The sequence below is a fragment of the Candidatus Protochlamydia amoebophila UWE25 genome (assembly GCF_000011565.2).
In the GTDB taxonomy this organism is placed as follows: Bacteria; Chlamydiota; Chlamydiia; order Chlamydiales; family Parachlamydiaceae; genus Protochlamydia; species Protochlamydia amoebophila.
In genome coordinates this window covers 2,306,860-2,364,530 of sequence record NC_005861.2, presented here as the reverse complement: position 1 = coordinate 2,364,530, position 57,671 = coordinate 2,306,860, and the positions used below count along the sequence as shown (strand labels likewise).

At 34.8% G+C, this 57,671-nt stretch carries 37 protein-coding genes and 3 pseudogenes (2 of these 40 only partly in view); 19 read left to right on the top strand and 21 right to left on the bottom strand.

Annotated elements, in window-relative coordinates:
- Positions 1-1,134, bottom strand: a protein-coding gene (locus PC_RS11605; protein WP_181679061.1) for an IS3-like element ISCpr2 family transposase whose coding sequence is annotated in 2 segments (ribosomal slippage) — positions 1-810 and positions 810-1,134 — 1,206 coding nt in all (it extends 71 nt beyond the left edge of the window). Because the reading frame shifts where the segments join, the coding sequence is not laid out codon by codon here.
- A 52-nt stretch (positions 1,135-1,186) separates the two neighbouring features.
- Here PC_RS11605 and PC_RS09415 point away from each other — a divergent pair.
- The gene (locus PC_RS09415; protein WP_044045284.1) at positions 1,187-2,368 is read left to right on the top strand and encodes a hypothetical protein; all 1,182 of its coding nucleotides are present in this window, start codon (positions 1,187-1,189) and stop codon (positions 2,366-2,368) included.
- Between the two features lie 572 nt (positions 2,369-2,940).
- On the opposite strand, the gene PC_RS09410 is transcribed toward PC_RS09415, so the two are convergent.
- Both PC_RS09410 and PC_RS09405 read right to left on the bottom strand, forming a co-directional pair.
- A complete protein-coding gene (locus PC_RS09410; RefSeq protein WP_011176505.1) occupies positions 2,941-4,017 on the bottom strand; it encodes a serine protease family protein in 1,077 nt (358 codons plus the stop codon).
- Positions 4,018-5,101: 1,084 nt separating this feature from the next.
- A complete protein-coding gene (locus PC_RS09405; RefSeq protein WP_079890448.1) occupies positions 5,102-5,254 on the bottom strand; it encodes a transposase in 153 nt (50 codons plus the stop codon).
- A gap of 202 nt (positions 5,255-5,456) precedes the next feature.
- Here PC_RS09405 and PC_RS11805 point away from each other — a divergent pair, with 202 nt between their 5' ends.
- Complete coding sequence (locus tag PC_RS11805; protein WP_011176503.1) at positions 5,457-6,917, top strand: M4 family metallopeptidase; 1,461 nt, start codon at positions 5,457-5,459, stop codon at positions 6,915-6,917.
- 230 nt (positions 6,918-7,147) lie between these two features.
- Here PC_RS11805 and PC_RS09395 read toward each other — a convergent pair whose 3' ends face one another.
- The gene (locus PC_RS09395; RefSeq protein ID WP_011176502.1) at positions 7,148-10,582 is read right to left on the bottom strand and encodes a CHAT domain-containing protein; all 3,435 of its coding nucleotides are present in this window, start codon (positions 10,580-10,582) and stop codon (positions 7,148-7,150) included.
- Between the two features lie 877 nt (positions 10,583-11,459).
- On the opposite strand from PC_RS09395, the gene PC_RS09390 reads away from it, so the two are divergent.
- From PC_RS09390 to PC_RS09375, 4 genes are all read left to right on the top strand, one after another.
- A complete protein-coding gene (locus PC_RS09390) occupies positions 11,460-13,439 on the top strand; it encodes a BTB/POZ domain-containing protein (protein ID WP_011176501.1) in 1,980 nt (659 codons plus the stop codon).
- A gap of 554 nt (positions 13,440-13,993) precedes the next feature.
- Positions 13,994-15,451 carry a BTB/POZ domain-containing protein gene (locus PC_RS10175; RefSeq protein WP_079890474.1) on the top strand — a complete coding sequence of 486 codons (1,458 nt, stop codon included), beginning with the start codon at positions 13,994-13,996 and terminating at the stop codon, positions 15,449-15,451.
- 548 nt (positions 15,452-15,999) lie between these two features.
- Positions 16,000-18,207 carry a BTB/POZ domain-containing protein gene (locus tag PC_RS09380; RefSeq protein WP_079890473.1) on the top strand — a complete coding sequence of 736 codons (2,208 nt, stop codon included), beginning with the start codon at positions 16,000-16,002 and terminating at the stop codon, positions 18,205-18,207.
- An 838-nt stretch (positions 18,208-19,045) separates the two neighbouring features.
- The gene (locus PC_RS09375) at positions 19,046-19,465 is read left to right on the top strand and encodes a tyrosine-type recombinase/integrase (protein WP_011176498.1); all 420 of its coding nucleotides are present in this window, start codon (positions 19,046-19,048) and stop codon (positions 19,463-19,465) included.
- A gap of 204 nt (positions 19,466-19,669) precedes the next feature.
- On the opposite strand, the gene PC_RS09370 is transcribed toward PC_RS09375, so the two are convergent.
- From PC_RS09370 to PC_RS09360, 4 genes and pseudogenes are all read right to left on the bottom strand, one after another.
- Complete coding sequence (locus PC_RS09370) at positions 19,670-20,779, bottom strand: hypothetical protein (protein WP_011176497.1); 1,110 nt, start codon at positions 20,777-20,779, stop codon at positions 19,670-19,672.
- A gap of 220 nt (positions 20,780-20,999) precedes the next feature.
- A complete protein-coding gene (locus tag PC_RS11800) occupies positions 21,000-21,335 on the bottom strand; it encodes a M4 family metallopeptidase (protein ID WP_011176496.1) in 336 nt (111 codons plus the stop codon).
- A gap of 944 nt (positions 21,336-22,279) precedes the next feature.
- Positions 22,280-22,378 (bottom strand): annotated as a pseudogene (locus PC_RS12020) (DNA/RNA non-specific endonuclease); the annotation flags it as partial.
- A complete protein-coding gene (locus PC_RS09360) occupies positions 22,339-22,545 on the bottom strand; it encodes a DNA/RNA non-specific endonuclease (RefSeq protein ID WP_044045282.1) in 207 nt (68 codons plus the stop codon). The pseudogene PC_RS12020 and the gene PC_RS09360, both read right to left, overlap by 40 nt.
- Before the next feature lie 1,003 nt (positions 22,546-23,548).
- Here PC_RS09360 and PC_RS09355 point away from each other — a divergent pair.
- The gene (locus PC_RS09355) at positions 23,549-26,092 is read left to right on the top strand and encodes a hypothetical protein (protein WP_011176492.1); all 2,544 of its coding nucleotides are present in this window, start codon (positions 23,549-23,551) and stop codon (positions 26,090-26,092) included.
- Positions 26,093-26,107: 15 nt separating this feature from the next.
- On the opposite strand, the gene PC_RS09350 is transcribed toward PC_RS09355, so the two are convergent.
- Positions 26,108-27,496, bottom strand: coding sequence for an F-box protein (locus PC_RS09350; protein ID WP_011176491.1), 1,389 nt, complete (start codon positions 27,494-27,496; stop codon positions 26,108-26,110).
- Between the two features lie 338 nt (positions 27,497-27,834).
- Positions 27,835-28,128: a hypothetical protein gene (locus PC_RS09345; protein ID WP_011176490.1), complete on the bottom strand. Its 294-nt coding sequence runs from the start codon at positions 28,126-28,128 to the stop codon at positions 27,835-27,837.
- A 468-nt stretch (positions 28,129-28,596) separates the two neighbouring features.
- Here PC_RS09345 and PC_RS09340 point away from each other — a divergent pair, with 468 nt between their 5' ends.
- Positions 28,597-31,605, top strand: a complete 3,009-nt coding sequence (locus tag PC_RS09340; RefSeq protein ID WP_011176489.1) for a hypothetical protein — start codon at positions 28,597-28,599, stop codon at positions 31,603-31,605.
- A gap of 1,041 nt (positions 31,606-32,646) precedes the next feature.
- On the opposite strand, the gene PC_RS09325 is transcribed toward PC_RS09340, so the two are convergent.
- Positions 32,647-32,850: a hypothetical protein gene (locus PC_RS09325; protein ID WP_011176485.1), complete on the bottom strand. Its 204-nt coding sequence runs from the start codon at positions 32,848-32,850 to the stop codon at positions 32,647-32,649.
- Between the two features lie 98 nt (positions 32,851-32,948).
- Between PC_RS09325 and PC_RS09320 the strand changes: the two genes are divergently transcribed.
- Entirely contained in the window at positions 32,949-33,215 is a 267-nt protein-coding gene (locus PC_RS09320; protein WP_044045280.1) for a hypothetical protein, read from the top strand.
- A complete protein-coding gene (locus tag PC_RS09315; protein ID WP_011176483.1) occupies positions 33,202-33,501 on the top strand; it encodes a hypothetical protein in 300 nt (99 codons plus the stop codon). Before PC_RS09320 ends, PC_RS09315 begins: the two co-directional genes overlap by 14 nt.
- Before the next feature lie 271 nt (positions 33,502-33,772).
- Here the strand turns inward: PC_RS09315 and PC_RS09310 are convergent, their stop codons facing one another.
- Positions 33,773-34,462 carry a hypothetical protein gene (locus PC_RS09310; RefSeq protein WP_011176482.1) on the bottom strand — a complete coding sequence of 230 codons (690 nt, stop codon included), beginning with the start codon at positions 34,460-34,462 and terminating at the stop codon, positions 33,773-33,775.
- 874 nt (positions 34,463-35,336) lie between these two features.
- Between PC_RS09310 and PC_RS10170 the strand changes: the two genes are divergently transcribed.
- Both PC_RS10170 and PC_RS11585 read left to right on the top strand, forming a co-directional pair.
- Positions 35,337-36,467: a hypothetical protein gene (locus tag PC_RS10170; RefSeq protein ID WP_011176481.1), complete on the top strand. Its 1,131-nt coding sequence runs from the start codon at positions 35,337-35,339 to the stop codon at positions 36,465-36,467.
- 461 nt (positions 36,468-36,928) lie between these two features.
- Positions 36,929-39,228, top strand: a pseudogene (locus PC_RS11585) (BTB/POZ domain-containing protein).
- An 839-nt stretch (positions 39,229-40,067) separates the two neighbouring features.
- Here PC_RS11585 and PC_RS09290 read toward each other — a convergent pair.
- Entirely contained in the window at positions 40,068-40,316 is a 249-nt protein-coding gene (locus PC_RS09290; RefSeq protein WP_011176478.1) for a hypothetical protein, read from the bottom strand.
- A gap of 228 nt (positions 40,317-40,544) precedes the next feature.
- Here PC_RS09290 and PC_RS09285 point away from each other — a divergent pair, with 228 nt between their 5' ends.
- The 4 genes from PC_RS09285 (at position 40,545) to PC_RS09275 (ending at position 42,166) form a co-directional block, all read left to right on the top strand.
- Positions 40,545-40,724, top strand: a complete 180-nt coding sequence (locus PC_RS09285; protein ID WP_044045279.1) for a hypothetical protein — start codon at positions 40,545-40,547, stop codon at positions 40,722-40,724.
- A 3-nt stretch (positions 40,725-40,727) separates the two neighbouring features.
- Complete coding sequence (locus tag PC_RS11795; RefSeq protein WP_011176476.1) at positions 40,728-41,318, top strand: hypothetical protein; 591 nt, start codon at positions 40,728-40,730, stop codon at positions 41,316-41,318.
- Positions 41,319-41,375: 57 nt separating this feature from the next.
- On the top strand, positions 41,376-41,705 hold the full coding sequence (locus PC_RS11575) for a tyrosine-type recombinase/integrase (protein ID WP_011176475.1): 330 nt from the start codon (positions 41,376-41,378) through the stop codon (positions 41,703-41,705).
- 101 nt (positions 41,706-41,806) lie between these two features.
- Complete coding sequence (locus PC_RS09275) at positions 41,807-42,166, top strand: tyrosine-type recombinase/integrase (RefSeq protein ID WP_011176474.1); 360 nt, start codon at positions 41,807-41,809, stop codon at positions 42,164-42,166.
- A 162-nt stretch (positions 42,167-42,328) separates the two neighbouring features.
- Here the strand turns inward: PC_RS09275 and PC_RS09270 are convergent, their stop codons facing one another.
- From PC_RS09270 to PC_RS09240, 8 genes are all read right to left on the bottom strand, one after another.
- Positions 42,329-44,008 (bottom strand): leucine-rich repeat domain-containing protein, encoded by a 1,680-nt coding sequence (locus tag PC_RS09270; protein WP_044045278.1) that lies wholly within the window; start codon positions 44,006-44,008, stop codon positions 42,329-42,331.
- Positions 44,009-44,630: 622 nt separating this feature from the next.
- Positions 44,631-45,017, bottom strand: coding sequence for a leucine-rich repeat domain-containing protein (locus PC_RS11570; protein WP_044045277.1), 387 nt, complete (start codon positions 45,015-45,017; stop codon positions 44,631-44,633).
- Between the two features lie 23 nt (positions 45,018-45,040).
- Positions 45,041-47,419 (bottom strand): leucine-rich repeat domain-containing protein, encoded by a 2,379-nt coding sequence (locus PC_RS11565; RefSeq protein ID WP_044045276.1) that lies wholly within the window; start codon positions 47,417-47,419, stop codon positions 45,041-45,043.
- A gap of 483 nt (positions 47,420-47,902) precedes the next feature.
- Positions 47,903-48,292: a DNA/RNA non-specific endonuclease gene (locus tag PC_RS09255; RefSeq protein WP_181679117.1), complete on the bottom strand. Its 390-nt coding sequence runs from the start codon at positions 48,290-48,292 to the stop codon at positions 47,903-47,905.
- Positions 48,293-48,462: 170 nt separating this feature from the next.
- Complete coding sequence (locus tag PC_RS11560) at positions 48,463-48,603, bottom strand: hypothetical protein (protein WP_181679116.1); 141 nt, start codon at positions 48,601-48,603, stop codon at positions 48,463-48,465.
- A 331-nt stretch (positions 48,604-48,934) separates the two neighbouring features.
- A complete protein-coding gene (locus PC_RS09250) occupies positions 48,935-50,461 on the bottom strand; it encodes a hypothetical protein (RefSeq protein WP_011176469.1) in 1,527 nt (508 codons plus the stop codon).
- 1,513 nt (positions 50,462-51,974) lie between these two features.
- Positions 51,975-52,253 (bottom strand): type II toxin-antitoxin system YafQ family toxin, encoded by a 279-nt coding sequence (locus PC_RS09245; protein ID WP_011176468.1) that lies wholly within the window; start codon positions 52,251-52,253, stop codon positions 51,975-51,977.
- Positions 52,222-52,536, bottom strand: a complete 315-nt coding sequence (locus tag PC_RS09240; protein ID WP_011176467.1) for a hypothetical protein — start codon at positions 52,534-52,536, stop codon at positions 52,222-52,224. The genes PC_RS09245 and PC_RS09240 overlap by 32 nt, the downstream gene beginning before the upstream one ends.
- A gap of 596 nt (positions 52,537-53,132) precedes the next feature.
- On the opposite strand from PC_RS09240, the gene PC_RS09235 reads away from it, so the two are divergent.
- The 3 genes and pseudogenes from PC_RS09235 to PC_RS10150 all read left to right on the top strand — a co-directional run.
- Complete coding sequence (locus PC_RS09235) at positions 53,133-53,423, top strand: ankyrin repeat domain-containing protein (protein ID WP_011176466.1); 291 nt, start codon at positions 53,133-53,135, stop codon at positions 53,421-53,423.
- A gap of 404 nt (positions 53,424-53,827) precedes the next feature.
- Positions 53,828-55,881 (top strand): annotated as a pseudogene (locus PC_RS11555) (leucine-rich repeat domain-containing protein).
- A gap of 498 nt (positions 55,882-56,379) precedes the next feature.
- Positions 56,380-57,671, top strand: partial view of a leucine-rich repeat domain-containing protein gene (locus PC_RS10150; RefSeq protein ID WP_079890472.1) — the 5' portion only. It continues 460 nt past the right edge of the window; 1,292 of the gene's 1,752 nt are visible here — the first part of the coding sequence; the start codon lies at positions 56,380-56,382; its stop codon lies beyond the right edge, outside the window.

Sequence of the window (57,671 nt, the reverse complement as noted above, 5' to 3'; positions counted from 1 at the left end):
TAACGTTATAGTCTTCGATCCAAATAGGCAATTGCTGCAAAACAGCTTCAGCACTTGCCAGATTGCCGAAATAAACATAATCTCTTTTAAAAGTTTTGACAAAAGCTTCTGCCATGCCATTACTTTCTGGACTATAAGGTGGCGTGGTTCTAATGGTTAAACCAAGCATTCTACCAAAATTGACAGTTTCTTTAGCCGTGTAACAGCTGCCATTATCAGAGAGCCATTCAAGAGGTACTCTAGCTTTTGGCTGTTCAAATCTATATTCAATAGTCTCAAGCATCAAATCTCGAATCATCTGCCCATCAATACCTATTGTAGAGGCAATATAACGCATGACTTCTCTGTCACATGTATCCAACGAGAAGGCGACATGAACACGATCACCATTTAAGCATTGAATAGAGAAGCTGTCTGAGCACCATCGTGTATTGCTGTAGAGAGTCTCTACTTTGCCTGTATGTAAGCGTTTAGGACGCCTGTTTGGCCTTTGTAGCAAAAGATGATGCTGCCTCATCAGTCTAAAAACCCGCTTATGATTAATGACTTTAAGTTTTTTCTCTTTGAGAAGGCTATTGACAATCGCATGGACCCTACGATAACCGTAAGTCGGCCTGTTTTTAACCACCTCTTTGATTAAAGCTAAAACCTGTTCATTTTCCGCTTTAGAATAAAAGATTGGCTGATGAGGTAAATGCTTTTTAAGCTGCTCTATAAGATTGGATCTTGATACTTCCATCACCTCTGCTATTTTCCTTAGGCTAAATCGCTTAAGCTTGGCAATGGCTGCCGCGAGATGAGTTTTTTTTCCTGCCCAAGCCTTACAGCCTCTTTTAAAATTTCATTTTCAAGTGTCTTTTTCCCAAGCATCCGCTCTAGTTCTCTTATTCGCTTTTCCATTTCTTTCACTTGGCTTTTGGGAACTAGTTCTTCTCGGCTGCTAATTCCTTGTAGTGCTCCTTGTTCCATTTGCCTTCTCCATGCAAAAAGTTGACTTGGTGTTATATCATATCTTCTTGCTATTTGGGAAACAGATTGACCTTCTTGATATGTTTTTTCAATAATCTGTTTTTTTTCTTCTAAGGACCATCGTCTTCTTCTTTCTACTGATGTAATTAATTTACAATTAGTCATAAATCTAGTCTTACTCCTATATCTTAGAAGCAAGCCAGATGGTCCGGTTTATTTGGGGAGCACTACACTAAAGCGCATTAAAGAGGTAGCCAAAAAATTAGAATGCCTTGATCATCAAAAAGAACAGAGTTTGATTGACCGAAATATCTCTGAATTGCTTGCTAAAGTTATTACTACGTATAGAAAGGACCCACGTAATTATCGTGTTTACCATGGACATCTGGCAGATTTAGCAGGAGTTGTTACCAATACTCCACCTTCTTGTATTACAGATGAAGATGGCTCATTATCCTGCCAATTTGTAAAAGGAATCAATTTATCAGGCTGGAATACAGCAGATTTTCTTCCTCTTCGCATTAGTTATCTTTTTTGGTTAACAATGAGCTTAGTTAATGAAGATATTTCCAAACGCAAATTACCTAAATTTTCTTATCCATCTATTAACACACCGCGTACCGAATTGACTCAACGACTTGTAAAAGAAATTTGTGTAGAACTTCGCACTCTTCGAGTCGCTAACGAAGTAACACAAGTAGAAAAAAATTATGAATCAGTCATTGCTGATGCTATTAAAAATGAAAAAGAAAACCCAGATGGATTATATCATCTCTTGCAAGATATCAAAAATGACTTTAATCCTCATGCTGAATTAATGTTAAATGCTATCCAAAACCTTAAGCATGAAGAAGAGGTAAGCTATAGTTCAGGTTCTATAGACCACTGTGTTTATGTGAGTTTTCGACGTATGCAAGATAATGTTTTAATTCGCGTTGACAATGCAGGTTTATGGAGCGATAGTACTGCTTATCATCCTTTTATAAATATAAATGGAGTAAATTATGTCTATCCCTCTTGTATTGCTTTATTACCTCTTCAAGCAATTGAGAAAAACCCAAAGCCATTAAAGAATTATTTATTAAACATTCTCATTGCGTCTTTATTGCCTGAAGACAAAGCGAAAGATAAGATTTATAATGTGGACTTAATAGTAACTTATTCAGAGAGAAAAGCTGTCTTGTATGAAGCTACGCAACATTTACTCAAACTTTCTAAAGTTTTTACTCCTAGTGTTCAGCAAACTGTGGGTAATTGCGTAGTCGCTAGTCATAATATTGGTATGGAAATTAGAATAAATCAAAATTCTAAAAATCCTGAACAAGAACCTTACACTTGGGTTAAAAGACAAGAAACACGCACAAGTGCTACTGCCGATCCACAAATCGGAATTATTTAAGGCGTCTTTTGTATCTCTAAAATGCCTTATTCCCCTTCTCTTTATTAGGAAAGGGGATATAAATCTTTTTTACTTATCTACTTTGAATTTAAGTATCTAAACAAAAATAAGAGAAATGTACTCAACATCTTTTAGACTTAGGTTAACTGAATCTTTTCTGTTTGCCTGAAGCGATGAAATCATTTAATTCAGCATTAATAAATACTTTAATAAAAGTTTCAAACTTTTGTTTTATTTCTTCAAGAGTTTTACCAAGAAAAGTATAACATCTCGAAGCCTTAAGACTTTCCATTAAAAATCATCACTTCCTCGTCAAATTAAACAAATCCTATGTAGTTTTTGTATTTCAAAATGTTTTTACTCCTGCGTTTTCTAAAAACTTTTTAGCGGAAACTCGAGCATCTAAAAAAACGTTATGTTTATTTTCTTTCCCAATCTCTAGTAGCTTATAGTTTTTAGAAAATGGATAAAAAAATATGAAGGAAGAATTGGAAATAAAGGAAATATATAGATTTTTTATTTATGTCATAAATAGAAAATCTATTAAGCTTAGTTATACAAGTTTAGCTAAATTAAAAATCAATTGAGTATTTAGTGAGAATAAAATTTTGATTATATAATTTAATAGCCCCTTCAATAGGGTAAGTCTTGTTCGATAAATAATATGTCCCTATTGATACTGCCAATGTTCGATAAAATTTTTTTTCCCCATCATTTTTGTATGTTTTATTAACATGAGGGTTGGGACTGATTGCATAAGTAATTTCAGAATTTGCTATTCCTTTCTTGTGAATTGTAATCCACCTATTGCCTTTTCCTTCGCCTACTTCTCTACAATGAAATGTAGCAAGTACTTTCCGTGGATTATTTGGATCACAAATCCTTACATCTTCATTTATTTTTGGCTTCTCTTCTTTTATATCTCCTGATCTTATTATTAAAGATGACCAATTTACAATTCTTGTCGCTAAATGCTCCATTTTGATTTTTGAAAGAATATAATTAGCATTGCCATTACCTTCATTCTGTGCCTGCATAAGTATTGCGTAAAATGCATTCATTGTTAGCCCTTCACCATTCCCCTGGTGCATAATGTTGACATATCCGTTCCGCAGAGACATTCTAGGGGCTCCAGTTTCCCCAGGATCTGTTGTTTGAGAAAAGACAAAATTTCCTGGCATAGCATAAGGTTTACTCTCAGAAGTAAAAAGCTTTACATACTTATTTAAAGATAAACCTTCTGTTTTATGATACATTTGAATCGATTCCTCTACATCGCTGTCTGAATCTAAAGTGACTGGATTGAATCGGCCTCCTTCCACCCATAAGACAGCGAAATCTAGCCCACAATACCTAATTCCATCAAAAATAAGTTTCCCTGTTCCAAAAGTTCCTCTGATTTCTCCTTCTTCTAAACAGTGTCGACATGTCAGTAGGAGATCTGGAGCTATGGCAAAACAATTCCCTTGGAATGAACCCCAGCTTCCGTAAATAGGGTAGGTTGCACAATAAAGATTGTCTATAAAAGCTCTTATGGTATCATCTTGCATCGATTTGTATTCACCAACTCGCATTTCTGCTTTATTGAACTCATTATTGTCGGGGTAAGGAATGGAATAAGGCTGTAAGCCACTGGAAATCGGCCACATATTAATACCCTCCTCAAAAAAAATTATTTAATTTTAGGCTATTACATTTAATGCTTAACTATTTTTACTTTTTGATTACTAAATCATTTAAATTTGTTTTTTAACAATTTTAAATTAAAAGAAATATCTGTGAAAGTAAATAAATATGACATTTCAAATTAAAATTAACACTTTAAAATTGGGATAATAATAGATGATAAGAATTTCAACATTTTGGAAGTGTTCATTCAAACCATTTGACACATCTTGAATCTTTCAAAAATCTGCGTAAATAAGCTTTTTTTCATGAAAAGCAAAGCAAAATTTGCGGTTAATTAATTTATATAAACAGTTTGTTTTTAGATATGCAAAGAAGACTAATTGCTATATCTTTGGATGAATGCAAACTAATATGTTATATGAAATGTTCATTGATATCTTTAAAAAAATGGCTGTACTAATCTTAAAAACAATTGCGAGGTTTGAGCTCTCAAATCTTGGCGCCTATCTACTCAATTAAAAACACAATACCACATCAAAAAAATGAGATTCACCCTCACAAATGAGCAATCAAGGGAAATTAAATGGTTAATTTCTTTGGTCGCTACAACGTTAACTTCCGCTGCTTAAACGAAATTGCTATTTTTCCTTAAAAAAAACTTCCATTAAATGCCTTTAACTTTATTTAAGAATTATTTGAAACATGCATCGTCAGATAGTGATTGACATTGACCCATTATTAGGTCTATTTTTCAATAAAGCTTAAAAAGCTTCTTATGGCTAATCTTAACGCCTCTTATAAGATGAATACGTCGATAACTAAATCGAGGTCTTTCAAGAGATGTTGCTTTAATGGGTGCTTTCTCTTATTCATCTCCCCTTGCCTTTTTGACAACTACCACCCAACTGATCGATGGAATACCAACAATTTAAAGCGCATCTTTAAATCGATAGTTTTTCATCATGCGTTAGCACAAATTCGCTTAGCAATTGAGCTTACCACTTTTTTGACAGAAAACACTTTAAAGCCATAATGTCTAAAGCTTAATCAGCAACAAATGTTTTAAACTTATCGTCTACTTCAGGATTTCTTGATTGTTAAGCTTCAAAAAAATTCCATTCCACTTAATTTTGCTTTCCATTGATAATAAGAAGCTGCGTTGACCCCGTGCTTGCGACAAACTTCTGCAAGTGGTATTTCAGCGTCAACTTCTTTTAAGTTTCTAGTAATTGGTTCTTCTGGGAAATTTTTCTTCATGCTGCTTTCCTTTTTTAAAGGATAGCATGATTTTCTGCTTTCTATTGGGCTTTTTTGCGGGGCAACATCAATTCTAAAATAGAATTTTTTTATTTTATTCTATCCAATAATTTAAACCTATTATATACACAAACAGAAAATAAAACATTTAATTGATAAATATTTTTATTGTAGAAAATGCATTGTAAATAGGAAAAAAAATATGAACAATTCAAGCTTACGTCCTGCAGGGCAACGTTATCCTGTTTGTAAAACTTATGCTCCAGCAGACACTAGCCAAATAAAAACTAACTATGGAATACAATGGAATTATCCTGAGCCAGATATTAAGATTTACACAATACGTGGTGGGCGAGAAATTTGTAAAAATAATCAATGCGCAACCTCTGGTGATCCTGTCGCTGCAGAACTTTATAAAACTGTAAAGAAAGTTTACGAATTTTTTGAGAACATTTTTAATTTTAGGGGAATTGATGGTCAAGGAAAAATTGCTAAACTTTACATCAATTGGCAAGAACATAATGCTCAGTGGAGTTGCTCTAGCGAAACCATTAACGAAGTGTGCCAGTTCAAATTTAACAATACCTTTGCAGTTACAGAGGAAGTGGTCGCTCATGAATATTTTCACGCCATCATGAACAGAAGGCTCACTTACAAAGGGCAATCAGGTGCCTTGGATGAATCTTTAGCGGATGTATTTGGAATTGCTTTTAAACATTGGTCAATAGATAAAGAAATTTTAGAAAATGACAATAATTATCAGCTTAAACGACAAGAATTAAATGATCATAAAACTCAATTGGTCAAGCAACAAGAGTCAAATGATCGCGGAATTCAAGAGTTAAATGAGCATAAAAATCAATTGATTAGGCAGCAGGAATCAAATAACCGCGAAATTCAGCAAATTAATCAAGAAGTACTAAACATCCGTAAAATTCGAAAGACAAATAATCACGAAATTCAAGAGTTAAATAAGCGTGGTTTTCTGACGCTCGCGCAACATGAGGCAAATAATCGCGAAATTCAAATTTTAAGGCATAAATCTCAATTGTTAGAGCAACAAAAATCAAATAAACGCGAAGTTAAGCGAATTGATCGAGAAATGCTAAACATTTCTAAAATTCAAGTTTTAAATGAGCATAAATTGCAACTGCTCAAGCCACAAGAGTTAGATAATAGTAAAATTTGGTTAATTAATGGACAAATTTTAGTGAATAGGAAAACATGGTGGGTTGGGAACCTTCGCGATCTATCTATTCCATCTACTAGGAAGAGAAATTACAAACAAGATCTTGATGAAGATGAACGAGATTTGCCTAGATACGATGAAGAAAATGATTATGGCCATATGCATGATAACAGCTGCATTCCAAGCCATGCTTTTTATTTAGCGTGTCAATCAGAAGGTAGTAGAACGTGGGGAATGATTGCCCAAATTTGGTTTAGAGCTTCTCAAGATAGAACACTAGAAAGCAATGAAACTTTTGAAACATTCGCTCATAGAACTATAGAAGTAGCTAAAGAATTTGAAATGGCTGATATAGTTCAACAAGCCTGGTCAGGTGTAGGTATTTTATCTACAACCTCTGATAATACTGTTTATGACGAAGAATCCGAAGAAGATCAATTTCAAACTCCTGAATATAAGCATGCTGGCTTTTAAAAAATATTGAGCTTTAATTTTTCTGATTTAAAAAAAAGTCAAAGCTCAATAGCTAAAATTTAATACAGATTACTTATATTCGAAATTCTGACCAGAATTTAAAACAAGGCATTTTTTTCTTCATTTCTTTTATAGTTTTCTATTGCTGACATTTCGCGCTTTAAGAATTAAATGATTTTAAAATTGGCAGCCATATTCAGCATCAGGCTATTTTAAAGCCTTTATCTAATTCATTCACTTAGTCCCGATAAGAAAAAAGCTCCCCATAGATGAGGTTTTTCTCGTTTTTGCGCAATGGCCATCAGCATGGCTTTTTGCAATGCTTGGGCTTTGTTTAATTTTTTTACCTCTATACCCAAAAAGTGGCGATAAAAGGTGTCAACCATCTGAAGGATTAGATCGCTGTCCGGTAGTCTCCAATAAGTTGCCACCGTTGACAGTGCTCCGGCTGCAAGAAAGGACCAGACGGGGCCGACGCTTCCTTCCCCGTGAAGCTTGCCTCTGCCAGAAAAACATGTACTCATGAAAACCAACTCCGAATGAAGTGTAAGCGCCGCAATTTCTTGTGCATGGAGATACCCTTGAGGATGGCTTTCATCGGGAGCGAGCTTGAAAAGCCCTTCAAAAACAGAATGCGAATCAAGCTTTTCTTCCGGCTTTGCCTCTGTCAATCCATGACAAGCAAAATGAATCCAGCGTGCATTCCGCATTCCTTCTACAACATGTTGAACAGTAGCGTTGTTTTGTAAGAGAATTCTTTCTGGAGCTGTTTTAAGGAGAGGAGAAACTAATTTTTGTGCTTCTTTTTCTGCAAATGGTAACGAGTCTTTTGAATAGAGTGTTGTGGGATTTCCAATGACGAGAGAATGTATTGAGAATTTTTTAGGAATTTCATCTAATAATTTGAGTATTTCAATGGAAGGAGCAATGGAAATGGGATGTTTTTCTATGAAATATTTTCCTTCTTTATCTAAAAAGGCAGCGAAGGGAATTTGAGATAGAAAACCGTCTGGAACAATGGTGACGACTTGTTGAGGGTCTTTAGGAAGATAAGATTCAATTGGCGCAATAAGGGCTTCATACCAAAGAGAAAGGCGATTTTTAAAAGATTTTAAAACGGCAGAGTCTGTACTCTCATCGGGATCTCCTCGGGTTAACTCATCTAAAAAAGCATGGGTAGTGGAGCCGCGAGTTTTTTTTGGACGAAGAAAGAGTCTTCTTTTAGCAACTGTTGGCTCAATGATAAAAGGAAACGTTTGAAAAACGTAAGTTGCTTCTTCAAACTCTTCTTTCAAAATTCCTAAGGGCAGCTGCTGGCAGGTTATTTTACCTTCCGGAGGAATAACCCAAATAGTGATGCTGTCCATATTTTCGGAAGCAAAAGAGTAAACGATCAAGCAAGTGCTCATCTTGTGAGCAAGGGCTTGCATGTTTTGAGATGTGAGCCCAGAAGAAAAAAAAGAGTTATTTTTCTGAAATTGGAATTTTTCTGTCGGAGCGGAAACTAAGGCACGCGAACGTCTAAAATCTGTGATCTGCAAAGCTTTTTCATTTTTAGCCTGTTGTAAAAAAAGAAATTCCAGACATAAAAGCGGTTTTACTTGTTCTTCAAAAAAAATAATTTGCCAATGGTGATGACTTTTAAGTTCTTGATGTAAGGTTGCGTAAACGTCAATACTTTTTTGATAATGTTTCTTTGCTAGGCTAGCATCAGTTTTACTATATAGTACCCCTAAATTATGATAGCCTATTGCTTTTTTGCGGCGATTTCGTAACTCCTGAGATAAACAAACGAAATTTTCAAAGCTTTGAATCGCTTTCTTCTCGTTTCCCAAATTTATGTAGCATAAACCTAAGCCATTAAAGCTGCTGCTTTTTATCTCTGTTTTATCGCTTATTTCAACGGCTTCTTTATAATGTTTAACAGCCTCAGAAAACTTACCACAGCGGTAAAAAGCATGTCCCAAATTTATTAAAAGTTTGGCTCGCTTAAGGCGATCTTCTGTTATTTCTAATGCTTTAATATAGTAATTTATGCTTTCAGAATCACTTTTCAAATAGTAAGATGTAGCACCGAGATTCGTATATACTGGTCCTAAATATTCTGAAAAAGTTTTTAATTTTTCAGCGACACTTAAAGCTTGCGTGTGATAATCAAGTCCTTTTCTGCGATCTTCAATAGTAGTATAGATTTTTCCAAGAGTTGTCAACGCCCCGAATTTACTATTTAATACTTGTGATTCATCTATTTGAACTGATGGATGTTGCGTTAGCTCTAAAATTTTTTCAGCATGAAAAATAGCTGTTTCATATTTGTCTAAATGATTAAATAATGTGGCTAAGTTTTCATGGATTTTTATTGCTTCCAGAAAGTTGTCTGGCGGGAGAATATTTAATGCGTCGTGATAAGCCTCTTCAGCTGTCTGATAGCGTTGGGCGTTAGCTTGGGCGTGACCGATCCTAGTGTAGATGTGTGCTTGTTCGATTCTCTCTATTGTCAGGCTTAATGCATCTTGATAACATTGAACTGCCTCTTCATTCTTATCTAAGGAAAGATAAACCTCTGCAAGATCAACAAGAGTTCGGCTTTTAATTTTAGGATCTGTTAGATTTTGTGCTATCGTTTGAGCTTCACTATAAAAAAAAAGCGCGCAATCACCTTGTCCTTGCATTGCATAAAAAGAGCCTATATTTTTTAAATAAATGAATACTTCATGAAGCTCATTTAGTGCTTCCGTTATTTTTAATGCTTCTTTGCTGTGATAGGTAGCAATTTGATACTGCTTAAGAGATTTGTTCCACGTTGCAAGATTTTCATGAATCATTCTAACTTTATTAAATAACCCTTTATTTTGTGACATCTCTGGGAATTCCTTTGTTAGAATTCCTAAAAGAGCTTTTGCATAGGAGATAGCACAAGGAAAATCACCTTGTTTTTCGTAAAAATCTGCCATGGTTGTTAAAAACTCTAAAGGTAATTTTCTATTTTTATGAATGGCTGATTTTTGTTCCTCAATTTCTTTTGCGACAGTTTCAGATAGTGGCTCAAAAAGCCTTAGAACAGAATTTTCTACGTTTTTTGGAATAAAAAATTCAATTTTTTTCTCATTAGCTAATTGATAGAGGCTTTCTATCCATCCTTTCATATTGTTTAGAATGGAGTCTTTATTCTGGGCAAGTAGATTTGAACAGTGATTGCCAAATTCAAGATAGGGAAGCAACCATAGGTGCTCTAGTATGCGTTGGTAAATTATGCAAATAGGGACCAGAAAATTAAATTGACCTGAAGTTAGCTTTGCTTCCATGATTTCACTGACGATTCTTTCGAGATCAATTAACTCTTGGGCTTGTTCATGCTGAATATCATAGAAAATTGTTGTAAAATTTAAAAAAGACGTTGCATCCCGTACTATTAAATTTTGTATCTCTTCTACCTCTAATTTTAGCAAGCGACAGAAACATTCACGCTGGATACTAAAATCTTCTAATTGACTGATCTTTTCGATGAGCCATTTGGCACTGATGATGATATTTTCTTCGGTAACGAATTTTGTTTTATAGGCCTCAATTAAACCTTTTACATGATCTAATATGGGAATTTTGGGCAAGCTTTGGAAAATAAGAGAATTATATAACGTGCTAAACTGAATTGAATTTACATTCATAGCTCACCTATCCAATGAATAAATTGTTAATAATATTTTGTTTTTACGGAGAGAAGTAGTCAAACTATAAATGGATCAGCAGATCTTAACGAGAGAGATTGTCATTTGGCTAAATAATGATTAACCAGGCTTTAAAGCTATAGAAAAGTTTTGCTCTGTAATTAAAAAACCGGTGTTAAATTCTTACTGAACCTTTTTCCGTTTCTTTTTGTGAATGGGAGTAATAAGAGGTGGCCTTTTATTTATTCAATCGAAATAGGGGGAACAAATTTACTTCAATTTTTTTTTATTTTCCGGTGTTTCTTAATAAAAAGAGAAGCATTGAGAGTGATAGAAAATCAGTAGCAAAAAAAATCGCTAAAAAACTCTTTTTCTAGTCATCCGGCTTTTCCCTTCCATATTCACTGCCCAGGCTATTCTCTTGTCTTGCTATCGTAATTTTATTATTTTGCAATAAACTAGGGGAAGTTAAAATAGGGATAAGGGCATTTAAAGGGGGAAAACAACAAAAGGAGAGTTTAAGATGCAAAGAAAAACGGTGGGAGTCTAAATTTTTTAGGATTAAATTAAGAAGGCTGACCCAATTTTTATAGCATTCAAAGAGAAAATGCCATTTTTAATCATTACTTTGCTTTTAAGATAATTTGATATGTATATTTTGTAGGTATGGGAAGGGAAATTGTCATGCTAAAATGACTATCCAACTATTTTACTAACTAAAACAGTCTCCAAAAATACAAAAATCCTTTTGCGTAGCCTTTTGACAATCTAAACTTAAAGCATTTTTATATCAAAAGCTAAGGAGTTTATATTTGAATTTTATCGAATTATTAAAACATTTATAATTAATCGAAATTAATTCATTTGGAGAATCATTTTGAATATTTCTAATTCAAGATTTAGGCATAGCTATCTTGTCAATACAACGACTCTTTCTTACTCCCAATCTCAAGAGATTAATGACCCTCTTGTGGATGAAAATAATCCCTTAGACAATCCTTTGGCTAATATAGAGGAAACTAGTGAGTCAACGATTCCAGCTTCCGATCTTTCATCATCACCTGAAGAAGTTCAACTAAGTTTTCAAGAGGGAACTTCTCTAACTATTTCTCATTCTCAACTAGTTTTGTTAAGGGACAAATCACACTACTTTAACAATCTGTGGTCGGGGCAGTTTCAAGAAACCCTGCAACATCCTCTGGCTTTGACACAAAAAGAGTTTACGCTTTTGCTCAATTGTCTAATGAATCCTAAGTTTGAAATTCCCTTGGAAGAGATCACTTCTGTTATTCAACTTGCCGATTATTATGAAGTGACAGAAGTAGTGAAACATTTAGAAGGACAGCTGATCATTGGATACAAATCACAGAGATTTGAACCCTTTAACTCCACTGAAGAAAGTTTAGTCGAATTAAAAGAGCTTTTAAATTTCGCGCATCGCTGTCAATTAAATACATTGAAGAATTATTTGGAGTTTTCCGTTACAAGCGCATTATTAAACCAAACTTCCCAATTAACGGAATTTCAAAGAATTATAAATCAATTCTCAAATGAAATAGAAGCACTTAATTTTTCAGAAAATGCCCATTTGACCGATGCTCATCTTTTAGCATTAAAAAATTGTAAAAATTTAAAAGAGCTTCATCTTCAAGAGTGCCGTAATCTTACTGATGCTGGATTAGTGCATTTGGCACCCTTAGTGGCTTTAAAGCATTTAAATCTTAACTTTTGCGATAAACTCACCAATACAGGATTAGCCCATTTGAGACCCTTAACAGCTTTACAGCATCTAAATTTGGGTAATTGTAGAAATCTCACTGATGCAGGATTAGCGCATTTGACTCCTTTAACGGCTTTGCAACATCTAAATCTTAACTTTTGTGATAAACTCACCGATACAGGATTAGTCCGTTTAAGTCCCTTAACAGCTTTGCAACACCTAGATTTAAGCGATTGTGAGAATCTCACCGATGCAGGATTAGTTCATTTGAAGCCCTTAGTGGCTTTGCAGCATCTAAATCTAAGCTGCTGTGAAAACCTCACCGATGCAGGATTAGTTCATTTGAAGCTCTTAGTGGCTTTGCAGCATCTAGATTTAAGCGATTGTAATAACCTCACCGATGCAGGATTAGCCCATTTGACACCCTTAACGGCCTTGCAGTATCTAGATTTAAGCTATTGCAATAATCTCACCGACGCAGGATTAGTTCATTTGAAATTCTTAACGGCCTTGCAGCATCTAGATTTGAGGGGCTGTGACAAAGTCGCGGATGACGGGTTAGCGCATTTGACACCCTTAACCGCTTTGCAAGCTCTAAGTCTAAGCCAATGTCGAAATCTCACCGATGCAGGATTAGGCCATTTGAAACTCTTAACGGCTTTGCAATATCTACGCCTAAGTCAATGCTGGAATCTCACTGATGCAGGATTAATTCATTTGAGGCCCTTAGTGGCTTTACAACATCTAGACCTAAGTTACTGCGGAAATCTCACCGATGTGGGATTAGTGCATTTAACACCTTTAATGGCTCTACAACATTTAGATCTAAACTACTGTGAGAATCTCACTGGTGATGGATTAGCCCATTTGAGATCCTTAACGACTTTGCAGCATCTAAGTCTAAACCAGTGCTGGAATCTTACCGATGCAGGATTAGTTCATTTGGAACCCTTAACGGCTTTGCAGCATCTAGACCTAAGTTACTGCGGAAATTTCACCGATGTGGGATTAGTGCATTTAACATCCTTAATGGCTTTGCAGCATCTAAATCTGAGGGGATGTGACAGAGTCACGGATGTTGGATTAGCTCTTTTTAAAATTTTTGCAACTTCACTCCATCTAAAAATTATTAAATAGAAAAACTTTCAATAAAAAGAGAAACCTGGCGGTGAAAATAAAAGAGTTCTTTGCCTTAAGAAAATAAAGGATAAAATTTTATTAACGTTTCTCAATTTCCATTGAGACTCTTATTTAAGAGAAATATTTGCTCATTCTGAAGGCACTATACAAACAGTTCTTTGTTTGTAAACGCCAAAAAATACACTCAAAAATGTACTTTGGACTAAAATATAAGCCTATAGACTAATTTTAGTAGAGGCAATTTCTCGTCTATATATTTCCTAATCGAATATGCCCTTTAATTGTATCAGAGATCTTATAAGCCGTTTATTCCCTGATCCTATCATCTCATGGAATTAAGGCACTTACAGATCAAAAACTGAGAGTTTATGTTTGAATCATATTAATCCTTAATTTAGTTTTTAATCACTCTTCATTGATGAAATGAAATTTTCTCTTTAAATTTGACTGCCTATTCCAACTTATTTAATATTGCCATAATTTTTATCTATCCATCATATTGTTAAAATATTTATAAATGAAAATGTATTTTATTCATTGGGATGGTCATTTTGCATATTTCTAATTTTGGGTTTAATCCTAACCATCTTGTCCATACCACAGATCCTTTTTACTCTCAAACTCAAGAGATTAATGACCCTCTTTTGGATGAAAATAATCCCTTAGACAATAAACCTTTGGCTAATACACAGGAAACTAGTGCATCAACGATTCCAGCTCCCGCTCTTTCACCTTCATCTGATGAAATTCAACTAAGCTTTCAAGAGGGAACTTCTCTAACCATTTCTCACTCTCAGCTAGCCTTGTTAAGGGATAAATCCCTTTATTTTAAAACTTTTTGGTCAGGAAATTTTCAAGAAACCCTCCAACATCCTCTGACTTTGACACAAAAAGAGTTTACGCTTTTGCTCAATTGCTTAACGAATCCTAAGTTTGAAATTCCCTTGGAAGAAATCATTTCTGTCATTCAACTAGCCGATTATTATGAAGTGACAGAAGTGGTAAAAAATTTAGAAGAACAGTTGACTGATGGATACAAATCTCAAAGGTTTGAACCCTTTAACTCCACTGAAGAAAGTTTAGTCGGATTAAAAGGACTTTTAAATTTTGCGCAGCAATGTCAATTAAACGATTTGAAAAACTATTTAGAATTGACTGTTGTGAGCGCCTTATTAAACCAGGCTTCTCAGTTAACCGAATTTCAAAGAATTATAAATCACTTCTTAGATGAGATAGAAGCACTCAATTTTTCAGGAAATGCCCATTTGGCCGATGCCCATCTCTTAGCATTAAAAAATTGTGAAAATTTAAAATTGCTTCATTTAGAAGCGTGTCAGGCTATTACAGATGATGGATTAGCCCATTTGGCACTCTTAACGAGTTTGCAGCATCTAAATCTTTACTTTTGCGTTAATCTCACCGATGCAGGATTAGCCCATTTGACACCCTTAACGGCTTTGCAGCATCTAAATTTAAGCTACTGCTGGAAAATTACCGATGCAGGATTAGCCCATTTGACACCCTTAACGGATTTGCAACATCTAAATTTAAGCGATTGTGAGAATCTCACCGATGCGGGATTAGCCCATTTGACACCCTTAACAGCTTTGCTGTATCTAAATCTGAGTAAATGCTATCATCTCACCAATGTAGGATTAGCCCATTTGGCGCCCTTAACGGGTTTGCAGTATCTCAATCTAAAATGGTGCTGGAATCTCACCGATGCCGGATTCTCGCATTTGGCATCCTTAACGGCTTTGCAGCATCTAGATTTAAGCGATTGTGAGAATCTCACCGATGCGGGATTAGCGTATTTGGCATCCTTAACAGCTTTGCAATATCTAGGTCTAAGCCAATGCAGGAATCTCACAGATGTAGGATTAGCGCATTTGACACCCTTAACGGCTTTGCAGCATCTAGATCTAAGGGAATGTGACAAAGTCACAGATGCGGGATTAGCTCGTTTTAAAACTTTAGCAACTTCACTCAATCTAAAAATTATTAAATAAAAAAAATTACAATAAAAAGGGAAACCTGGCGGTGAAAATAAAAGAGTGCATGATCCTAAGAAGATCAAGGATAAAATTTCATTAAGCTTTATCCATTCCCATCGAGACACTTATCTAAGAGAAATACTTGCTCATTTTGAAGATACTATACAAACAGTTCTATGTTTGTAAACGCCAAAAAATACACTCAAAAATGTACTTTGGACTAAAATTAAGTCTATAGACTAATTTTAGTAGCGGCAATTTCTCGTCTATATATTTCCTAATCGAATATGCCCTTTAATTGTATCAGAGATCTTATAAGCCGTTTATTCCCTGATCCTATCATCTCATGGAATTAAGGCACTTACAGATCAAAAACTGAGAGTTTATGTTTGAACCATATTGGTCCTTATTTGTTTTTTACTCTCCATTGGTAAAACGAAATTTTCTCTTTAAATGTGCTTACCTATTTTAGGTTATGACTATTGCCATGATTTTTATCTGTATATTATACTGTTAAAACACCTATAAAATGAAAATTTATTTCACTCATTGGGATGGTCATTTTGAATATTTCTAATTTAGGATTTAGTCACAGTTACCTCGTCAATACAACGGATCCTTCTTACTATCCTCTTCAAGACATTAATGACCCTCTTGTGGATGAAAATAATCCCTTAGACAATCCTTTGCCTAATCTAGAAGAAACTAGTGCGTCAACGATTCCAGCTCCCGCTCTTTCACCTTCATCTGAAAAAATTCAACTAAGCTTTCAAGAGGGAACTTCTCTGACTATTACTCACTCTCAACTAGCTTTGTTAAGGGAAAAATCACATTACTTTAAGAATCTATGGTCGGGGCAATTTCAAGAAACCTTGCAGCATCCTCTCGATTTAACACAAAAAGACTTTACGCTTTTATTCAATTGCCTGTTGGATGCTAACTTTAAAGTTCCTGTAGAAGAGATTACTTCTGCCATTCAACTCGCCGATTATTATGAACTGACAGAAGTAGTGAAAAACTTAGAAAAACAGTTAATTGATGGGTACAAATTACGGAGATTTGAACCCTTTAATTCCACTGAAAAAAGTTTAATCGAATTAAAAGAGCTTTTAAATTTCGCTCGTCAATGTCGATTAAATATGTTAAAGAACTATTTAGAATTCACCGTTGTGAGCGAATTATTAAACCAGGCTGTTCAGTTAGCGGAGTTTGAAAGAATTATAATTCCTTTCTCAAAGGAGATAGAAGCTCTTAATTTTTCAAACAATGATTATTTGACCGATGCCCATCTTTTAACTTTAAGAAATTGTGAAAATTTAAAAGTGCTTCATTTAAATGCGTGTCAGGCTATTACGGACGATGGGTTAGCGCATTTAACACCCTTAACGGGTTTGCAGCATCTAGATATAAGGGTTTGTGAGTATCTCACTGATGATGGATTAGCGTATTTGACATCCTTAACGGGTTTGCAGCATCTAAATCTGAGTGGGTGCTATCACCTCACTGATACAGGATTAGCCCATTTGACACCCTTAACGGGTTTGCAGCATCTAGATTTAAGGATTTGTGAGTATCTCACTGCTACTGGATTAGCCCATTTAAAGCCCTTGAAGGCTTTGCAGCATCTAGATCTAAGCTACTGTAAAAATCTTACCAATGTCGGATTGTCGCATTTGGCGCCCTTGACAGCTTTGCAGCATTTAGATCTAAGCTATTGCTGGCAACTCGCCGATGCTGGGTTAGTGTATTTGACACCCTTAACAGGCTTGCAGCATCTAGATTTAAGCGGTTATCATAAACTCACCGATGCAGGATTGGCGCATTTAACACCCTTAACCGCTTTGCAGTGTCTAGATTTGAGCTACTGTGAGAATCTCACTGATGTAGGATTAGCCCATTTGATGCCTTTAAAGGCTTTGCAGCATCTAAATCTGAGAAATTGCCGTAATCTCACAGATGATGGATTAGCCCATTTGGCACCCTTAACTGCTTTGCAGCATTTAGATTTAAGCTATTGCTGGCAACTCACCGATGCTGGGTTAGCGCATTTAACACCTTTAACGGGTTTGCAGCGTCTAGATTTGAGCTACTGTGAAAATCTCACTGATGTAGGATTAGCTCATTTGATACCTTTAAAGGCTTTGCAGCATCTAAATCTGAGAAATTGCCGTAATCTCACGGATGATGGATTAGTCCATTTGGCACCCTTAACCGCTTTGCAACATCTCGATTTAAGCGATTGCAATAATCTCACCGATGCAGGATTAGCGCATTTGACACCTTTAACGGCTTTACAACATCTAGATTTAAAATATTGCATTAATCTCACCGGTGCTGGATTAGCGCATTTAGCGTTCTTAACCGGTTTGCAGTATCTAGATTTAAGTTGGTGCAAAAATCTCATCGATGCAGGATTAGTACATTTGAAACTCTTAACGGCTTTGCAGTATCTAGGTCTAAGCTACTGTGAGAATCTTACTGATGACGGATTAGCCCATTTGAGATCCTTAACAGCTTTGCAGCATCTAGCACTAATCCATTATAAGAATCTCACCGATGCGGGATTAGTCCATTTGAGATCCTTAACATCTTTGCAGCACCTAGATCTACGCTACTGTCAGAATCTCACTGGTGATGGATTAGCCCATCTGAGAACTTTAACAGCTTTGCAGTATCTAGCATTAACCCAATATAAGAATCTCACCGATGATGGATTAGCACGTTTTAAAACTTTAGCATCTTCAACTAATTTAAGGATAAAATTTCATTAAACTTTATTAATTCCCATCGAGACGCTTATCTAAGAAAAATATCCGCTCATTTTGAAGGCACTATACAAACAGTTCTATGCTTGTAAATGCCAAAAAATACGCTTAAATAATTCGGCATTTTATCATGAAAAAGAAGAAGGTAAAAGAGCAGAATTTCAAAAAAATAGAATATATTAAAAAATAGATAAAAATGAAGTTAACCCTCCCTGCGTTCGTAGACCTTTTGCCGAATCCTAATCAGTTAAATTTGTACTCAGTGCATTTTGAAGAATGCATGAGTAAAGGAAGTAAAATTCATATAATTTTAATTTTTATGAAAAAGTTGGATTAGATAGAGAAAAGAATAGTAGGGCTCGGTAAGATTATTGATCAAAGCAAATAGTTTTTGATTAAGACAATCATTCTTTTTTTACTCTTATTTCTATAAGTTGTTGCTTGCAAAGCATATAAAGGCAACTAACCTTCGACTTGGAAAAAAGCTACGATAGTTATCAATTCCGCAAATAGTCACAAAATCTTTCAATGAACAAGACTAAAATTTAGCTAAACAATCTCCAGTCTAAAAGAATAGATACCCTCTCTCACAGACGCTTTAAATAAATATTTAGCTAACTCACAGTATAAAAATGTCGATGAGAATGCAATCAAAAAAGATTCAAATTTTACCATTTTTGCCTATCTGGATAGAATGAATATATTACATTCCATACGTAATTTATCAACCAACCATAACTTAGGGCAGCTAAAAAAATAAAATGAACCTCATTCAAAGCTATTTTAAAACCCCATCTTTTTAGGACAAAGTATTCTTATTTTCGTCGCTAGGTTTCTCTTTTTATTGAAAGTTTTGCCTCTGCAAATCTATCAAATTGATTGGGAGCAATGCAAAATCACCTTTCCTCAGTCAAAAATGAAAGAATTTTACAAGGAGACTGTGATTACCTATTCAGATGACATTATGGAAAGGCTTCGAGAGCATATTGGCGAGAGAAAAGGACATGTTTTCATTACGAGATTTGGAAAGCCTGTGATGATCAATCAAGTCACTATGACATTTGCCAAAGCTTGGAAAGAGGCCGGTATTTCGTTTAAAATCACCTCGCACGTCTTGAGGGCATCTGCTGTCATTTATCTTAAACAGCAGGGGTTCCAAGACAGCGATATTATGCGTGTGACTGCTGGACATGCTTCCTCGGAGATGATCTATGCTTACGATAAATCCGCTCGATCGGATAATGCCAGCAAAAAGTTAACTTAATACCATAGAAGTTCTGAATGAGTGTTAAGAACGAGATCATTGATCCTAAGAGCTATGCATGTTTTTGTAACACATTAAGAAAGATATTCAAGAGTCGCAACTGAGAGCGGCAATGTCAATTACCAAGGAGCTTACAGCCCTTTATTGGCGTATAGGCAATAAAGATTTTCTGCCAAACTGTGAAGTATGAATCCTGCACCTACACTACTCGAGACTTTCAAGATACTTTAAAGTATCGGAAATCCGGTATACATTACGGCCAATTTCGTCTAATATCACACTTATAAGTGGGCTAAAGCTTGAGTTTGGAAAGGCAAAATAAAAAGTTGTGTTCTTAATTCGTTCTATTAGCTCATCTGTATTGGCCTTTTTACCTTTGGAAAGCACTGTAAATTTTAACTGATCAGCTAAACGAATATAAGGTTGTTCAGCGAGAGCAAAAATAGCTTGAGGCTCTCCGGCTTTATAGAAGGTCAACCAATCTTCGATTGTAATCTCTGTAGTCGCACGATGTCCAAATTGTTCAATATAAGAATTTCCAATTCGAGTGGATTTAATGCCAACAATCTTATCTTCTAAAAGAGTGTGCGTTTGCTGAGGAACAATGCATTTCCATAAAAAAACAAAAGCATTTGCTTCAGTAGTTTGCTCAGGGTCATTAAATACTTCACTCCAATAGTTCCTTTGAGATTCCTCCAATTTCTCTAGCTTGCTTTTAAGATGCTCTATTTCTGCTTGAATTAATTTTCGGTTAGAACCTAATAAAAAAATATGCCCAGTTACTTTAAGGTTGTTTTGCAAATAAAACAATGTTTCAATTATTCGTGTTTCCATACGTTCAGTACGGGCTCCAAAAACAATACAGTGATCAACGGTCATTTCACTATCAATAGATTTTGGAAAAACGAAACCTAATTGCTGTAATAATACATTGAAAGTTTGGCTGTATTTTTGCTTAGTAAGATTATCTTCTAAATGCCATCTTTCTGTTCCTTCTTTACGCAATAAGCCTCCTCGAATACCTTGAGATTGCTGGAGAATTGAATTCAGATCATACAAGCAATTTGCTGTTAAAGCTTTACAATCTAACTCATCTAGCTGAACGAGTAATGTTAAGAGACTCTGAAACTGGGGTGCTAACACAATGGCGTGGTTTGTCGAATCATAGTTGAATAAATTAGACTCACCTAAGAGTAGACTTGGATTAAGTTGTATAATTTTTTCAGCGGTTGAAGATAATTTATGCTTCAAACTTTGTTCTTGGACATGATAATGAATTTCTGAAGAAACAGATGTTGTTGGATACACTTGCATGACTTTTCCCCTATCTTTTTTTAATATTCCACATTCATTTGCCTAGAATGTTAAGAGGACAAATTAACTTAACAAATTCGATTATGCATTTGGAAATAAACAAGAGGTTTCTCCCCAAGCTCTCTTGATTGCATTGATAATAATACTGCCAACTTGAAAAAACTTCCTTACTAACTTTAAGTGTCTTATTTTTAAATCCTGTAAAACTTTTATCTTCAAGTTATAACATAGACTTAAACCAAATTCCTAAAAGCAAATCACAATTTGTTGAATCATAGTTCAGGTTTGTTGAAGCAAGATAAAATGTGTGGCTAATAATTAAATTATTTTTATGCATATATCCGAAATCATTATCTTTGGTACAGATACGTACGGACTTAAATTTTTTAGGAGCTGTGCTTAAGTTACGAATATCACTAATTTCCCACGGATTATCAGTAAGATCTATTTTTTGTTTAAATGCTATAGCAACAGTATCTGCAATTGCTTCATTTAACGCCCCTGTTTCTTCTTGATTACCAAGTCGATTATGATTTTCAATCACGGCATGCGACATCTCATGACACACAACCTCTGGCTGAGAAGCAAATTCGTTATCAAAAGCGAAACATTCCTCTTTCCAAGGAGCATAATAGGCATTTTTTTCAGGGTAATGGACAAAAAATGGCGGGATCTTTCCTTTTCCATATACACCGACTAGTTCAAAAGTAGTTCAATAAAAATTTTTTATTGTTTCCCCTATTTCATGAATTTTTGAATAAATTTCTCTTTCGTCTTCATTTTTATAGATAAGGTCTTGGTAACCTAGTTGCAAAATTTCCTTTTCGGTATGTGAACTAATCTGTGTTGTTTGATAGGGGGAGGCACTCCCATAAGCTTATGACAAATATGCACCTATTTTTACTCCTTTATTTTCTAAATTTATTTGATTGAAAATTAATTTATTAGGTTCTTATAGCAGCAAACAAAAAGCTTAAAAATTTATTTGAATTTGTCGGTGCTTGTCATCCCAAAATTACCACCTTTTTTAAATTGTCAATTTAAAATTCTGAAAGCATATTTGAAAGAATTTTATCATTTAAAAAATATAAGCTTGGGTCTCTTTTCCCTGTTATTTTTCTATTGCAGCATCCTTGAAGAGATGGTTAAGCATTGCTACATCATTTAAAACTAATCACTGATCAACAAGTTACTAACAACAGATTGCTAATGGTATTTATCGTATAGTATTAAAAATTTCTTAGGATAATTTACAAAGGATTTTTTGAAAAATGAATAAAGGTTAAAAAATCAATCTCGCATATTTTTCCACTTTTTTAAGAGTACATTCAAATTCGCTTAAAGGCAATTTGGTGAGATAGGCTGATTCGGAAAAATATAGGCTTTGATTTCATGGTTTCCTTACCAATTTTCCAGTTTCAATACCTTAAAAAAACGTGTGAGGACTGCTACTTCTTGAGGACCAATAACTTAATAAGTAACATAACATTTCCCGTCGCATCACTCATGAGAAAGATACAAAGGCCCTGTGACCACATAGACGTTTTGATAGGTTTTTGTCAAATTTCGTATATATCTCTCCAATTTAGACCCATAACCTCTATTGAATGAAGGACTCTAGGGCATATATTAGTCAGAAAAAAAGTATTTTCCATTATGTCAAAAGTTGAACGGTGATTTGCTGCCGGAGTCATATGCCCGCGATCAAATCCACTTCCTTTGTAATCTGCTAAAGTGGCTCTTAAATGTAGAGGAATTTTTTTCATCTTCTTTGAAAGCTAGAGATCTCTCAGCATTGCCTTGCAGATGCTCGGCAGCTAGGTGTTCATAAACCCATGCTGGCTTAAGGTGGCGTGCATCATAGTGTAAAGAATAACCTGGCCGATGAATAACAAAAGAGGAATGAGGAATTAGGGTAGCTTGGAAGAAAATTATTTTGCTGATTATCTTGTACAACTAAAACAGATTATTCTATCGGCTCAAGGACTTGGTCAGTGCATGTACGTAGCAGAAAAATTTGCTGGCTTGTGATCCCAATTGCTATCCCAAGCATAAAAAAGCTTATCCAAAAGGAAAAAGAACTAAATTTTAATAAAATTTTTTGTTTGTTTTCCACCATAGTATTTGACTCGGTGTTGATTGAGAGAGAATCAAACTAAGCAAGAGTATAAATTTTATACTATTTTTCTTTCATTCCCTATACCTTTTAATCCATTTTAAAAGGGCTTTCAAGCGCTTTTGCCGATGTTTGTATTGATTTCTTCTTTCATTTGCATGAGAACTTGTTGTTTAGAGTAATTTGGTTTTGTTTCTAAAAAAGATCTACTTGGTTTCTTTGATTGGATGCCCTATCACTAAACATAAGTTCTCCTTTTTTTTGATCAGGCCTTCAAAAGCCTATTTTAGAGCTATTTATTTTGTTTCAATTTGTAATAACAACAATCTATTTTATAAAATGATTAATAATATTAATTAAATAATAGTCTTGGCTTAATACGTTAAGCTATTTCGCTTGATAAATTGACCTCATTTTAAGAAAAAAAATTAGCAGCAAAATCTTTGCTTCTAAACATTTTCTATTTTAAGCAGGCCAAAAAACGGCTATTTATTTCTTTTACCTAGATGTTTTCATGGAGAATTTGCTAGGTTTTGATTTTCTATCGCATTCCCAGATCACTCCCATTTTCCCGCTATTAAAAACAAATTTTTATCTTTAGTTTGCATTGGCATACAAATTGCACCTTAGGAGGAAAAAAGGGGGGGTTAGCCATGGTCAACCCAACCGGACCTTTTCCAAGTCATCCATCTCAAGGACAAAATATCCAACAACCTGCGTCGCAAGCTGCAGAAGGAAAAAAAAGAAAACAAAAAGGAAAGGAAAAAATAGTCGAGGATCCCCAGCAAAAAACTGAGGAAGCAGCTCAGACCGCCATTCAAAATTTATCTACGCCCACATCATCCCCTCCTCATAAGTTGCCTAGGCGAACAAAAGAAGAAGAAGAGGCTTTAGAAGCCGAGGATACTAGTTCTTTGAATAGCAGCAGGAGTTTGCCGACAAGAAAAAGCACTGAAAAAGAGAGTAAAGTTTATCAAGAAACTTTTCCAGCTGCCATATCTTCTAGGGGAAAAAAGTCCAAAGCAGGGGATAAAATAAACCCACCTAAACTCGAAAAGCGCTCTTCTGGATTGGAGAGCAATAGGGAAATTTATATCAATGCAAAAGGATTTATTGCAGAAGCTGTAGAAATCTTTTCTCAAATAAACAAACCTCTTTGTTTGAAGTTTGGCCAATTCATTCTTAAAATGGATGCCTATAACAATCATGGCGATAAAAATGAAAATCCCCCTGCAGAATTCATTGACATGCATGCGCAAGCGCGGCTTCTTCTTTTTTTTCACATGGGGGTAGCTTATTCTGGTTTGGAATGTCAAATTGATTGGCTACCAGCCAAAAAACAATTTTACATCGGCTCAGAACAAACAGGCACAGAAGCTTGTCACCATTCTTTATTTGCCGAAGTAAATGATACTTATCTTTATACGCTTAAAAAGTCTTTACTGGAAGCAGTACGCGCATTGCGTGAAAACCAAAGAGAAATTTCTCTTCCTTTAAAAGAAAGGCTCCTTGAGCTAAATGTCTCTAAAGAAGGACTTCAGAAGACCATTAAAGCCATTTTAGACAATAAAATTCGTGCATTTGATGGAATTGAAAACTTATGGAAAGAGACATTTACTTCCTCTACAGAGCATCAAGAGTTAAAAAAGTCTTTATTGGAAGCGGTACGAGAATTGCGTGATAACCAAAGAGAAATTCCTATTTCGTTAAAAGAAAAACTCCTTGAGCTAAATGTTTCTGAAGAAGGGCTTCAAAAGACCATTAAAGCAATTTTAGACAATAAAATTCGTGCATCTAATGGAATTGAAAATTTATGGAAGCAGACATTTCCTCTTTCTATAGAGGATCAAGCCCTAGTAACAGAATTAAAAGATGGTTTATTCCAATACATACAAGATAGGAAAAGGCTAACGGAAGAGATGATAGGCAAACTGCAAACAATTGGGATTCCTAGAACTGTTATTAATGCATTACTAAAAAATAAACGATTAAAGAGAGCGCATGTGGATGAAATGTTTGAAAAGTGGGCGAATCCCTCTTTATGGGCAAACACGAACTTTTATTTTTTAAACCATCATACTTTAATAGCTCCTTCTGCTTTAAATAAAGTGGACGATTTAATTGAAAAAAAAGTGCGCTCCGATGCTATGCAAATCCTTAATGCGATTGCCACAAAAGAAATTAGCCCTTTGGAAGGCACTCAACAAGTAGGCAGACTCATGATTGCAAACCTAGATGAAAGCCTAAGGGTTATCCAAGAAAAAATTGCTTTAGTTTCCGCTTTAGAAAAAGAATTGGAGAAGCTGGGCAAACTTTTTAACGGGTTAGAGATTGCACAAACTAGTGCTACCTACACCCCCCTGTACAAAAAGTTAGAAAATTTAAAAGAGGTGCAAAGCACCGTTAATGAACTCATGCGCATTCTCGATGCATTAGCAGATCTTAATCATTCTTCTTCCCATATAGCGATTGTGGATTTTAAAATAGAACAAGCAAGAATGAAAACAGCGCAAAAAACGCTCCATGACTTTAGAACAGAGTTAACAGGATGGATGGATGAAATATTTGAAAATCGCTATCAACAGTATCGGCAAGTCCCTTTTTTTCAACATCAAAAACAAATCGAGGAACTAAGAATTAATGTAACAGAAAAAGAGAGGGAACAAAAAAAAATTGAGCAAGAATTGAAAGAAAAGGATTTGACTCCAGAAGAAAAGTGGTTGTTGTTCTCACTAGAAGAGAATCTACCAGAAAATTCATCTTTCCTAAATCTTGAACCTGAAAAAAAGCTAGATTTAGCTGAAAAGTTATCATATGGCGAAGCTAAACGTTATGAAGCTTATAAAAGTGTGATAAAAAAAACCGGCTTACAAAAGGATTTAGAGGAAATAAAGAGAATAATTCAGCAAAATCGAGATTTAATGCAGGAACTAGGAAAAGAAAAAGAGCCTGAAGATGCTTTTTTAAGAAAAAACTATACAAACACTTCAAAAAAAATAATTGAATGGTCAATAAACTCCCAGTTTAGATTAATTCATTATCCTGTGTCTAGCTCCACGCTTTCTTTTGTCAAAGATTTATTAAACCTACAATCTAGGGCTACTGCTCAGCTTATCCAGGATTTGGAACAAGCTGATCCTTTTACTTATGAAGAGGAAGCTTTAAAACAAGCCTTGATTAAACGGTCGACTGAATAGGCTAAATTTCAAAGCTTAAGGGGGGAAATGGGAGAGAGAGGCCTTAGCAAAGTCCCAAACATCTAACTCCCCTCCTTTATCGTAGCAAGCCAAACGGCGCTCATCTACATAAATACCCATTAAATTACCTTCTATATCTACTTTTGTTAGCCTATTAGGGCAAAAAGCTCCCACTGTTTTAGGCTTATCTGTGATATTTAAGCACTCAATTAAATTGTAAGGATTAGTGGCTACCCAGCAATGTTCTTGATCGCAGTCGAAGCTAAGAAATTGGACAGGAGAAAGATCAAAAGAGTGCGATGCAATCCTTTTTCCAGTAGTGGGTTCATAAAAAACAACATACCCCTTGTCAAAACCCACAGCGAGTTTTTCGCCATTATAGGCTGAAGCAGTAATACATTTAGATTTGGAGTTGAGATGAAATTTGGATTCTCTTTCAAGAGAACCCTCAAAGATTTTTTTTCCGCTAGCAGCATCCCAAACTGTACAGAGGCGTTTTTTCGCATCCTTCCCCAAAATAATGATGCGCTTTTCATCAAATTGCACGAGCTCTTTGCACAAAGGATCTAAAAAGAGCCCGTCCAAAAGAATCGGTTCCAGATTTTGGGAGGCATTCTCTTTTCGAATAACTTTGATAAAATAAAGCGCGCCATCTTCACATTGAATCAAAATTTGGTTATCGCGGCAATCGAGCGAGCGGATGGAAGAGCGGAAAAAGGGAGATTCGTAACATTTTAAGCCATTTTCTATATTAAAAATGGCAAATTGCTTACGCTGAGGCAACACTAAAATAAGCAACTCTTGGTCAACATGGGCTTCCTCAAAATTTCTCACCCTGCTTAAGGGTTGCGAAGGAAAAGGTTCTTTGAGTGGCCAGCGATAGAGGGAACCTTCTTGCGTCACTTGGATCATATGCCCTTCTAGATAGTGGATCAAACGAGAGTTTTCGTCTTTTAGGTTATCAAAAACTAATTGACAGCCTTTTTCCTCAAGAGAATAGACTTGAGCAGTCCCAGGGGTGACTTGGATGAAAGCCACTTTTTTTTCTACCTTTAGTTTAACCGTTTCGCTTGCTGCAAAGCCAGGTAATTGATAGGTATCATACTTACAACGATCTTCACATAATGTGAGTTTGTTACGTTTGACTTCTTTTAGAATTTGATGCTTTTTTTTATAAATTTTCTTCCAGTTTGAATTTAAGGTTGGGCGGGTCGAGAATGTCAACTTTTTCCATTGGCGACAAAACTGGGCTTTCCATAGGGAGGGATCCTCTGCTAGCTGTTGCCAGGCTTTACTAACTAAAGAAGCCATGGCAAGGTCTTTTGGGCTCTTAAGTTGATTAAAGATGGCAACCTTCGTTTCTTCAGGTAAAGTTTCTATAGGGGATTTTAAAGAAATCTGCATAAAGCCTCTATCTTTATTAAGAGAAGATGATTAGTTAAATAATCGTAATTATATTTAATAAGGTTATTTTATTCTAGGCTAAATTAATTCAAAAATGGCAACTAAAAAATTTTATTAAATAGAATAAATAAGATGATTTATAAAATAAAAAACCGTTTTCTTAAGCAGTTAATGCTTATTGCCGGTTGTAACTGTAAATAAAGTATGTACCATTTCAATTAATTTTCTGGCATATTGCGAAGTTCTTTCTTGAATGCAATAGCAATCTATATAGCTTTTTAACTCCTTAAACTAAATTTCTTTTTTGATCTCGAGCTTGTTGTATTTGAACTAACATTTCAAATTGTTTGGGCTTTCTTAGGTAGTATTTCTTTATGGAGTTTTAAGTACTCAATAATTTGTCTTTGCCACTGTTCAACTTTGGTAAAGTTACTAACACCGTGATATGAAGTTGTGCGAAAAAAATTTCCTAACTCTTCAAATTTGGGAACAGGTATTCCTTGTTGTTCACAAATATTAATCATCCTTCCTAGCCCAGAACCCCATGATAACCAGTTTGTTAAGAGAGATTTTGCTTTTCTTGCCTTGTAGCACCATTTTTTTTTACCAAATCTAATCCGCAGTGCGTACATTTCATTGCTCTTCTCTGCTCGAATTAGAACAATTAATCTATCAAATTACAATTGAATTTCTCTAACAACATTTAATTTTTCGGTCTTGGCATATTCGACAACGACTTCCAATATCATTTCTTCCCATAAAGTAATAAAATACTCATATGCTATAAACGTTAAACTTGTTCCTTCAATAATAGTGATTCGAATTGTCTTTTACATTTCTACGGGTCATAAATTCCCTTAAGATATACTTAGAAATGTTATGTCTGTTACTTTTATAAAAAATCAAATATTATAAAATTTTTAAAATATTTATTTTTTAATAATTCAAAAAAAACGCTAAAATTTAAGAAGACAACTTACACTCCATTATCTAACACTCCATTATCTAATTTTAGTTTGATAGATTTTTCTTATTTAAATAGCTTAAATGTCGTTACGAATTAAAAATTTATTTTGTCTTATTTATACAAAGAGGAGTTCATGTATACAGGCAACTTAACATCCCCTTTTGCCGTCATCAATACAACGTCTAATTCTTCAATTGATGAAGCAAATCAAATACAGGCGGATATCTTTGGTCAAAAAACAAAAATAGAAGCCATTAAGAATTATGCTTTAAATTTTTTAGGGCATGGATATAACCGTTTGGCTAAAAATAGTGGGAGCAAGCTATTACAAAGAACCTTAGTAAAATTTCCAACCGACTTGGTCAATGTTCAATCTGCTAATTCTTGCGATGAATATGCAATAGGGGCAACAAATGAGGAAGCTTCCGAAAAAATTAAAAACAAATATGGTGGGAAATTTAATTTGACCTGTCCCATAGCAACTATCGGTACTGGAGTTGATTATAAAAACTCTAAAAATGCGGGAGAAAGAGTAGATAAAATTGTCTTTGCCGCTTGTCATATTGATTACAGTAAATGCACACTTAACAAATTTCCCGAGCTAAGAAAAAAGCTTCTTACAGTTGGTTGTGAAGTTAAAGGTGATTCCTTTGTCAGCTCCGTTTGGGTCTATACAGGATATAAAATTTTTTTTGAAATTGATATTCAGTCGCAAAAAGAGGGATCTCAAAAAAACTTTCAAATAGAAGGAGGTGTTGAAAAAGGCTCTGTTGGTTTGAAAGCTCATGCGGATGGATTAAATAAATCGCTAGCAAACAGGGAAATTAAGGGCATTACGATGCATGCTAAAGGCTTTGGCGGCTATTCTATTCCTACGAATCAATTTTCTCTACCTCAGAATGGGGAAGAAATTAACCAGGTTATTCAAACTATTAACAATGACTATCTGGCAAAGGTTAATCAATTAATGACTCGAAAATGTTTCATTAATGAAAAATGTCTGACCTCATATAATTCTGTGCCCATCCCTTGCTTCCCTAAAACTTATCCTAAACATCTTCCTGTAGTTGAAACTCCTCATGAACCAATTACTGTAAATTTTTTAAAGCTTGCCGAACAAATTGACACATATAATAGTCACAAGCTCAAGTTTGAGTTAGGAACAATTCAATTAAATGAACTCTTTACATCCATGGCAACAATTTTCTCAGACATTGAAGCCAAGTTTAGAGGGTGTTCATCAGAAGATTATACACTGGTTATAGGCAGAAGTGGCGCCGGTAAGAGCACACTTATTGGTTATCTACAGGGAGCGAAAATTATTTATGATAAAATTCCAATAACGGATTCACCAGAAAATTTTTCAGCTATTGATAAATCTGAAATAGAGGAAAATCTCTATGTCCCAAAAAAGTTAGTAGCTGTTTATAAAACTAAACAAGGTACTCTTTACCCAGAAATGGGGCATGACATTGCAAAGACAAAAGCGTTTGCAGTTTATGAAAACTATATTGATACAGCTGGAATTTTTGATACCGGTGGCCCTGCAAATGACATCTGCAATGCGGAAGCCATACGTATGGCAACGAAAGTCTACTCCCCAAGAAAAATGATTGTTTTAATAAATTCGGCATCTTTTGAAGACAGAGCTTATGTTTTTTTAGAAATGATTGATCGATTGAAACGAGTTGTAAGAAATCCAACAGATAAAAGCGTCATGTCTTCTATACTATTTGTGGTTAATGACAAGCTAAGTAAAGCACGACATGAAAGAAAAAGTAAGAAAGGAGTTACTAAAGATATTTTAAGAGCTATCCGTAATTTAGAATTGGAAAGAAATCGATTATTACCGCAGGAGCAAACCTGGTGGAATTGGTTTTGGGGGCAAAAATCCAAAGATCAAAAACTCGCAATTAAAGAACGTGCTAACGATCCTCGAATAGTTGGTTATCAAGAAAAAATAAAAATATTAAAAAAACTATTGAAATTAGATAATATTATCGTTGCGGACATTTTTGCTGAAGATACAAGGCAAAAAATTAAAGATTGGAAGGACAAAAAGATTTCCCTTGAATTATCTTCTAACCCCTTATCTTTCACGATGGAAAACTTTGTTGAAGGAGGGCACAATAAATTTAAATCCACTTTGCGGGAAACGACTGGCTATTTTCTTTATCTCCTTTCAAAAATAAAACAACGTAATCGAAAACTTAATGATTTCAAAATTGAAATTGCCGAAATCGAGTCTCAAATAAGTTCTTTAAATTATTCGGAAAAAACTGATATTGAGACAAAAATTAGTAAAAAAAGGGAAGCTATTGAATCAAATACAAAAATAATTGCTGATTCAAAAATTGAATTAAAAGAGATTAAAGAAAAAATAGCCGAAAAAGAGCTGCGAAAAAATAAATTGCAAACGGATAGAAGGATATTTTGGAAGAAGATGAGCCCAGACAAGCCCATCAATCCTCGTTCTTTCTTCGCAGCCGGATTTCTAGCAACCAAATATATATTTAGTATCGATGATAAAAATACACCTATCAATCATGTAGAATTAATTTCCGGCAAAAGACAAGAAGAAACAACGGGGTCTTTTTGCAATGAGGATCGATCAAAACTTAACGAAGGAAAATATATAGTTTCTTATAAACCTGGTTGGTATGGATACCAAGAAGACTGCAAAGCAGAAGTAAAACTTTATGTTAAAACAAAAGATCATCCCTCTTCAAAAACAGAACTCATCCAAATTGATCAAGATTTAGCCGATTTAACAGCTCGGCAAATAAGGCTAACAACTCGAATCAGTGGATTCGAGGGATTTAACTCAGTTCTTTCTGTTGAGATAGAACAACTTAAAAGTCAAGGCGAATTAATAGAAAGCAACAAACAACAAAGTATTCGTAACTATTCTGACAAGCTAAATCGCTTGAAACACTCCCAAGCAGCAATCAATTGTAAACTACAACCGCTTAAATCAATTCTGAATGCGTACAAAGATTTTTGTCAACTAATCGGTAAAATCATAAAGAATTTAAAGCTTGATGAATCAGAAAATAGTTCCGATCGAAATATTTTTAATCAATTTCTTGATGAATATTGTAGAGAAAATGGTAATGAAGGGAATGTCGAAACCTTGCTTTGATAAATATAAAAAATTCGATACGATCGTCTCATCGAGGGCTTGTGCTTACAAGCCCTCAGCAGCCTGCTACATATCGTTTTCCTAATCGTATGAAATTCAATTCTAGCTTGCTTGCTTTCTGATTATGCGCGCGCGACTTTTTCATTAAAGAGATGAAAATTCTAGTTTCATTACATCATAGAAAATTTTGTCTTATAAACGGCCTGAAGTTTATGACTATTGTAGAGTTTTCTCCGTATTTCTAACTTAGAAGATGAGTTATAATGTTACCAGATTCATGGGATATAGAGATTTGGATTCCATTCAATTGCTCATTAATTGTCCTCTCGACCTCCAGCTTACAGCAACATATGAAAAATTTGGTAAATCTCCTATTATGTATGCAAAAGAAATCGATCTTAAGATAGTGCAAATGATTTACAGACTAACTTTGAATAAATCAAATAGGAATGGAAATTATTCGAATTAGGAAATTGCCATAGCTTGTTGATTTAAACTCATCCATCTCAAATGTCATCGGCGCTATAAGAGAGCTTTTTGGGTCTTCCTTTTGAACTCTTTCTCGAATCAAAAAAGACTGTATTAATCGCCTTGAGAGAAATTTTTTAGCAATTTTCAGGAAAAATTAAGGCTTAGCAATCACTCTACAAGCATTCCTTTAAATTTTTTCGCGAAACGTGGATATCACTCAAAGAGGTTTTAGATACCGGTGCGCCTTATCAAATGAAAGTTTATCAACGCCGTCCAAAAAAACCATAAATCTTGTATTATTAAATTTTGTCTTAAAAAGTTTTCAAACGATGGAAATAAACCAACAATCTAAAATCGAAAGATTAAGAGAATACAAAAATTATTTATTCTTAATAAAATACTGTTTTACTTTTTAATATTCTTGAATTTTTGGCGCTTTTGGCATTCGTTTTTGTATGAGATTCAGAATAAAATGATTTATACCCAAGAAGAATGAGCAAAAACCTTTTAGATATAATTAGTCCGTATCGCCATAAAAAATGTGAAATGCCTAAATCTAGAATAGAATTTTTATTTTGCTTTTTCATTTTTTAAAATTTCGATCTGTTCTTTGGGAGATTTAATTTCTCTACTTATTATATCGTATTTTTGAAAAAATCCGCGGCGGAGATTGTTCTGCGTTCCTTTCAAATCGTGCATTTCTTTCCAAAACAAAATATTTTCTTCTACAGAAGTACCTATATTCCAAAGGTTTAATTGCCTTTCTGTGCCCATAAAAGTACTTGCAATACTAGAATTAAATAATTATTGAATTTGTTCAAATAGTAATATGTTGCTATAACAACATTGTTACATTGCAACAAGGTTGGCCTATGAGAAAATATATTAATCAAAAACAAGTTAAGCTTCAACTTGATACAAGAAACCGAATTTGCTTAACTCAATTTTTACCCAAAGGTCTCGAAATTAGTTCATTTCGAGCTTATCAAGAGGATGGAAAAATTATACTCGAGCCTTTAATAGAAGTTCCAGCATTAACCATGTCCTCACTGATGAAAGGTATTGAAGATATTAAAGAGGGTAGAATTAGCGAACTAGACAGAGATTTTTCGGAATTCATAAACGATGATGAAATTTAAGCTTAAGTATTCGACTGAGGCGAAAGATCAATTTTTAGCGTTAGAAAGCAATAAGGACAAAAATTCTCAATACAAGACTGTGGCTAAGACATTAGGTCTTATGCAAATTAATTTGTGTCATCCCTCATTAAATACTCACAAATTTGGGGCTATTTCCTCTCCTTTTGATGGGGAAGTTTTTGAGTCATATGCTCAAAATAAAACACTTGGTGCATATCGCGTCTTTTGGTGCTATGGCCCTAGCCGTGGATACTTATATATTATTGCTATTACACCACATCCGTAATTCTATTGTATTCATCTACTACAATCAGAAAAGTGCTTCAATCCGCTTTCAAATTAAAAGTCATTCAATTGTTTTTCAATTAAAAGAGTGTTGACTCGCATACTCAAATATTTTTATGTGAATAGCATTACTTATATAAATATACATAAAAAAATTTACAGCAGTTGTTTTCTTCGCTGCCTCAATTTACTGATTCAAAGTTGCTAGAATTTCCATAATCATATCCTTTACCTAAAAAAAATCCCATTTATGGAATATATTTTGTTTTCTTTCATTTTTTATCCTTGTCTTTATCTTCCCATTGAGTGATTCCTTCATCAACTAAGAAAGCAAGTCCAGTTTCGATAACATAAGGGGCATATTGTTTGCATATTGGAATTGGAACGAACAAAAGGAATAGACCGCAAAGAGTTACTGTAATGCCGATAGTGACACGTAATGGCACACATATCTCATCACCTTTGTCACCATGACTATGCTTAGCCAGGTTGATATGATTATCAAAGAGAAGTTGTTCATCTTCGGCGTGGTAAGGTAAATCAAATTCCATACAGTTAGCCATATAGAGGGCTTTATGGTTAGTTCTTTTTTCCTGTTTTTTAAAGTCTTTCTTGAGCTCTTTGATAACCTTTTTGTCGACCTTTCCACCTTGATTTTTGACTCGTTGTTCTATCTGATCAATAGTCTTATCAAGATTAATTTTCTGGCCAGTGTAGCCCTCGACTTCAGCTTTCATATCGAACATGGTTTCCATGAGCTTTTTGCTATCGCCCTTTTTGCGGTAATGATTCAACTTCTCAACAAGCTTTTCGATGCGTAAGGCAAAGCCAATATCATTAAGGTTGAAATTAACTTGTTGTGGGTCAGCACCCAGAGGAGCTACGGTACTAAGTGTAAAAATACAGATCGTAAGAGATAGAACAGCAGTATTAAGCTTAGAAGGTTTCCAAAGATCACCCATAACATCCTTTTTTTTGTTTCTTTTGTGTAGTCGATTTGAAAGTAGTCAAGTTCAGTGAATAGCCTATGCCACCAGGTGAATGAAAAAGTGAAAGCAATGATCACTATAAAAAGTATCGCCAGCATTTTAAATTTTCTCTCTGTTTCTTTTTTAAAGCCAATCGTGATCTTCAACGCTTCTTTACAACGCGCTTTATATTCAAAATTCTGACCAGAACCCAATACAAGGCATTTTTTCCTTCGTTTCTTTTACAGTTTTCTATTGCTGTAATTTCGCGTTTTAAGCATTAAATAATTTTTAAAATTACGCAAGCGTAAACCAATAAGGCAATTATTCAAATAGCAAATTATTCAATTCTTTCATGGCTTCAACGATATCTTGTCTAATTTTGGCGGGAGTACTTAATCGATTATGCCAAAGTTTAAGGCGTAATCCCAATCAATTACTTTCATAATATTTTCTTTTGAGCAGACTGTAATAGATTTTCAAATTCTCGAAGATAAGAAGATTTTAAAGCCTCAGAAATTTTATATTTCGGGCCATTGAGTAATTTTTTTGTTAAAGAAATTCCATAGAAAGTGAACACTATTTGAAAATTTATGGGTTATTTGTTTTGTTTTTCTTTAGTCGAATTCATTCCGGAAGTTAAATATTTTTGTTCGGTAAGAATTAAGTTATCTACAGCTTCTTCTCACCACTAATCTTATAAATAACCTAGTTCTTTTGCCACAAAGTAAGCGTTATCCAAAATTTTTAATGTTCTAACTTTTTTCGCTTATATACAGTTCTGAGCATTTTTATTCTTATTAATTAAAAATTAAACACTTAAAAATACTTTGATTTTAACGTCTCCTGCAACAAACAGGAGAATTTTGTGGTTTATACCATCAATATAATCGTTGAACAGGTGGGAAAAATTGCCATACAAGGCAATATTATTCCCAATGAGTGGTACGCTCATCTTCGCAATGAAAAAAGTAAAATTCAAACCAATGCTGCTTTAATCTTAGCTGACATTGTTTATTGGTACCGACCTATTCCCACTTACGATATTAAAACGAGCGAAATAGTAGGTTATGGAAAAAAGTTCAAAGATGATCTTTTACAGTTGAATTATAAATATTTTAATAAAAAGTTCGGTTTTAGCGAAATACAAAGCCGAAATGCTTTGATTTTCTTAGAAAATAAAGGGCTTATTTTTCGAGAATTTTGCGCTACGAAAATAGGGCCTTACTTGCTTAATAATGTTATGTATATAGGAATTTATCCAGAAAAGATTTCTTCCATTACTCAGCAGATTGATCAATTCTTATCATCTTCAATTTCAGAGATGCAAATTAATCCATCAACTCCACAAACTCCCTCCATTCAAACAGAATCTCCTCAATTTAAAACCAAAGAAAAAGATTGGTCTGTTAAATTTTCGGATGAACAAAAAAGCTTTTTGAATTATTTGCTAAATATTCAGCCTGAAATGGGTGATCCCATTGAAAAGAACCATGCCACATGGTGGATTAAAAGTTTTGGGATCGAGAAAATCAAAACAGCTCTTCAAGTTTATTGGGAAAGAGTCGAAAGAGCTAAACTAGATCCTACTGTTCCTATGCCCCAACACATAGGCAAATACATGCGTACAGCTCTTAATGAAAACTTACGTCCCATGGGCTCGAATTCTTGTACCCCCTATTTAGAAAAATCGAAACAGGTGTTCTCAAAAGTCGAACTAGGTGGTCATGAAAATGAGACGACATATACAAATATATCAATGACATCTATGTCTTTAAATGAGATCAATGATAGCAACAAATCACTGACCTATCAAAAAAATGAAGCTTTAAAAACAAAGTCCTCAACCAAACAAAATTTTGTTAAATCACCTATTTCATTAAATAAATCTCTCCCTTCTATTGCTAAAAATTTAAACAAAGAAAATTTTAAAAACCTGGATTGGAAAAAAACTTTTAATTCAGAACAAATTATTAAAAATAAAAGGAGTGTTAATTAATACTTTCATAGATTTTTGCCAGAACTCTTTTAAGTGAACCTAATATCAGAAGAGCATTATTAAAAAGAAAGCTTTCTTGCTGAAAAATTTGGTTCAGATATCATAAATCCTATTTACTATTAAAGGATAAGCAACATTAATTTGATTTAATCTGTGACTAGAACAAATCTTAGTTCTAAAATTAGAACCTGGCTAATTTATGGCAATGAACAATATGACATCCCTTAATCTTAAAAAACAAAGATTTAATTCAATTATCTGAATGTTAAATGATTTTCTTTTGATAAATAAAAATTCATTTCTTATTTATCTTTTAAGAGTTCCCCATCGATAAATCAAATTTTCTCTTAAAATGCGACCATTTATTTTATCTTATGACTATTACCATGATTTTTATTTATACATTATAATGTTAAAACATTTATAAAATAAAATTTATTTTTTTCATTTGGAGGGTCATTTTGAACGTTTCTAATACAGGGTTTAATCCTAGTTATCTTGGCAATACAACAGTTCTTTCTTATTCCCAATCTCAAGAGAATAATGCCCCTCTTGTGGATGAGAATAATGCCTTAGACAATTCTTTGGCTAATACAGAGGAAAGTGGTGCGTCAACGATTCCAGCTCCCTCTCTTTCACCTTCATCTGAAGAAATTCAACTAAGTTTTCAAGAGGGAACTTCTCTGACCATTTCTCACTCTCAGCTAGCTTTGTTAAGGGAAAAATCCCCCTATTTTAAGAATCTGTGGTCAGGGCAATTTCAAGAAAACCTGCAACACCCTCTTGATTTAACACAAAAAGATTTTACGCTTTTGCTCAATTACCTAATGAATCCTAAGTTTGAAATTCCCTTGGAAGAGATCCCTTCTTCTATTCAACTCACCGATTATTATGGACTAACAGAAGTGGTAGAGAATTTAGAAAAACAGCTGGTAGAGGGATATAAATCTCAGAGATTTGAACCCTTTAACTCCACTGAAGAGAGTTTAGTCAAATTAAAAGATCTTTTAAATTTCGCGCATCGCTATCAATTAAATAGATTGAAGAATTATTTAGAGTTCACCGTTGTGAGCGCCTTATTAAACCAGACCTCTCAGTTAGCGGAGTTTGAAAGAATTATAAATCGCTTCTCAAAGAAGATAGAAGCACTTAATTTTTCAAATCAGGCTTATTTAACAGATGTCCATCTTTTAGCATTAAAAGATTGTAAAAATTTAAAAGCGCTTTATTTCCGAAAATGCCCTAACCTTACTGCTGCTGGATTAGCGTATTTGAGGCCCTTAGTGGCTTTACAGCATTTAGACCTGAATTATTGCTACAACCTCACTGACGCAGGGTTAGCGCATTTGGCACCCTTAGTAGCTTTAAAACATTTAAATCTGAGTGGACATGGTTATCTCACGGATGCTGGATTAGCGCATTTGAGTCCCTTAACCGCTTTACAACATTTAAATCTGAGTGAATGCTGTAACTATAAGCTCACGGACGCTGGATTAGCACATTTGAGGCCCTTAGTGGCTTTAAAATATTTAAATCTGAGTAGATGTAGTAAATTCACGGGTGCTGGATTAGCGCATTTGAGGCCCTTAACCGCTTTACAACATTTAAATCTGAGTGGATGTGGCGGCATAGGTGCTGGATTAGCGAGTGCTGGATTAGCGCATTTGAGGCCCTTAACCGCTTTACAACATTTAAATTTGAGTTGGTGTGGTGTCACGGACGATGAATTAGCGCATTTGACACCCTTAGAGGCTTTGCAGTATCTAGATCTAAGCAATTGCTGGCATCTCACGGATGCTGGATTAGCGCATTTAAATCCCTTAATCGCTTTACAACATTTAAATCTGAGTAAATGTGATCAGCTCACGAACGCTGGATTAGCGCATTTGATACCCTTAACGGCTTTGCAGCATTTAAATCTGAGTGGATGTAGTAATCTCACTGACGATGGGTTAGCACGTTTGAGGCCCTTTTAGTGGCTTTAAAATATTTAAATCTGAGTGGATGTAGTAAACTCACGAATGCTGGGTTAGCGCATTTGACACCCTTAAAGACTTTACAACATTTAAATCTAAGCAGGTGCAGTAGACTCACCGATGCAGGATTAGCCCATTTAACACCCTTAACAGCTTTGCAGCATTTAGGTCTAAGTTACTGTGAGAATCTCACCGATGCAGGATTAGCGCATTTGGCACTCTTAACGGCTTTGCAGGATCTAGCTCTAGCTAACTGTAAGCATCTCACCGATGTAGGATTAGTTCATTTGACACCCTTAACGAGTTTGCAGCATCTAGATCTAAGCAACTGTATGAATCTCACTGACGATGGTTTGGTGCATTTAACACCCCTAACGGCTTTGCAGCATCTAGTTCTAAGCGGGTGCGATAATCTCACGGATGCAGGATTAGCCCATTTGACACCCTTAACGGCTTTGCAAACTTTAGGTCTAAGACGGTGGTGCCAGAATCTCACTGGTGATGGATTAGCCCATTTGGCACCCTTAACGGCTTTGCAAACTTTAGATTTAAGCTACTGTAAAAATCTTAAGGATGCGGGATTAGCGCATTTAACACCCTTAACGGCTTTGCAAACTCTAGGTCTAAAATGGTGCAGCAAACTTACCGATGCAGGATTAGCGCATTTGAAACCCTTAGCGGCTTTGCAGCATCTAGATCTAAGTCACTGTAGGAGTCTCACCGATGCAGGATTAGCACGTTTTAAAATTTTAGCGACTTCACTCAATTTAGAAATTGTTAGGTAAAAAACCTTAATAAAAAAGAAGGAATTTTAGCGCCAAAAACCAGGGGTAATTTGTTTTAAGATAAAGGGTAAAATTTCATTTTAAAACGGATTAAGCATGCTTGATAATTTGGTGAAGAGAAGAATTAATAGCTTTTCTTACATACCGAGGAGGTTGCTGAACGAACATCTAGTGATCTCACGTAAAGTAAATCTTAAGCATTGTGCATTGATTTGTTAAAAATCTATCTTAGTGTCTCATTAGACAATTAGTTAAAATTTTAGGATAAATTTTAAATACGATCCATTTTATTGCTTTAGCAGTCATAATTTTTGAGAGATTAATAAAATACGTACGCAATGTAATATATTCACCTTATTCAGATAAACAAAAATGGTAAAGACTGAATCCTTTTTTGATTGCATTTTCATCGACATTTTTATACTGTGAATTAGTAAAATGTTGATTTAAAGTATCTGTGAGAGGGGATATCTTTAGGCTAGAGAATATTTAACTGAATTTTATGCGTATTATTAAGGGGATTTTGTGATCATACTATAGTAGCTTGTTTCCAATTCGAATGTTAGCTGCTTTTATAGCTTTGCAAGGAACAACCTATAGAAATAAGGGTAAAAAAAGCGATTATTTTGATCACAAAACTATTTGTTTTGATCCATGATCTTACCTAGCACTACTATTCTTTTCTTTACCCGATCACCTTTTTTACAAAAACTAAAATCATGTCAGCTTTCCCTCTCTTACCCACGTCTAACCAATTCTAAATAGGCTGAGAAATAATCTTCTTTAGCTTGATAAAATAAATTGGTCAGCACAATTAGTATTTTTAACGAATCATTTTTTTAGTTTGGCTTGCAGCATTCTTTCTCGTATAAATCCATGATAGCATCGCAAGCAATGATTGAGCGGTCAATCTTTCTATCTTTGCGCAAGCGGTGGATGTAAAGTTCAGTAAATGCTTGTTCAGCTTCTTCCGTTAGATAAATGGTAGCCTTTATTTTTTTCTTGGTGCGGCGCTTAGCCATTTGTTCATCATGACTGTCAATTACTTTAGCATTTTCTTGTATTAACTTTTCAGCTTCTTCACTCATTTTACTTTAAAACATTTTAATGGTATGGCAGTAAGAAATATAAAAGATCAGGCGTTAAGAGGTTAATAGATTTTTAGCTATATATGTAGGAAAGTGTATTTTATGCTAAATAGCTAAGAAGTTTTAATGTCACAACTCATCAATTGGTAAAACATTATATTGCTACAAAAAAATTATAGGTTAGATTCTATTGTTTATAAGGCTACTTATAAACAAGTCAAGGTGACAATGATCAAACGAAAGCCAAAAAATCAGAAAGCACATGAAGAGCCGATTGAAATCAAGAAAACAACTCATGAAAAAAGCGAGCTTGCCACAGCGAAGCTCCCTTTCAATTTTCCATTTCAAAATCTGAGATGCCTGACAGAACACAGAGAAATTTTTGAAGGGCTGTTGGGAGGGAAGTAATTTATGAGCTTGATGCCAACAATCATTGATCCGCTTCTCTCATCTACTTTGGAAACCTATGAACAGGCAAAAGCATTTCAAACAAATTTGGTTTGGAAAAAACTGGATGAAATCACGGTAGAAGAAGCAATTTCCTACAGGCTTCCAACTTTAACCCTGAAAACGCAGATTAATTATCGTTCAGGCATTCGAAAGCTGGTTGAATTTGGTTTGCTCAACCCTCTCATCAGTCTGCAAGCTTTTGCTTTGACTAACCATGAGGCTATTATTGATAGAATTAAACTCATACAAGAATGGGCTGAATCCAGCCGACAGGCACGGGCAGCTTGCTATATCTCCTTTGCAGGGTTTTTAAATCGACGTTTGCAAGGTGTTGTAAAAAAGGCTCTCCCAAATAAGGAAGGGAGTTCGAAAACATTTTTTAGAATAAACGAGAAGGTGAAAACATTGGCAATGTTTCAAGCGCAATGGATCGCATTCTTCAAAGAATTGGAGAAAATTAATCCCAGGGATTGCTTGATCGGAAAGGTGATTTTGCAGGGAGGCAAACGGGTAAACGAAGTTTTGTCCCTGCAAACCCATCAAATCGATTGAGAGAACTGCGAAATCACCTTTCCTCAGTCAAAAATGAAGGGAGTTTACAAGGAGACTGTGATTACCTATTCAAATAGCATTATGGAAAGGCTTCTAGAGCATATTGGCGGGAGAAAAGGACATGTTTTCATTACGAGATTTGGAAAGCCTGTGATGATCAATCAAGTTGCTGTGACATTTGCCAAAGCTGGGAAAGAGGCCGGTATTCCGTTTAAAATCACCCCGCACGTCTTGAGGGCATCTGCTGTCACGTATCTTAAACAGCAGGGGTTCCAAGACAGCGATATTATGCGTGTGACTGGACATGCTTCCTCGGAGATGGTTTATGCTTACGATAAATCCGCTCGATCAGATAATGCCAGCAAAAAAGTTAACTTAATACCATAGAGGTTCTGAATGAACGCTAAGAAGAACGAGATCTTTGATCCTAAGAGCTACGCTTGTGTTTTTAGAACACATTGGGAAAGTTATTAAGGAAGGGGAGAGTTATGGGATCAAACATTCTCACTTGTCCTGTCAGAACCTTAAATGATTGGCTTAATTGTTCTAAAATTAGCGAAGGGCCATTATTTCGACCGATCAATCGGCATGGTCAAATCATGGATAAAGCTCTAACTTCCAAATCCGTCGCATTGATTATTAAGCGGAACAAACATTTAGAAAATCAGAAGCATTCATTCTCAGGACATAGCTTACGGGCTGGATTTGTTACAACTGCTGCAATTTCTGGTGTTCCTGAGCATATGATCATGAAGCAAACAGGCCATAAAAGCTCTGATACCATTAGAAGATATATCCGATTGGGAAATATGTGGACAGAAAATGCCGCGACTAAAATTGGTTTATAAGCTTAATTTCCATCCTATAATACATCTTATAGTAGGCATGCCTCTTAGAGGAGCGTCTCGATGAGAGTTGATAAATTTTAATGAAATTTTATTCTTTATTTTCTTAGGACAAAGTACGCTTTTATTTTCGGCGCTAAGTTTCTCTTTTTATTGAAAGTTTTTCTAATTAATAATTGTTAGATTGAGTGAAGCTGCTAAATTTTTAAAACGTGCTAATCCATCATCGGTGAAATTCTTACAGCCAATTAGATCTAGATATTGCAAAGCAATTAAGGGTGTTAAATGCGCTAACCCATCATCAGTGAGATTCTTACAGCCCATTAGATCTAGATGCTGTAAAGTCGTTAAGGGTGTTAAATGGGCTAATCCATCATCAGTGAGATTGTAGCAATAACTCAGGTCTAAATGTTGTAAAGCCGTTAAGGGTGTCAAATGCACTAATCCATCATCAGTGAGATTCTCACACCTGCTTAGATCTAGATGCTGCAAAGACTTTAAGGGTGTCAAATGGGCTAATCCAATATCGGTGAGATGCCAGCATTGGCTTAAATCTAGATGCTGCAGATTCGTTACAGGTGTCAGATGGGCTAACCCATCATCAGTGAGTTTTCTACAATTATCTAGATTAAGATACTGTAAAGCTACTAAGAGCCTCAAATGCGCTAATCCGACATCGGTGAGATTCTCGCACTTGCTTAGATTTAGATGCTGCAAACCCGTTAAAGGTGCCAAATGTGCCAATCCAGCATCGGTAAGATACCCACATCCTCTCAGATTTAGATGCTGCAAACTTGTTAAGGGTTTCAAATGGGCTAATCCTGCATCGATGAGATTTTTACAGCCCATTAGAGCTAGATATTGCAAAGCGGTTAAAGATGTTAAATGCGCTAATCCATCATCAGTGAAATGCCAGCATTGGCTTAAATCTAGATGCTGCAAACCCGTTAAGAATGTCAAATGGGCTAATCCAACATCGGTAAGATGATAGCACCCACTCAGATTTAGATGCTGCAAAGCCGTTAAGGGTTTTAAATGGGCTAATCCTGCATCCGTGAGAATCTGGCATGCCTCGAAATGAAGCGCTTTTAAATTTTTACATTCTTTTAATACTGAGAAATGAGCATCTGTTAAATGAGTATTCTCCGAAAAATTAAGTTTTTTTATCTCATCTGAGAGGTGATTTATAATTCTTTCAAACTCTGCTAACTGAACAGTCTGGTTTAATAAGGCGCTTACAACGGTGAACTCTAAATAGTTCTTCAATCTATTTAATTGGCAGCGACGCGCGAAACTTAAAAGTTCTTTTAATCTGACTAAACTTTCTTCAGTGGAGTTAAATGGTTCAAATCTTTGTGATTTGTATCCATCAATCAGCTGTTCTTCTAAATTTGTTACCACTTCTGTCAGTTCATAATAATCAGCTAGTTGAATGGCAGAAGTAATCTCTTCCAAGGGAATTTCAAATTTAGGATTCGCTAGGCAATTAAGCAAAAGCACAAAGTCTTTTTGTGTTAAAGCGAGAGGATGTTGCAGGGTTTCTTGAAAATTTCCTGACCAAAGAGTTTTAAAATAAAGGGATTTTTCCCTTAACAAAGCTAACTGAGAGTGAGAAATGGTTAGAGAAGTTCCCTCGTGAAAGCTCAGTTGAAGTTCTTCAGATGTAGGTGAAGGAGCGGAAGATTGAATCGTTGACGCACTAGTTTTCTCTGTATTAGCCAAAGGATTGTCTAAGGGATTATTCTCATCCACAAGAGGGTCATTAATCTCTTGAGATTGAGGGTAAGAAGGAGTCGTTGTATTGGCAAGATGACTAGGATTAAACCCAAAATTAGAAATATTCAAAATGACCGTCCAAATGAGCGAAATAAATTTTTATTTATAGATGTTTTAACAGTATTATTTATAGATAAAAATTATGGCAATATTAATAAGTTAAAATAGGCAGTCACATTTTAAAAGAAAGTTTCATTTTATCAATGAAGAGTTATTAAAAAACAAATAAGAAGCAATACGGTTCAAACATAAACTCCTCAGTTTTGATTTGAAAGTGCCTTAATTATATGAAATGATAGGATTATGAAACAAACAGGCCATAAAAGCTCTGATACCATTAGAAGGTATATTCGATTAGGAAACATGTTGACGGAAAATGCCGCCACTAAAATTGGTTTATAATTTTAATTTTCATCCTATAACACATCTTATAGCAGGTATTTCTCGTAGAGGAGCGTCTCGATGACAGTCGATAAATTTTAATGAAATTTTACCCTTGATTCTCTTAGGACAAATTACTCTTTTATTTTTTGGCGCTAGAATTTCTTCTTTTTTATTAAGTTTTTTTACCTAACAATTTTTAAATTGAGTGAAGCTGCTAAAATTTTAAAACGGTCTAATCCAACCTTTTTGACTTTGTCACATCCACTCAGCTCTAAATGCTGTAAACCAATTAAGGGTGTTAAATGCGCTAACCCTGCAAGCCTGTTGTAGTTGTCAAACGGGTTAATCCATCTTTAGTGAGATTTTCACAGTAGCTCAAATCTAGATGCTGCAAAGCCGTTAAGGGTGCCAAATGGGCTAACCCTGCATCGGTGAGATTTTCACAGTAGCTCAGATCTAAATGCTGTAAACTTGTTAAGGGTGTTAGATGCGCTAATCCCGCATCAGTGATTTCCTTACAAGAGCTTAAATCTAGATACTGCAAAGCGGTTAAGGGTGTCAAATGGGCTAATTCAGCATCGGTGAGGTTCTCACAGCAGCTTAGACATAGATATTGCAAACCCGTTAAGGGTGTCAAATGGGCTAATCCATCCCCAGTGAGATTATTACAAAAGCTTAGATCTAGATGCTGCAAAGCCGTTAAGGGTGTTAAATGCGCTAATCCTGCATCGGTGAAATGTTAGTATCGCTCAGATTTAGATGCTGCAAAGCCGTTAAGAGTTTCAAATGAATTAATCCTGCATCAGTAAGGTTCCAGCATTGGCTTAAATCTAGACGCTGCAATCCCGTTAAGGGTGTCAAATGGGCTAATCCTGCATCGGTGAGATTTATACAGTAGCGTAGTTTCAGATGCTGCAAAGCCGTTAAAGGTGTCAAAAGGGCTAATCCTTCATCAGTGAGATTTTCACACCTGCTTAGATTTAGATACTGCAAATCCGTTAAGAGTTTCAAATGGACTAATCCTGCATCCGTGAGTTTCTCACAACTGCTTAAATCTAGATGCTGTAAACCTGATAAAGTTGTCAAATGGGCTAATCCAGCGTCAGTAAGATACCCACATCCTCTCAGATTTAGATACTGCAAATCCGTTAAGAGTTTCAAATGGACTAATCCTGCATCCGTGAGATTCTCACAGTAGCGCAAATCTAGACGTTGTAAAGCTGTTAAGGGTGTTAAATGGGCTAATTCTGCATCCGTGAGATTCTGACAGTAGCTCAAATCTAGACGCTGCAAAGCCGTTAAGGGTGACAGATGGGCAAATCCAGCATCGGTGAGTTTATAGCAACTGCTTAGATTTAGATGCTGCAAAGCCATTAAGGGTGTCAAATGCGCTAATCCATCGTCAGTGAGTTTTATACAATTGCTTAGATCTAAATACTGCAAAGCCGTTAAGGGTGTCAAATGGGCTAATCCTGCATCGGTAAGTTTATTGCAATGGCTTAAATCAAGATACTGTAAGCCCGTTAAAGGTGTCAGATGGGCAAATCCAGCATCGGTGAGTTTATAGCACCAGCTTAGATCTAGTTGTTGCAAAGCCGTTAAGGGTGTCAAATGCTCTAATCCAGCATCAGTGAGTTTTTCACATTGGCTTAGATTTAGATACTGCAAAGCCGTTAAGGGTATCAAATGCTCTAATCCAGCATTAGTGATATTATCACATTGGCTTAGATTTAGATACTGCAAAGCCGTCAAGGGGTTCAAATGCGTCAATCCCCTATCAGTGAGTTTATTGCATATGCTTAGATCTAGATGCTGCAAAGCCATTAAGGGTGTCAGATGCGCTAATCCCGCATCGGTGAGTTTTTTGCAACTGCTTAAATTTAGATGCTGCAAAGACGTTAAGAGCGCCAAATGCTCTAATCCAGCATCAGTGAGTTTATTGCATCTGCTTAGATTTAGATACTGCAAAGCCGTCAAGGGTTTCAAATGAATTAATCCTGCATCAGTGAGATTCCAACATTGGCTTAGACTTAGATATTGCAAGGCCACCAAGGGTGTCAAATGCGATAATCCAGCATCCGTGATTTTGTCACATCCCCTTAGGTCAAGATGCTGCAAAGCTGTTAAAATTTCCAAATACGCTAATCCTGCGTCGGTAAATTTATTGCAATGGCTTAAATCAAGATACTGTAAGCCCGTTAAGGGTGTTAAATGCGCCAATCCTGCATCGGTGAGATTTTTGCATCTGCTTAAATTTAGATGCTGCAAAGCCGTTAAGAGCGTCAAATGCTCCAAACCGTCATCAGTGAGAGCCTGACATGCCTCTAAATGAAGTGCTTTTAAATTCTTACAATCTTTTAATGCTAAAAGATGGGCATTTGTTAAATAAACCTGATTTGAAAAATTAAGTCTCTCTATCTTTTTTGAGAAGTGATTTATAATTCTTTCAAATTCCGCTAGCTGAGAAGTCTGGTTTAACAATTCGCTCACAACGGTGAACTCTAAATAGTTCTTCAATGTATTTAATTGGTAAAGATGTGCAAAATTTAAAAGTTCTTTGAATTCGACTAAACTCTCTTTAGTGGAGTTAAAGGGTTCAAATCTTTGTGTTTTGTATCCATCAATCAACTGCTCTTCTAAATTTTTCATCACTTCTGTCAATTCATAAGAATCTGCTAGCTGCATGGCAGAGGTGATCTCTTCCAAGGGAATTTCAAACTTAGGATTCGTTAAGCAATTGAGCAAAAGCGCAAACTCTTTTTGTGTCAAAGCGAGAGGGTGTTGCAGGGTTTCTTGAAATTGCCCCGACCACAGATTCTTAAAATAGGGCGATTTGTCCCTTAAAAAAGCTAGCTGAGAGTGAGAAATAGTCAGAGAAGTTCCCTCTTGAAAGCTTAGTTGAATTTCTTCAGATGAAGGTGCAAGAGCGGGAGCTGGAATCGTTGACGCACCAGTTTCCTCTGTATTAGCCAAAGGATTGACTAAGGGATTATTTTCATCCATAACAGGGTCATTAATTTCTTGAGATTGAGAGTAAGAAGGAGCCGTTGTATGGATAAGATAACTAGGATTAAACCCAAAATTAGAAATATTCAAAATAACCGTCCATATGAGTGAAATAAATTTTAATTTATAGCTGTTTTAACAGTATGATTTATAGATAAAAATTATTGCAATAATTATGAGATAAAATAAAGGCAGTCACATTTAAAGAGGAAGTTACATTTTATCAATGAAGAGCTATTAAAAAACAAATAAAGATTAATATAGTTTAAATATAAGCTCTTTAGTTTTTAAACTGTGATTGCATTAAGTCCGCGAGATGATAGGATCAGGAAACAACTAGTTATAAGATTTTTGATGCGATTAGAGGATATATTTGATTAGGAAATATATGGACGGAAAATGCCGCCACAAAAATTGGTTTATAAGCTTAATTTTAGGCTTTAATGAGATTTAAAAGAGGCTAGATAGATGCCAAAATGGCTTTTATAATTTTATACTTGAGAGTTAAAAATATAATTAAAATCTAAGTTACAATGCGTACTAAAAATGCCCTATTGGCTTAATTGGCGTACCTTATCTGAAAAGCTTTCGAAGAGGACAGCTTAAAGGAATATTATTGTGAAAAATCAATCCCGCGCATTTTTCCAATTTTTCAAGAGTGCTTTCAAATTCGCCTAAAGGCATATTTGATGAGATAGGCTGATTCGGAAAAATATAGGCTTTGATTTCATGATTTCCATGCCAATTTTCCTGTTTCAATACTTTAAAAAAATGCGTTAGGACGGCTACTTCTTGAGGACCAATAACTGGATAGGTAACATAACGTTTCCCGTCGCATCCGTCATGAGAAAGATACACTTGTATAACTAAAACAGATAGTTCTATCGGCTCAAGGAATTGGTTAGTGTATGTACGTAGCAGAGGAGTTTGCTGGCTCGTGATCCCAATTGCTATCCCAAGCATAAAAGAGCTTATCCAACAGGAAAAAAATTTAAGGTTTAATAAAAGTGCCTGTTTGTTTTTCACCATAGTACTTGGCTCGGTGTTGATTGCGAGAGGACCAAACCAAGTAAGAATATAAATTTTTATACTATTTTACTTTCATTCTCTATGCTTTTTAATCCCTCTGGAAATTATTTGAGAGCCCTTTTTCTGATCTTTGTATTGAATTCATCCATCAATTGCATGACAACTTGTTGTTTAGGGTAATTTGGTTTTGTTTCTAAAAAAAGATCTAATTGGTTTCTTTGATTGGATGCCACATCACTAAACATAAGTTCCTCTTTTTTATAAGTGAAACCCTTTCAAAGCTTTCTTAAATCATTTTTAATGTTTCAACTTAGAATATCAAAACCTATATTGAAAAAACAATTAATAATATTAATTGAATAATGACCTTATCTTAATATGCCATCCCCAACTTAATTAATGAGTCGAACTTACTTTAAATAAGAAAATTAGCAGAGAGACCTGCCTCTACAATTTTTAATTTTGGAGCAGGTCAAAAAACTGGCTATTTTCTTTTGAACCTAGACCTATGCAAGGCAGGCGAGGTTGAATTTAACTTGTTTTTCTATGCATAATGAGTTAAATCCATTAACAATATTATTTTCTTGATTCTCTCCAAGCTAAAAATCCTAATATGCCTATACCTACAAGTGCTAACCCCCCAACTCCTATTGCAGTAGCTTCTACAGGATTTATTTTATTTTTTTTCTTAGGTTTTTTTACTTTAGTTATGGAATAAGAGTTCTTCTCTTCTAGTGGTGCCGAGCAACCTTCGTATAAATTATTAATCATTTGCTTAAATATACGATCAATTCGAACATCATTTGAATCCTGTAACTGCACATCCATGAGAAGATATAAATTAGCACTAGCAATGATATGAGGAGCTCTGTAATGAATAAGCTCATCTTGCACATTTCTACCGTCTAAATAGTAACTGATAAGACTTTCATCTTCATTATCCCAACATTTGATATCTTTTAATGACTTTCCATCGATTATGGGGGTATGCATGACTATGTAAGCAACTCGCCTAGCACATATGTTTGCCAACTCCCAATCTAGTTTGTCAAAATCCTTTTGTACCTCGTGAAGTAGGTAGTTGACCCAAGTTGCTTTCGCTGGATCAGAAATATTTAGGAAAGAGACTGCATGAGCAACTAACAACCCTCTTAAAGTATCAGCTGGGTGAGGGTCTTTTAGAATTATTTCGTTAGATAACACCTGGCCTCGATGAGCTTTCAAATATGCGATTAAGCTAAGTGCAGCAGCTGGACCCATATAAAGAACAGCCATTACATCAGCACCGATCTCGCTAAGCCTGCTGCCCCAGTATTCAACCCAAAAGTCTTTTATCTCTTTTGGATAAAGCGACAAATCAAACTCAAGGCCTTCTTTAATGGCATCTGATAAAATTATTTTAGCTTTTGAATTTGTTTCCAAAATAGTGTGAGCAATTTCATGAGCTAATACAGGCCAACTTAATATTCCTTTAGAAGAATAGTGTAAAGGAAAAGAAACGATAGGCACAGGGTGATTAATCCCTCTTAAAGAAATGCGATCCTCTTTTTTAACGCAGTGTTGTGAAAGTGACCAAGGACCCATCTCATCGACTGCCCACTTAGCAATCGGAGGTAAACAATGACTAGTCGTACAAAACTCAGTTGACTCGACAAACGTATTCCACATGTCGCATACCATTTGTTGTAAAGCACAGGTTTTTTCCCACTCAAAGCTATCGCTATGCTGTAGTATTATTTGAGCAATATCATGAGCATTTTCATATACTCTTGCCTGCTTTCGCGCATTGTCATCGTCATATCCTATACTTTTTAGGTACTCCTTATATCCAGGAGGATTATTTATCAGCATAAACTCCCAATCCTCAAAAGATTTCAAGTGATTAATAGCAGGTTCCCAGAAATCACCGTTGTAAGAGCCTTCTAAATTGCAATGCCTTTCTTGAATGGCATGAAAAAAAGATCTTTTGCCATCTATATTAGGCAAGGCAACTGGTATTTTTGCAGCTCGCGCCATCTCTTCAACAAGTATTTTCATATTTGAAGATAGGGTGCTCCATGTCACTTGTTGTCTGTTGTGGAAAACTTCGGAAGTAGAATTCATATAACTTTCCTTATACTAATTATATTTAGGAAAAATAATTGGGATAAATATTTCAACTTAACTTGAAAATGAAAATAATATATCAATTAAAAACTTTTCCTCTTTTTTAAAAGGTAATAGCTTAGCATTTTTAATTTAATAGATATATTCTATCGGATAGAATATATAAAATAAAAAAATGACAGTACAAAACTTATTGTAATTTTAGATAGAAAATAATATTTTTAAAATCGGGAATTATGTTTAATTTTATTTAAAATCTAAATTTTTTATTTCTGTTTATTAAAACATTAAGTTAATTGTTCATTGTTGTAATGCTAAAATTATCTGCATAAAATAAGCACTGATAAGAAAAGTTGCGTTCACCATGAATTTGATGAACGCAATTAGAAATTAGAAATAGCATGTTAAAGACAAACCAACTCTTTATACTACTGGATGTTTTTCCTGCTGTGATAAGCGGTATTTAATACCGAGCTTCAGTATTTTGAAAAAAAGGGTATTTCATCTCCCAGCCATTGCTTGCCATGCCAGCCCTTTACCTTTAAATAATATTCGGTGGAAGGGGAAAAAAATTGGATTTCGCTATTGAGTACGGTCATTAGCTTGAAAATAGCCTAAGCCTCCTCCTATATATGGTTTAAAAGGGAGTTTAACATCAAAATCATAACAAACATTGGTTAGGATTGATATAATCTCTTTAAATCCTTTTTCATAAAAACCAAAAAATTTACTAACTTTTTTCTCAAAATACTGGGATTTATTAACGGCAAATTATTTAGTCAAAGATATTTGCTTAGCGTTAAATTTTAGCGAAGCGATGCGCTTAGCTAAACATCTTGATGACATACAAAAAAATAAAGCAAATCAACAATTTGCTTTGAAGTTAACTTCTGAAATAAAAAGTCAGTTTAAAAATGAATGGGAAAAGGATTAGAAAAATGATGTTTTCTTAGGCCTGCTTTGCTCTATTCTTTGTTTTTATGAAGAACGCTATGCTTGTTATAAAAGAGCTTATGATACGTTAGTAGAGATCCTTCAGCAACATTATTATTACTTTTAGCTGGATGTTACAATAGCCCAGTTATTTCATCTATTACTGAGGAAGAATTTAAATCTTATTTAAGCAAAGCTTTAGAAAAAAAGTAACCTATGAAGCAGCTTTGATGATGAGAAATCTTTGCAAACTTGAAGGATAACCCATTCAAGAAAAATATAGGGATCAATATTGTGCAAAACTTGTAAGAGAAAATATTTGTGCTAAGCCTATTGTTCCAGATGTTTTAAAAGACAAAAATACTTAACTTAATCACGGCAAGTGCTCAGCAAATGGTTGCTAATGTATAAATCAAAATCTGAACTAATAAAGCTTTTAAAAAGGATAAGAATTAAACATAAAAAATAATTTATTAAATTTTTGTTTGTTAAATTATATTAGTCATTGAGAGTAAGATAAAAATGCTAGGCTCCATCATAAAACCATTATCGAATAGATCAAAACTTCTTGTCGTTATTACATATTTAGAACTTCAGAATGCGAACCAATCCTTTCAAATCGTATGGCTCGCTCCTCAGGCAACAGCTTATAAATTAACAATGTGTCGTTTTTAATATGGCATTCTCTACGGCCTTGCCAATTGCCTAGTAGAGCATGATCGCGGTATTGATTAGGCAAAACTTGTTCATTTAAAAGATAAGCAATGACAAGATACAGTTCTTTTAAAATAAGTTTATTGTGTTCATATTTTTTTAAATCTTTTTTAAACTGCTTTGTGTTTTTCGGTTTTAGCATTGCCTTTTCCTATAGATTTCCAGAACTCATCAAGGCTTTCATATTCTTCTAAATTTTCTCCGCGATCAGCTTCTTCCATTGTTTTGATAGTTAAAGCATTTGGTCCATAGTTTTCACAAAGAGGGCAGCTCATTTTTTTTTCTTCTACTAATGATAAAAGATACTCATTCATGCTTTTATCTTCTTGCGCAGCCAACATTCTAATAGCTTTTCGCTGTTCAATTGAACATGTCAAAGTAATTTTAGTTTGTTGACCAACGGGAATTTTAACGGGTCTTGGCATAATTACCTCCTGTTTATCTATATTTAGAGTAACAAAAAAAGTGATTTACGTAAATAACTCAAAATAAGTAAAAACATCTTTACCTTAACAATGAACTTTAATGTATATACATCTAAGATCCTAAATTTTATTAGTAAATAAGAAGAATAAAATTATATATATTAAAATGCGTTTAGCCAGTTCTGATAAAAATTTTGTTACCAATTTCTTTTTTTTGTTTGTTGATTAACTATCTAGCTTACTTTGGCTGATGAATTTATCTAGCTTTGCTTTAAAGTTAACTTTCAAGATAAAGAATCATTTTAAAATCCAATAAGAAGACGTTTGGAAAATAATTTTTTCTAGGACGAATTTGTTCTACTCTTTGATTTTATAAAGGATGCTATACATGGTATAAAAGAGCTTATGGTAGGTTAACAGATCCTCCAGCAACAATTGTTATTGCTCCTAGCTTGATGTCATAGTTTTTTGGATATTTCATCTTTTACAGAGAAATAACTTAAATTATATTTAATAAAATCTGAAATCATCTAGTCCAATTGAAAAATTATACAAAGCAATAAAGCAAGGGGACCTAGATAAAGTCAAAGAACTACTTGAAAACGATAAAAACCCTTATTGATCATCAAGATCGAAGACAAGGGAAAACACCTTTAATGCATGCTTTAAATCGCGGAGATTTAGAAATTATCAGTCTTCTCCTTTCTTATGATTCCGACATCGTGTATTTAGATAAGGACGGATACTCTGTTTTTCATTATTGTGTAGACTGTAATCTTAAAGTAGAAGCCAAAGTCGATATTTTAAAAAAATTAATTCAATGCGCTGAAAGCAGTGATTACCCTGATATGATTGCAAAAGCAGTCAATGCTATTGTTACAATTTAATTGATACTGGGCTAACCCTTTTGACATCTCTAGGGGGTTTTGCAGTATACTTACATTTGAATAGGTTTCTAAAAATCAATAATGCTGGGGGTTGGCAAGTTTTAAAACTTTAGATCCTTTGTAGACTGTTTGTTTTGTTATTGTATAGTCTCGTAGACTTAAGGTATTTTCAGAACAAAACTAAGGAGTTTATATTTGAACTATATTGATTTTTATTTAGTTTTTAATCGTTTTTCGTTGATAAAAGGAAAATTTCTCTTAAAATTTGACTTCTTATTTTATCTCTTAATTATTGCAATAATTTTTATTTATAAAGTATAATATTAAAACAAATATAAATTAAATATACCATATTATTAAAATATCTATAAATTAAAATTTATTAACTTATTTGGATGGTCATTTTGAATATTTCTAATTTTGGGTTTAATCCTAGTCATCTTGTCAATACAACGGCTCCATCTTACTATCCCCCTCAAGACATTAACGATCAACTTGAGAATGAAAATACTCCCTTAGACAATCCTTTGCCTAATCTAGAAGAAACTAGTGCGTCAACGATTCTAGCTTCCGATCTTTCACCTTCATCTAAAGAAGTTCAACTAAGCTTTCAAGAGGGAACTTCTCTAACTATTTCTCACTCTCAGTTAGCTTTGTTAAGGGAAAAATCCCTTTATTTTAAAACTCTTTGGTCAGGAAATTTTCAAGAAACGCTGCAACATCCTCTGGCTTTAACAAAAAAAGAGTTTACGCTTTTTCTTAATTGCCTGATAGACGCTAATTTTAAGGTTCCCTTAGAAGAAGTTACTTCTGCCATTCATCTAGCAGATCGTTATGTACTGACAGATGTTGTGAAAAACTTAGAAGAACAGCTGATAGAGGGATACAGATCTCAGAGATTTGAACCCTTTAGCTCCACTGAAGAAAGCTTAGTCGAATTAAAAGAACTTTTAAATTTTACACATCGCTATCAATTAAATAGGTTGAAGGATTATTTAGAGTTCACCGTTGTGAGTGCCTTATTAAACCAGACCTCCCAGTTAGCGGAATTTGAAAGAATTATAAATCGCTTCTCAAAGAAGATAGAAGCACTTAATTTTTCAGAAAATGCTTATTTAACAGATGCCCATCTTTTAGCATTAAAAGTTTGTAAAAATTTAAAAGTGCTTCATTTAGAGGCGTGTCAAGCTATTACGGACGATGGATTAGCGCATTTGACACCTTTAACCGCTTTGCAGCATCTAGATCTAAGCCAATGTCGGAAACTTACCGGTATAGGATTAGCGCATTTGACACCTTTAACGGCTTTACAGCATTTAGATCTAAGTGGATGCGATAATCTCACGGATGCAGGGTTAGCCCATTTGGCACCCTTAACGGCTTTGCAACATCTAAATCTAAGCGATTGTGAGAATCTCACCGATGCAGGATTAGTTCATTTGAGTCCCTTAATAGCTTTACAGCATCTAGATCTAAGCTATTGCTGGCGACTTAACTATGCAGGATTAGCCCATTTGAAACCTTTAACGGCTTTGCAATATCTAGATTTAAGCCACTGTATAAATCTCACGGATGCAGGATTAGCCCATTTGAAACCTTTAATGAGATTACAGTATTTAAATCTAAGATACTGTGAAAATCTCACCGATGCTGGATTAGCGCATTTAACACCTTTAATGGCTTTGCAGCATCTAAATTTGAGCGAATGCTATCATCTCACCGATGCAGGATTAACGCATTTAACACCCCTAACGGCTTTGCAGCATCTAGATCTAAGTCATTGTAGGAGTCTCACTGATGCGGGATTAGCTCATTTGACATCTTTAACGGTTTTGCAGTATTTAGATCTAAGCTACTGTAAAAATCTTACCGATGCAGGATTAGCGCGTTTAACACCTTTAACGGGTTTGCAGCATCTAGATCTAAGCAGATGCAAGAACTCACTGGTGATGGATTAGCCCATTTGGCACCCTTAACGGCTTTGCAGCATCTAGATCTAAGCCAATGTGAAAATCTCACCGATGATGGGATAGCTCATTTGACATCCTTAACGGGATTGCAGCATCTAGATCTAAGCTTGTGCGAGAAATTCACTGATGATGGATTAGCCCACTTGGCACCTTTAACGGCTTTGCAGCATCTAAATCTAAGCAGGTGCAGGAATCTCACCGATGCAGGATTAGCGCATTTGACACCTTTAACGGCTTTGCAATATCTAGATTGAAGACAATGCTTCCATCTCACTGACGATGGATTAGCCCATTTAAAACCCTTAACGGCTTTGCAGCATCTAGATTTAAGCAGGTGCTATCATCTCACCGATGCAGGATTAGCCCATTTGACACCCTTAATGAGTTTGCAGCATCTAGCCCTAAGCCAATGCAGTCGTCTTACTGATGATGGATTAGACTGTTTTAAAACTTTAGCAACTTCATTCAATTTAGAAATTGTTAGGTAAAAAAAACTTAATAAAAAGCAGAAATTCTAGCGCCGAAAATAAAAAAGTACTTTGTCCTAAGAGAATCAAGGATAAAATTTCATTAAAGTTGATCAATTCCCACTGAGACACTTATTTAAGAAAAATATCTGCGATAAGATGTATTATAGGATGGGAATTAAGCTTACAGACCAATTTTATTAACGGCATTTTTCGTCCACATGTTTCCCTATCGAATATACCTTCTAACCGCATCAAAGATCTTATAACCCTTTGTTTCATGATCCTATCATTTCATGGACTTAAGGCACTTACAGTTTAAATACTAAAGAGCTTATATTTAAAGTATATGAATCCTTATTTGTTTTTTAAATAGCTCTTCATTGATAAAATAAAACTTTCTCTTTAAATGTGACTGCCTATTTTAACTTATTAATATTGCCATAATTTTTATCTATCCATCATATTGTTAAAACATCTATAAAATGAAAATTTATTTTACTTACTGGGATGGTCATTTTGAATATTTCTAATTTTGGGTTTAATCCTAGTCATCTTGCCAATACAACGACTCCTTCTTACCCTCAATCTCAAGTAATCAATAACCCTCTTATGGATGAGAATAATGGCTTAGACAATCCTTTGGCTAATACAGAGAAAACTAGTGCGTCAACGATTCAATCTTCCGCTCCTTCACCTACATCTGAAGAACTTCAACTGAGCTTTCACGAGGGAACTTCTCTAACCATTTCTCACTCTCAGTTAGCTTTGTTAAGGGAAAAATCCCTTTATTTTAAATCTCTTTGGTCAGGAAATTTTCAAGAAACCCTGCAACATCCTCTCGCTTTAACACAAAAAGACTTTACGCTTTTGCTTAATTACTTAGAGAATTCTAAGGAAATTCCCTTGGAAGAGATTACTTCTGCCATTCAGCTAGCCGATTCTTATGAATTGACAGAAGTGGTGAAACATTTAGAAGAACAGCTGATAGATGGGTACAAGTCACAAAGATTTGAACCCTTTAACTCCACTGAAGAGAGTTTAGTCGAATTCAAAGAACTTTTAAATTTTGCACATCGCTACCAATTAAATATTTTGAAGAATTATTTAGAGTTCACCGTTGTGAGCGCCTTATTAAACCAGACTATTCAGTTAGCGGAGTTTGAAAAAATTATAAACCATTTCTCAAATGAGATAGAAGCTCTTAATTTTTCAAACAATGCCCATTTGACCGATGCTCATCTTTTAACATTAAAAAATTGTGAAAATTTAAAAGTACTTCATTTAGAGGCGTGTCAGGCTATTACGGACGATGGATTAGCGCATTTGGCACCCTTAACAGCTTTGCAGCATCTCAATCTAAACGGGTGCTATAAACTTACCGATGCAGGATTAGTCCATTTGAAATCCTTAACGGCTTTGCAAACTTTAGATTTAAGCTACTGTAAAAATCTTAAGGACGCAGGATTAGTCCATTTGAAACCCTTAACGGCTTTGCAGAATCTAGCTCTAACTAGCTGCAAAAATCTCACCGATAGAGGATTATCCCATTTAAAATCCTTAACGGCTTTGCAAACTTTAGATTTAAGCTACTGTAAAAATTTTAAGGATGCAGGATTAGCCCATTTGCCACCCTTAACGGCTTTGCAAACTTTAGATTTAAGTTATTGTAAAGATCTCACCGATAGAGGGTTATCCCATTTAAAATCCTTAACGGCTTTGCAAACTTTAAATTTAAGCTACTGTAAAAAACTTAAGGATGCAGGATTAGCGCATTTGAAACCCTTAACGGCTCTGCAGTATCTAGCTCT

Excerpts from the sequence above, each read along its gene's own strand:
- PC_RS09370 (WP_011176497.1), bottom strand. The coding sequence starts at position 20,779 with ATGCAAGTGTATCCAACAACATCTGTTTCTTCAGAAATTCATTATCAT.
- PC_RS09285 (WP_044045279.1), top strand. The coding sequence starts at position 40,545 with ATGATCAAACGAAAGCCAAAAAATCAGAAAGCACATGAAGAGCCGATT.
- PC_RS09275 (WP_011176474.1), top strand. The coding sequence starts at position 41,807 with ATGGGATCAAACATTCTCACTTGTCCTGTCAGAACCTTAAATGATTGG.
- PC_RS09350 (WP_011176491.1), bottom strand. The coding sequence starts at position 27,496 with ATGCAGATTTCTTTAAAATCCCCTATAGAAACTTTACCTGAAGAAACG.
- PC_RS09320 (WP_044045280.1), top strand. The coding sequence starts at position 32,949 with ATGAGAAAATATATTAATCAAAAACAAGTTAAGCTTCAACTTGATACA.
- PC_RS09410 (WP_011176505.1), bottom strand. The coding sequence starts at position 4,017 with ATGTGGCCGATTTCCAGTGGCTTACAGCCTTATTCCATTCCTTACCCC.
- PC_RS09240 (WP_011176467.1), bottom strand. The coding sequence starts at position 52,536 with ATGCCAAGACCCGTTAAAATTCCCGTTGGTCAACAAACTAAAATTACT.
- PC_RS11560 (WP_181679116.1), bottom strand. The coding sequence starts at position 48,603 with ATGTTTAGTGATGTGGCATCCAATCAAAGAAACCAATTAGATCTTTTT.
- PC_RS09290 (WP_011176478.1), bottom strand. The coding sequence starts at position 40,316 with ATGAGTGAAGAAGCTGAAAAGTTAATACAAGAAAATGCTAAAGTAATT.
- PC_RS09345 (WP_011176490.1), bottom strand. The coding sequence starts at position 28,128 with ATGTACGCACTGCGGATTAGATTTGGTAAAAAAAAATGGTGCTACAAG.
- PC_RS09255 (WP_181679117.1), bottom strand. The coding sequence starts at position 48,292 with ATGCTTGGGATAGCAATTGGGATCACGAGCCAGCAAACTCCTCTGCTA.
- PC_RS09315 (WP_011176483.1), top strand. The coding sequence starts at position 33,202 with ATGATGAAATTTAAGCTTAAGTATTCGACTGAGGCGAAAGATCAATTT.
- PC_RS11795 (WP_011176476.1), top strand. The coding sequence starts at position 40,728 with ATGAGCTTGATGCCAACAATCATTGATCCGCTTCTCTCATCTACTTTG.
- PC_RS09395 (WP_011176502.1), bottom strand. The coding sequence starts at position 10,582 with ATGAATGTAAATTCAATTCAGTTTAGCACGTTATATAATTCTCTTATT.
- PC_RS09340 (WP_011176489.1), top strand. The coding sequence starts at position 28,597 with ATGTATACAGGCAACTTAACATCCCCTTTTGCCGTCATCAATACAACG.
- PC_RS09325 (WP_011176485.1), bottom strand. The coding sequence starts at position 32,850 with ATGGGCACAGAAAGGCAATTAAACCTTTGGAATATAGGTACTTCTGTA.
- PC_RS09405 (WP_079890448.1), bottom strand. The coding sequence starts at position 5,254 with ATGAAGAAAAATTTCCCAGAAGAACCAATTACTAGAAACTTAAAAGAA.
- PC_RS09355 (WP_011176492.1), top strand. The coding sequence starts at position 23,549 with ATGGTCAACCCAACCGGACCTTTTCCAAGTCATCCATCTCAAGGACAA.
- PC_RS09310 (WP_011176482.1), bottom strand. The coding sequence starts at position 34,462 with ATGGGTGATCTTTGGAAACCTTCTAAGCTTAATACTGCTGTTCTATCT.
- PC_RS11805 (WP_011176503.1), top strand. The coding sequence starts at position 5,457 with ATGAACAATTCAAGCTTACGTCCTGCAGGGCAACGTTATCCTGTTTGT.
- PC_RS11800 (WP_011176496.1), bottom strand. The coding sequence starts at position 21,335 with ATGTCGCATGCCGTGATTGAAAATCATAATCGACTTGGTAATCAAGAA.
- PC_RS09250 (WP_011176469.1), bottom strand. The coding sequence starts at position 50,461 with ATGAATTCTACTTCCGAAGTTTTCCACAACAGACAACAAGTGACATGG.
- PC_RS09360 (WP_044045282.1), bottom strand. The coding sequence starts at position 22,545 with ATGAAAAAAATTCCTCTACATTTAAGAGCCACTTTAGCAGATTACAAA.
- PC_RS09245 (WP_011176468.1), bottom strand. The coding sequence starts at position 52,253 with ATGCTAAAACCGAAAAACACAAAGCAGTTTAAAAAAGATTTAAAAAAA.